The sequence below is a fragment of the Planktothrix mougeotii LEGE 06226 genome (assembly GCF_015207485.1).
GTDB lineage: Bacteria > Cyanobacteriota > Cyanobacteriia > Cyanobacteriales > Microcoleaceae > Planktothrix.
Window position 1 is genome coordinate 1 of record NZ_JADEWU010000049.1, and the last position, 43,830, is coordinate 43,830.

30 protein-coding genes, 1 tRNA gene and 2 pseudogenes are annotated in these 43,830 nt (G+C 39.7%); 21 read left to right on the forward strand and 12 right to left on the reverse strand.

What is annotated here, in order from left to right; all coding sequences use genetic code 11:
* The first annotated feature begins 224 nt into the window (after positions 1-224).
* From IQ236_RS18265 to IQ236_RS18295, 8 genes and pseudogenes are all read left to right on the forward strand, one after another.
* Entirely contained in the window at positions 225-1,535 is a 1,311-nt protein-coding gene (locus IQ236_RS18265) for an aminopeptidase P N-terminal domain-containing protein (RefSeq protein WP_193870622.1), read from the forward strand.
* A 175-nt stretch (positions 1,536-1,710) separates the two neighbouring features.
* Positions 1,711-2,841 (forward strand): MGDG synthase family glycosyltransferase, encoded by a 1,131-nt coding sequence (locus tag IQ236_RS18270; protein ID WP_193870623.1) that lies wholly within the window; start codon positions 1,711-1,713, stop codon positions 2,839-2,841.
* Positions 2,842-2,879: 38 nt separating this feature from the next.
* Positions 2,880-3,533: pseudogene (locus IQ236_RS28380) on the forward strand (family 1 glycosylhydrolase); the annotation flags it as partial.
* Positions 3,534-3,839: 306 nt separating this feature from the next.
* On the forward strand, positions 3,840-4,394 hold the full coding sequence (locus IQ236_RS28385) for a family 1 glycosylhydrolase (protein ID WP_407676161.1): 555 nt from the start codon (positions 3,840-3,842) through the stop codon (positions 4,392-4,394).
* A gap of 544 nt (positions 4,395-4,938) precedes the next feature.
* Positions 4,939-5,673, forward strand: a complete 735-nt coding sequence (locus IQ236_RS18280; RefSeq protein ID WP_193870625.1) for a hypothetical protein — start codon at positions 4,939-4,941, stop codon at positions 5,671-5,673.
* A gap of 27 nt (positions 5,674-5,700) precedes the next feature.
* The gene (locus IQ236_RS18285) at positions 5,701-6,108 is read left to right on the forward strand and encodes a hypothetical protein (protein ID WP_193870626.1); all 408 of its coding nucleotides are present in this window, start codon (positions 5,701-5,703) and stop codon (positions 6,106-6,108) included.
* Between the two features lie 705 nt (positions 6,109-6,813).
* On the forward strand, positions 6,814-8,142 hold the full coding sequence (locus tag IQ236_RS18290; RefSeq protein ID WP_193870627.1) for an AAA-like domain-containing protein: 1,329 nt from the start codon (positions 6,814-6,816) through the stop codon (positions 8,140-8,142).
* A 5-nt stretch (positions 8,143-8,147) separates the two neighbouring features.
* Positions 8,148-10,934: an AAA-like domain-containing protein gene (locus tag IQ236_RS18295; protein WP_193870628.1), complete on the forward strand. Its 2,787-nt coding sequence runs from the start codon at positions 8,148-8,150 to the stop codon at positions 10,932-10,934.
* Positions 10,935-11,293: 359 nt separating this feature from the next.
* Here IQ236_RS18295 and IQ236_RS18300 read toward each other — a convergent pair.
* A tRNA-Val gene (locus IQ236_RS18300) sits at positions 11,294-11,367 on the reverse strand.
* A gap of 218 nt (positions 11,368-11,585) precedes the next feature.
* On the opposite strand from IQ236_RS18300, the gene IQ236_RS18305 reads away from it, so the two are divergent.
* Entirely contained in the window at positions 11,586-11,726 is a 141-nt protein-coding gene (locus IQ236_RS18305) for a DUF6887 family protein (protein WP_193870629.1), read from the forward strand.
* 247 nt (positions 11,727-11,973) lie between these two features.
* On the opposite strand, the gene IQ236_RS18315 is transcribed toward IQ236_RS18305, so the two are convergent.
* The 3 genes from IQ236_RS18315 to IQ236_RS18325 form a co-directional block, all read right to left on the reverse strand.
* Positions 11,974-12,219: a hypothetical protein gene (locus tag IQ236_RS18315; protein ID WP_193870631.1), complete on the reverse strand. Its 246-nt coding sequence runs from the start codon at positions 12,217-12,219 to the stop codon at positions 11,974-11,976.
* Positions 12,220-12,386: 167 nt separating this feature from the next.
* Positions 12,387-15,905, reverse strand: coding sequence for a methionine synthase (gene metH / locus IQ236_RS18320; protein ID WP_193870632.1), 3,519 nt, complete (start codon positions 15,903-15,905; stop codon positions 12,387-12,389).
* Between the two features lie 532 nt (positions 15,906-16,437).
* Positions 16,438-17,238: a hypothetical protein gene (locus tag IQ236_RS18325; RefSeq protein ID WP_193870633.1), complete on the reverse strand. Its 801-nt coding sequence runs from the start codon at positions 17,236-17,238 to the stop codon at positions 16,438-16,440.
* 406 nt (positions 17,239-17,644) lie between these two features.
* On the opposite strand from IQ236_RS18325, the gene IQ236_RS18330 reads away from it, so the two are divergent.
* The 4 genes from IQ236_RS18330 to IQ236_RS18345 all read left to right on the forward strand — a co-directional run bounded on the left by IQ236_RS18330 (position 17,645) and on the right by IQ236_RS18345 (position 21,894).
* Complete coding sequence (locus IQ236_RS18330) at positions 17,645-19,939, forward strand: ribonuclease R family protein (RefSeq protein ID WP_193870634.1); 2,295 nt, start codon at positions 17,645-17,647, stop codon at positions 19,937-19,939.
* A gap of 83 nt (positions 19,940-20,022) precedes the next feature.
* On the forward strand, positions 20,023-20,784 hold the full coding sequence (locus IQ236_RS18335) for a LapA family protein (RefSeq protein WP_193870635.1): 762 nt from the start codon (positions 20,023-20,025) through the stop codon (positions 20,782-20,784).
* Between the two features lie 93 nt (positions 20,785-20,877).
* Complete coding sequence (locus IQ236_RS18340) at positions 20,878-21,429, forward strand: shikimate kinase (RefSeq protein ID WP_193870636.1); 552 nt, start codon at positions 20,878-20,880, stop codon at positions 21,427-21,429.
* A 30-nt stretch (positions 21,430-21,459) separates the two neighbouring features.
* On the forward strand, positions 21,460-21,894 hold the full coding sequence (locus IQ236_RS18345; RefSeq protein ID WP_193870637.1) for an NUDIX domain-containing protein: 435 nt from the start codon (positions 21,460-21,462) through the stop codon (positions 21,892-21,894).
* 123 nt (positions 21,895-22,017) lie between these two features.
* Here IQ236_RS18345 and IQ236_RS18350 read toward each other — a convergent pair whose 3' ends face one another.
* Entirely contained in the window at positions 22,018-22,557 is a 540-nt protein-coding gene (locus IQ236_RS18350) for a pentapeptide repeat-containing protein (RefSeq protein ID WP_407676160.1), read from the reverse strand.
* 384 nt (positions 22,558-22,941) lie between these two features.
* On the opposite strand from IQ236_RS18350, the gene IQ236_RS18355 reads away from it, so the two are divergent.
* The 6 genes from IQ236_RS18355 to IQ236_RS18380 all read left to right on the forward strand — a co-directional run bounded on the left by IQ236_RS18355 (position 22,942) and on the right by IQ236_RS18380 (position 28,404).
* The gene (locus tag IQ236_RS18355; protein ID WP_190517353.1) at positions 22,942-23,547 is read left to right on the forward strand and encodes a DUF3038 domain-containing protein; all 606 of its coding nucleotides are present in this window, start codon (positions 22,942-22,944) and stop codon (positions 23,545-23,547) included.
* Positions 23,544-24,599 carry a DUF4335 domain-containing protein gene (locus IQ236_RS18360; RefSeq protein ID WP_193870638.1) on the forward strand — a complete coding sequence of 352 codons (1,056 nt, stop codon included), beginning with the start codon at positions 23,544-23,546 and terminating at the stop codon, positions 24,597-24,599. The genes IQ236_RS18355 and IQ236_RS18360 overlap by 4 nt, the downstream gene beginning before the upstream one ends.
* A gap of 200 nt (positions 24,600-24,799) precedes the next feature.
* A complete protein-coding gene (locus IQ236_RS18365) occupies positions 24,800-25,708 on the forward strand; it encodes an OmpA family protein (RefSeq protein ID WP_193870639.1) in 909 nt (302 codons plus the stop codon).
* Positions 25,709-25,789: 81 nt separating this feature from the next.
* Positions 25,790-26,785, forward strand: coding sequence for a methionyl-tRNA formyltransferase (gene fmt, locus IQ236_RS18370; protein WP_193870640.1), 996 nt, complete (start codon positions 25,790-25,792; stop codon positions 26,783-26,785).
* Between the two features lie 175 nt (positions 26,786-26,960).
* Positions 26,961-27,959: a sugar transferase gene (locus IQ236_RS18375; protein ID WP_193870641.1), complete on the forward strand. Its 999-nt coding sequence runs from the start codon at positions 26,961-26,963 to the stop codon at positions 27,957-27,959.
* A gap of 7 nt (positions 27,960-27,966) precedes the next feature.
* A complete protein-coding gene (locus IQ236_RS18380; protein ID WP_193870642.1) occupies positions 27,967-28,404 on the forward strand; it encodes an ATP-binding protein in 438 nt (145 codons plus the stop codon).
* Between the two features lie 76 nt (positions 28,405-28,480).
* Here IQ236_RS18380 and IQ236_RS18385 read toward each other — a convergent pair whose 3' ends face one another.
* From IQ236_RS18385 to IQ236_RS18395, 3 genes are all read right to left on the reverse strand, one after another.
* Complete coding sequence (locus IQ236_RS18385) at positions 28,481-32,128, reverse strand: hydantoinase B/oxoprolinase family protein (RefSeq protein WP_193870643.1); 3,648 nt, start codon at positions 32,126-32,128, stop codon at positions 28,481-28,483.
* Between the two features lie 129 nt (positions 32,129-32,257).
* Positions 32,258-34,369: an AAA-like domain-containing protein gene (locus IQ236_RS18390; protein WP_193870648.1), complete on the reverse strand. Its 2,112-nt coding sequence runs from the start codon at positions 34,367-34,369 to the stop codon at positions 32,258-32,260.
* Between the two features lie 2 nt (positions 34,370-34,371).
* Positions 34,372-36,042 carry an AAA-like domain-containing protein gene (locus IQ236_RS18395; RefSeq protein WP_193870644.1) on the reverse strand — a complete coding sequence of 557 codons (1,671 nt, stop codon included), beginning with the start codon at positions 36,040-36,042 and terminating at the stop codon, positions 34,372-34,374.
* A gap of 969 nt (positions 36,043-37,011) precedes the next feature.
* On the opposite strand from IQ236_RS18395, the gene IQ236_RS18400 reads away from it, so the two are divergent.
* Complete coding sequence (locus IQ236_RS18400) at positions 37,012-39,282, forward strand: hypothetical protein (RefSeq protein WP_193870645.1); 2,271 nt, start codon at positions 37,012-37,014, stop codon at positions 39,280-39,282.
* Positions 39,283-39,307: 25 nt separating this feature from the next.
* Here the strand turns inward: IQ236_RS18400 and IQ236_RS18405 are convergent, their stop codons facing one another.
* The 3 genes from IQ236_RS18405 to IQ236_RS18415 form a co-directional block, all read right to left on the reverse strand.
* The gene (locus IQ236_RS18405) at positions 39,308-41,206 is read right to left on the reverse strand and encodes a cation:proton antiporter (protein WP_190517335.1); all 1,899 of its coding nucleotides are present in this window, start codon (positions 41,204-41,206) and stop codon (positions 39,308-39,310) included.
* A 178-nt stretch (positions 41,207-41,384) separates the two neighbouring features.
* Entirely contained in the window at positions 41,385-42,047 is a 663-nt protein-coding gene (nblB, locus tag IQ236_RS18410) for a phycobilisome degradation protein NblB (protein WP_193870646.1), read from the reverse strand.
* Positions 42,048-42,261: 214 nt separating this feature from the next.
* A complete protein-coding gene (locus tag IQ236_RS18415) occupies positions 42,262-42,741 on the reverse strand; it encodes a CBS domain-containing protein (RefSeq protein WP_190517331.1) in 480 nt (159 codons plus the stop codon).
* Between the two features lie 143 nt (positions 42,742-42,884).
* On the opposite strand from IQ236_RS18415, the gene IQ236_RS18420 reads away from it, so the two are divergent.
* Complete coding sequence (locus IQ236_RS18420) at positions 42,885-43,418, forward strand: DUF1499 domain-containing protein (protein ID WP_228041727.1); 534 nt, start codon at positions 42,885-42,887, stop codon at positions 43,416-43,418.
* Positions 43,419-43,669: 251 nt separating this feature from the next.
* On the opposite strand, the pseudogene IQ236_RS18425 reads toward IQ236_RS18420, so the two are convergent.
* Positions 43,670-43,830: pseudogene (locus tag IQ236_RS18425) on the reverse strand (photosystem II D2 protein (photosystem q(a) protein)); the annotation flags it as partial.

Sequence of the window (43,830 nt, forward strand, 5' to 3'; positions counted from 1 at the left end):
ATAAACAATCTAGTAGTAAGCCCTTCAGGGCTTAATTTCTGAGGCGTGAACGCCTCACTACGATTTTTGTATAAACAATCTAGTAGTAAGCCCTTCAGGGCTTTCTGCTTCTGAGGCGTGAACGCCTCACTACGATTTTTGTATAAACAATCTAGTAGTAAGCCCTTCAGGGCTTAATTTCTGAGGCGTGAACGCCTCACTACGAAGTTTAGGAGAGATTAAGGATGATTACTCAAGCAGAATATCGACAACGACGGGAACAATTAATGGCGAAGATGAACCAGGGAACCGCTATTTTTAGAAGTTCACCGATGGCGGTGATGCACAATGATGTTGAATATAATTTTCGCCAAGATAGTGATTTTTTCTATTTAACCGGGTTTAATGAACCGAATGCGGTTGCGGTTTTAGCTCCCCATCATGAAGAACATCGATTTGTTTTATTTGTGCAACCGAAAGACCCGGAAAAAGAAACCTGGTCAGGTTATATTACCGGAGTTGAAAAAGCCAAAGAACTTTATGGCGCGGATGAAGTTTATCCCATTAATGAATTAGATGAAAAATTACCCCAATATTTACAAAAAGCCGACCGGATTTATTATCGTTTAGGACGGGATGAAAAATTCAATGAAACCATTTTAAAACATTGGCAAAAATTATTAAGAGTTTATCCTAAACATGGCACGGGGCCGATTGCAATTGAGGATGTTTGTACAATTTTACATCCCATGCGCTTAATTAAAAGTGAAGCAGAATTAGCGTTAATGCGGAAAGCCACAGAAATATCGGTAAAAGCTCATAACCACGCCTTAGAATTTGCTCAACCCGGACGATATGAATATGAAATTCAAGCGGAAATTGAACATATTTTTGGCTTAAATGGGGGAACTATTGCCTATCCTTCTATTGTCGCATCGGGGAAAAATGCTTGTATTTTGCATTATGTGGAAAACAATTGTCAAATGCAAGACCATGATTTATTATTAATTGATGCGGGATGTTGTTATCAATATTATAATGGAGATATTACCCGAACTTTCCCAGTGGGGGGGAAATTTACACCAGAACAAAAGATTATTTATGAACTGGTTTTAAAGGCTCAATTAGCGGCTATTGAACAAGTTAAACCCGGAAATCCCTATAAAAATATTCATGATACAGCCGTGGGGGTTTTAGTGGCAGGGTTAATGGATTTAGGGTTATTAGTGGGGGATATTGAGGAAATTATTAAGGAAGAAAAATATAAACCGTTTTATATGCACCGCACCGGACATTGGTTAGGGTTAGATGTGCATGATGTGGGGGTGTATCAATGGGGTGAAAATCCACAACCTTTACAACCAGGACAGGTGTTAACGATTGAACCGGGGATTTATATTTCTCCTCATATTAAACCTGTTGAAGGACAACCGGAAGTTCCCGAATGTTGGCGAGGAATTGGGGTGAGAATTGAGGATGATGTATTAGTGACTTCTGAAGGGTATGACGTGTTAACCGCAGGGGTTCCTAAGTCTGTGGAAGCCATGGAAGGATAAGAGTGTAGAGACGTTCCATGGAACGTCTCTACACAACCTAAGCATTATTTTTTTGTCTGTTTATCCCCTTTACAGATAATTTTTTTACACCCTTTATACAAAATTATGATATAATATAAACGTCTATACCAAGTTAAATTAACATTGATTTATCCTTAACAATTCTTAATTCCTTATGACTCATATTTTGATATTATACTCGTCTTTAGGGGCTGGACATAATAGTGCTGCTAAAGCCTTAAATCAAGCGTTTTCCCATTTCACTGATGTTACGGTTACGGTAGAAGATGCTTTAGATTATGCCAGTTCTATTTATCGTAATACCGTTACCAGTATTTATAAACAATTAAGTGAAAAAGCTCCTCAAATTTATCGCGCTTATTATGAAGGAACGGATTTAGAAGATTTAGAACGCTCCCTAGAATTAAATAGTGTTACAGCTAAATTAGAACGAGTGTTTTTTAGAAAGCTGCGGCATTTTATTGAAAAAGTCAATCCTGATGCCATTGTTTGTGTCCAACAAATTCCCAGCCGTTTGTTACAATTATTAGAAGAGGAAGAACGGATTTCAAAACCCCATTATGTCGTTATTACTGATGTAATTGCTCACAGTAGTTGGATTAATAAAGAAGTGGATGGTTATTATTTACCCAACGATTTAACGGCTGATTTCATGATTAAACGGGGGGTAGACCCTGGAATTCTTCATGTTACTGGAATCCCGATTAAACTGGAGATATTAGAACCTAAATCTCAAGTGGAAATGCGGGAACGTCATGACCTACCAACTAACAAACCTGTTGTTACAATATTTGGCGGGGGGTTACATTATAAACGGGTGCGTTTGATGGTTTCTCAACTCATGGATAACCTGAAAACGGGTACATTAATTGTAGCAGCCGGACGCAATGAACAATTGTTAGATTCATTAGCAGAATTAGACTCTACCCCAGATATAGAATTCCGAAAATTAGGATTAATTGATTATGTTGATGATTTAGCGGTGGCGAGTGATTTAGTGATTACGAAAGCCGGGGGATTAATTGTGAGTGAAGTGTTAGCCAGAGGAACACCGATGATTATTGTCGATCCTTTTCCGGGTCAAGAAGAATGGAATGCAGATTTAATCGTTGCTGCGGGTGCAGGTGTTCAGTTAAGATTACCGGAAATGGTAGCGCCTTGTGTAAAGTTTTTGTTAAACCATTCTGAACGTTTATCCCAAATGCAAACGGCCGCGTTAGAATTAGGAGAACCCCGTGCGGCTCTCAATATTGCTGAACATATTTTATCACAAACTAAGCATTAATTAAGTTTATCTCAGTATTATCAAAAGGAGTATTTATTTTGACTGGTCAAAGTAACTTTTTATGGGGCGTTGCTACGTCTGGTTATCAAAGTGAAGGGGGATATAACGGTGTTGGACAACCCCAAAATAACTGGTCAGACAGTGAACAAAAAGGCAGAGTCATGAGAACTGGGAACGCTTCTGAGTTTTGGACGCGCTACCGGGAAGATTTTGATCAATGTCAAAAATTAGGCTTAAATTCTTTTCGCTTAGGATTAGAATGGAGTCGAATTCAACCCACAACAACCCCAGACGTTTCTCCCGCCCCCAATTATGATTTTCAGGTCTTAGATGACTATGCAGAACGCATCGCGACTTGTCGTCAATATGGCTTAGAACCTATTGTTACCTTACATCATTTTACCCATCCCGCTTGGTTAGGAATTGATGCTTGGTTATCCTCAGAAACGATAGATTGTTTTATCGATTATGTAACCGTTACTGTTACCTATATTAACCAACGTTTAACGGATTATCACCAACAACCTCCGATTCATTGGTATATTACGATTAATGAACCTAATATTTTAGTTTTAAACACCTATTTAAGTGGTCAATTTCCCTCTGGGAATTTTACGGGAATTCTAGCGGTTTGGAAAGCTTACAATCATTTATTAGCAGCCCATATTCGCGCCTATAATGCCGTTCATGATATTTATGAAAAACAGGGTTGGAACAAACCCCTTGTGACCTTAAACACCTATTGTAGTGATTTATATTGGTCAGAAAAAGTGATTTGGGATTTGTTAGATGCACAGACCCGCGAAGTCAAACCCAAGGAACTTAGAAATTATGTTTATGCTCAAGCTAAACATTTAGAAACCGCTTTGCGTCGAGCTTCTTTACCTTTTCGGAAAGATATTCCCTATCAATTGGGACGGTTAGCCCGTTGGATGGGAAATCGCATTGGTCATCGCACGTTTGATATTAAACATTTAGATTATTATTGGCAAGAATTAATGGCTTCTCCTCGCCAAAAAGTTTATGATTATCTCGCTATAGATTATTATGATCCTTTTATTGCTCATACCTTCCGTTTACCGTCTTTTTCTGATTTTGAATTTAAAACGAAAGGGATTAGAAATTGGTTAATGACGGGAATTACGAGTAAATGGTGGGACTGGCGAGCGCTCCCTGAAGGATTATCATTTTTCTGTAAATATTATGCTCAGGAATATAACCTCCCCATTTTAATTGCTGAAAATGGCATGGCGTTACGTCGAAAACCCGATAATAGTATAGCAACTCGACGTTCTGACCAACTGCGGCGCAGTCAATTTTTAGAAGCCCATCTGCGTCAAATTCAACAGTTATTAAAGGAAAATATTCCGATTTTGGGATATATGCACTGGTCATTAACGGATAATTATGAATGGGGGTCTTATACCCCTAGATTTGGGTTATTTAGTATTGATTTTCATCGGGGTACAGAACGGGAAATTGAAGACCATTTAGGCGATCGCCCTGCGGAAACCTATGCTAAATTAATAAAAGAAATTCAAAATAGTGTCTGATTGTATACTTAGTTTAGCAGAAGAGAAATTGATACTACAGATAATCCCCTAAATCTCCTGTAGAGACGTTGCATGCAACGTCTCTACAGGGGACAGATGCGTAGCAAACATTTAAGGATTTCATATAAAGATGAAATAGGCTTGACCCAAAGCCCGCCAACTTCAGCCGAAAACCTGTGATTAAAGCTGAGATCAGATCCCCCTAAATCCCCCTTAGAAAGGGGGACTTTGAAATCCTGTCCCCCCCTTTTTAAGGGGGGTTAGGGGGGATCATTGACTTGGGATCAGAGCAAGGGAATTCAGGTTTGATCGCCTACTTTTAGCATGATTGTTGACACTAATGGCCTTGACCCCAAGCCCCACCCTATCCTGAGTATCTTCTAGCTTTTGAGTCTGGTTAATGTTTCGTAACATAAATCTATTGACAATCTCACATTATTCGCTCTTTAATACAAAAACAAAGCTAAAATTCAAGACTTTATTTCTAATCCGATAATTTTTGTTGAGTTCTGAATATTTACAGAAATTAATTGAGGCGATAACTATGCCAGATGACCCATGTAAAGAAGATAAAGACGAAGCAAAAAGATTCAAGTCTTTGTTGCAGTGTTGGACAGTGGCTTATGAAAAGGCGATCGTTGCCAAAGAACGTCCGTATGCAAAAAGAGCGATCGACAAAGCTTGTCGGGAAGCAGTAGATCAATTGACTAAAAGCCTTAAAAAAGAAGTTGAACGCCTCAAAGAAGAGGGAAAAAACCCTGGTTATGATATACCAGATGAGGATCTACAAGAAGCTACCAGTAGAAGATTTGAGACAATGAAGGCTTCTATTGAGCATCATATTGAGAATTTGAAAAATGGTGGTATTTTCACTTCTGTACAAGAATTCAAAATTGAGCCACTCAATGATTACAGAGCAGAAGTATTAGAGATTACTGTTGAAAACTGTACCTACAGAAAAGGTTGTGAATGGGCTAAGGAGGAACCTGAATTTCAAAGAAATGGAGAATACCGATGCCCCAGATTAGCATCTTTTGTTGGGGCAGTTCACAAATATATGAAAGAGGATAAATTGCCACTTAAGAAAAGAGAAAAATTGGATTACCACATGGAATCAGTAATTGAGACAATCCCAGGAACAAAGGATGCCAATGAAACACCAACACAATGTCGCTGTAAAGGATTTATTTTTGTTGATGAGGCGATGAAAGATGGCTTTAAAAAGGAGCATCCTACAAATTTGTTTCTATCAACTCACAAACAAGAGTCCATAAATTAATTTTATACCAATTAGAAGGAGGTCAATATGCCAAACCATACTGATGATGAAATGAATGATATTTTAAAAGGTTTTACAGAACTAAGAGGAGTTGATGTAGTGTTCGTCTTGAATGATGCTACAATACAATGGTCTTATCCTCTTGACAGTAATTCCTTGGATTTTATCGCCACTGGAACTGCTGAAACAATAGGTAAATTTGATACGGAAGCTAAATATGCAGAACTGCAACTTGCAGTGCAAGAAATGGAATTAGTTACCCAAGAGAAGAGAGTTATTACTCTCAAAATATCAGATAATCCTGACTATGTTTTGTGTGTTGTTTGTGCCAAGTCAACAAGACCGGATTTGATAAAAACTCGTTTTAACAATACTAAAGAGAAGATTATCGATGCAATTAAAAAATCGACAGAGATAAAAAAGGACTCATTATGACACGAAAACCCGTTATGACACTTGCCGTTGCCAAGAAAATTGCCCAAGCAGCCGAAACGGAGGCGAAGAATAACCAATGGACTGTTGCTAATGAGCAACAATTAGGTTAAATTATAGCCATTACTGTGGGGATGAGGTTAAGAAAACTCCGATTTATTAAAAAACCGGAGATCTCTTTCTCGCTTTATGATCGTTTTTGCTCCTCTATTGTGGGTGATTGTTTAGTTCTAACCTGTTGGTTTTGGATGCGAGTTATACTCGTTTGGGAAGGAGGAACTTGGCGTTGTTCATAGTAGATGTGACCAAAGAGAAAAAGATAGCTTAGCAAGATACCTGCACCGGTATGAGCTAAACCGACTACAACTGTAAGAGTTGTTTCAAGAAACAACCATCGGTTTTTTTCCGTTAGCATAATAAATAGTAATCCTTTTTATGAACGGTGGCCTAGCCGTGCTCTTGCAAGGAAATAGGCTAGGACACCTTACTTTGAAGAACGATTAACCAAAAAAGGTTAATTTGTCTTCTAGTTAATAAGATAACTCTATTTTTGGTGAATGAAACTACTCTAAAAAAATCCCTGTAGGATACTGATAAAGCACAAAAATTAAGACAAAATCACCCTTAAAAACTGAAATAAACTGAAATGAAATTTACTGAAAGAAACTGAAAAGTTAGTCAATTTATCTGAAAATAACTGAAACTATTATGAATGAGACAATCTCTGTAGCTCAAGCATTAAATTTTGTTCAGTCTTTACTGGAACAAAAAGGATTATCAATGAATGAAAGTGATCGCCGATTATTTCCTTATATTTTCAATTGGAACCCTGACGTAAATGCAGGAGAGCAATTTCAAACAATTGCTAACGTGATTAACTATTCTGCTAACACTCTTCAGAACGATCATAGTTATAAATTAAGAAAGTTGCTTAAAGAGGTATTTGATGCACCAATTACTAATGAAAATCTTAAGGAGGTAGTTCAGAGAGAATGGAATAGGCGGTCACCAGGTGTGCAAGGGATATGTGTAGAACGTCAACGTCTTCAAAACAAATGTTATAACGCAATTGAACAAAGAGGAAATATACTCCGCATCAGAGCCCCTCGAAAGATGGGTAAAACTATGTTATTAAAAAAGATTTTGGATTATGTTCATAATAAACAATACTTGACTGTATTATTGAATTTTCGCTTATCTGAAGACATTGCAGATTTTAGTGAATTTTTACAATGGTTTTGTAACAGTGTTATTCAAAAATTACAAAGACAATTAGAAATAAACAATGTTGATGTTAGTGCATATTGGCAATCTGCTAAGGGTAACAACTACGCTAAAATTGATAGTTATTTTGACAAAAATATTTTCAGCAAAATTAACAATAAAGTTTTAGTATTAGTGTTGCTTAATGTCGATCTAGTTTTCCCCTGCGACTTTGCACCATCTTTTCTAACCTTGTTACGATCTTGGCATGAAACAGGACAACTTGATGATGATTGGGGAAAGCTTCGATTAGTCCTAGTTCATTCAACAGAATCTTATGTAAAATTGGATAAAGAAAAATCTCCTTTTAATGTAGGAGATATTCCTGAATTAATAGACTTTACTAAACTGGAAATAGATAATTTGGCTAGACAGCATGATATTCAGTTAAGTGATCAAAAAGTGGTTGAAATTATGTCACAAGTTGGAGGTCATCCTTACTTAATAGAGCAAATTATTACTGAGTTGGGATCGGAGATGAAAATTCAAAAAAAACAGTTTAACTTTGCTCAATTTATTTCATTAGAAAATTTAGTACAAATCTTCAAACAGCATCTTGAAAGAATTTGGGATGATCTTGAACAATCAAAAAGCTCAAACTTAATGATAACAACACTCAGAGGTTTAGTGGAAGGAAATGAACCTGTTAGCATTGAGGATAAAAAATTATTCTTTTTGCTGGATAGTCTTGGTCTGGTGACAAAACAAGATAATCGTGTCGATTTTCGGAACAATTTATATCGCTATTATTTCAATCAAAAATTCTCACAATAAACATTATGAACACAAAAATCATTTATAAAGTTGGCGGAAGTTTATCGGCGGGTCATCCTACTTATGTCCGTCGTGAAGCTGATCAAAAATTATTAGATTTTTTGAGTCGAGGAGAACTTTGCTATGTGCTAAACTCAAGACAAATGGGCAAATCAACTTTAGCAGCACAAATCATCGAGGAACTAAAGGCTAAGGATATTATTTGTGCTCACGTTGATTTGAGCAAACTTGAACAGAAATCTGAAACTGAACAGAAATCTGAAACTGAACAGAAATCTGAAACAAAAAAATCGTATGAATCTATTGCATCTCGTATAATGCAATTTATAACAATTCCTGGTTTTGATTGGGATAGTTATTGGGATAATTGCAAAGGTGATGATTTGAATAAATTAGAAAGTTTATTAACTAAATTATTAGATGATACTAGAAAAAATATAGTGATTTTTTTAGATGAAATAGATTCAATTCGGTTGCTCAAAGAACTTAATACAAATTCTTTTTTTTCGTGGATTCGTTCTTGGGATAATGATCGGTCTTTTCTTCCAAGATCCAATCATATTACTTTTTGTTTAATTGGAGTAGGAACGCCTTCTGATTTCATTCAAAATAAAAATATTACATCGTTTAATATAGGAAAGAGAATTGAGCTTAGAGGTTTTACATATTCTCAAGCTGAAAAATCTAAGTTAGTTAATGGTTTAGAAAACTGTACAGAACCTAAAGCTGTTTTAAGAGAAATAATAAAATGGACTAATGGACAGCCATTGTTAACCCAACATTTATGTGAAATAGTATCAGAAGACCCTGAAACGCGAAATCCTGTTATCTCAGATTTAGTTGAAAAAGAGTATATGATTAGTAAGACAGATCCACAGGAGCATTTCAAAACAATAAAAGGCCGTATTATAGACAACCCAAACACCGTAGCTCTTTTGGAAATGTATAAGAGAATATTGGAAGATAATAATAAAAAGATTGTAGCGAATGATCTTGATGCCATACAAATAGAACTAAGATTATCTGGTTTAGTTATTAGAACGCCAGATGGATATTTAGAACCATTTAATCTTATATACGAACGAATTTTTGATTTAACATGGGTTACGCAGAAAATTGAATGGGTTAATGAGCAATTAGCAAACATCAAACCTTATGCCGAAAAACTTGAGGCTTGGCAAACCGCTATTGAGGAACAAAAACAGCTTTATCTTTTGTTTGGAGATGAATTCGAAAATGCCCAAAAATGGAAAGAAGGTAAAACAGGGCTTACAGAACAAGACTTTACGTTTTTAAGAGATAGCCAAGATTTTTGGGGTAATGCTCAAAAGAAGATTCCAGAAAAATCTAACTATGAGTTAATAATTAAAGAAATGAATGATTGGACGGGAGGGCAAAAATTTTTCAATGATACTCTTTTTGAGATTTTTACAGGAGGAGGCAAAAAACCAAGGAAAGCTCCAACACCGGGAACAGAGAAAAAGTGGGTTGAGGATTTAGTAAAAGGGCTGAAAAAATCAATTGAAAATACTATAGATAAACCAGTTAAACGAGAGTATCTAGCGAAAGTAAAAGATCAGAAAACTAAAATTGAAAATAGCTTTTTTAATGACTCCAGTATTGATCCTTTTTGGCTTCTCTTTAGCTATCGGGAAATTTTGGAAAGTGGAGAAGTAAATTTTGATGAGAGTCCAGAACATACAAAATTAGCAACAATGGATTTAATTATCAAAGAAGGTAACAAACTAAAAATACTCAACAAAATTTATCGTTATCTCTTCGATCACACTTGGGTTTCTCAAAAACTATTAGGTATTCGTCCTTATGCCAAGTCTTTCATAGATTGGAAAGATTCTTTTGAGGATAAATCTCATTTGTTACAAAAAGATGATTTAGATATAGCCCTTACTTGGCTACAAAATAACGAAATATCAAAGGAATTAGAAATTAAATTTATCATTACCAGTTTAGTCGGTGAAAGATGGCAATCAGCTACAGAGGGAGAAAAAAGCCAAGCTGTAGAAATAGTCATCAAATTTAACCCACAACTAAAAGGAAAAACTAATCCTCTTTATGGTTTTATCCAAAAAGTTCTTGAACATACAGCAAGTGACCGTGATTTACTTGAAAAACTGCTAGAAAAAGCTTGCGAGCAAGAAAACAGACCCAGTGAAGAGCAAGACGAATGGATTAAACAACAACTAGACTTACTCAAGCCAAATGATAGTGATAAGGAAATATTAGCTTGGATTAAATCTTATGAAAAAGCAATTGTCGCCAGAAACCCTCATTATTCAAAAGCAAAAGAGATTATAGATGACACTTTCTGTGAATTAGTAAAACAGTTGGTTGAGTTTCCGAATCACACCAAACCTCAAAATAGCGATATTGATACTACTGTAATTAAATATTGTATTAACTATCTTGCTGATAATTTAATCCGCGTTGGCATTTGGAATGAAGATGATCGACCTAACATTGAAAAACAGGAAGGTGAAAACAGATGGAAAATAACTGTTTCTAACTGTTCCTATCAAGACGAGTGTAAATGGGCTTTAGATGAACGTGCTTTTATTGATAATGAACCAGAAAAATATAAAAAATATCGATGTCAAAGATTAGGCTGTTGTGTGGGTGCGGTGAAAAAATATATGACAGATGACAACCTTTCTGAAGATCAGAAAAATCAACTAGATTACTTCATGACAACTGTTATGGAGTCCACAGAGGAAGCAGAGAAAAAATGTTGGTGTGAAGGAGTTATCTCTGTTAAGAAGGATTTAAAGCGATAAGTAAGTCAATAAAATTAATTATACAAATAAACCATAATGATTTATAAGACCCCGATCATTATGTGTGTTTGAGATGCGATCGCCAAAAACGTCTTAATCAACCCGATTCTATTTGGACATTTATTATATTATTTGCGATCGCCTTTATTGTGGTGGTAGCGATCGCTTAAAATAACCAAAATCTCTAAGATCAAAAAAGGTGGGCATTGCCCACCCTTTAGATTATGATTGAGTTTTAAAGTTTAAACTGGGGGGGATGACAAACAGGCTTAAGCGATAGACCCAGGAATGACGACAAATAATATGATAATCAACAAAAATGTTGATATGGCGGTACTTATGGGTGAGAGTGGCATTGATGGACACAACTGGATTCGAACCAGTGACCCCCACGATGTCAACGTGGTGCTCTAACCAACTGAGCTATGCGTCCGACAATTTCTTAATGTAGCACAACGCTCTAGAAGATGCAAGCTTTTTGCTGAATTTTTTTTATGAAGTCACCAAAAGGCGAAAACCCTTAGCAAGCTTGTGGTGGAGGATGGATTCACGAAAGCAAATTCGAGCGTTTCGTTAAGAGGGTGTAAGCGGGTTTTGCATTGAGTCCGTTTCTTGGGAGAGTCACTGAGAGACTATAATTTGAGAGTTTTTATGACATCAGATTTTGAAAACATGACCCATGCTGAACTTAGAGCTTATGCTTTGAAACATCGGGGTAAAGAAGATATTGAAGCTTTGCGGGTGTTATTCCGTCGTCGGACACCCTATAGAAAAGAGCTTACCTTCTGGTAACAGTTGGATATTAGGCATTTGAATCAGTCGTTTTATTCTCCATATTGTTTCTACTGGTGTAATAGGTTTCTTGACTTGGTTACTACTGGTCATAACAGAATAAAATTCTGCAAGAATTTGATCGGAAACGCACAATATTTCCTGTTCACTGGGTCTTAAAATCTTTAATGATGCTCTGTGTTTATCCCCACTCTGGGTGTCTACAGAATAGACCCATATATTTGTATCTAGGAAGCTTTTTTGCATTTTATCCTGTGTCATATATTTTTGCTCTGCTGATGGGTTCCTTAACGCCAATATCGGCAATCAGCCAACTAAATTCTGCATGAATTTGCCCGAGTTCATCATCTTCTGAAGTTACGGTTACGCCATCATTACCCCCTTGATTAATTTGTTGATTGTCAGGAACAGACCGAAGTGCTGTTACAATTTCTTCGACCAGAGCAATTTGCTTGTCGCTAAGTCCAGTTACATCAATTACTGTAGTTTTCATAAGGAATCTTATTGATCTCCAAAAGAGATGAAAGATAATGTAAATTGATGGTGAAGTGAATACTCTGAAAAGGCAGAACTTAAAAATAAATCTACCTTCTCAGGAACACTCTTTGCTCATATTAACACATCTAACCCATGATGGGTTAGTAAAAATGAAACATGAGGTTAAAGATTGAAGTATTTAGAAACAGGATGGTAGGTAATAAACGCCGTTGTAGATTGTTCTGGATACAGTTGTTCACTTTCATCCATATACATCTTAATTCGGTCAGTTTGTAACAGTTCCACCTGTTTATATTGGTCTTGAATATTCGGACAAGCCGGATATCCAAAACTATAGCGGGAACCCCGATGACGTTGGGCTAAAACATCCCGAACATTATCGGGTTCTTCATTGCCAAACCCTAACTCGCGGCGAATTTTTGCGTGAGTCCATTCTGCTACCGCTTCTGCGGTTTGAACAGCCATTCCATGAAAATACAAATAATTCGTATAGTCATTTTCAGCAAATAGTTTTTGGGCGTATTCTGTAGCAATTTCTCCAACTGTTACCGCTTGCATCGGGAAGACGTCAATCTGTCCGCTTTCTTTCGGGGCAAAAAAGTCCGCAATACATAACCGTTTTCCTGCTTTTTGTCGAGGAAAGTCAAAACGAGCAACCTGTTTTTGATGATTTTCAGGATCAAAAATAAGTAACGAGTTATCCTCCGCTTGACAGGGAAAATACCCATAAATCACCGTAGGATGTAATAATTTCTCTGCTAAAATTTTGGCTTTCCATTCCGTTAAAATAGGATAGACTTTTTCCGCTAAGAAAGCATCGTATTCTTCCCGTGATTGTTCTCTGGGTTTGCGGAATTGCCATTGACCAGCAATTAAGGCTTGTAAGTCTAAATACCAGAAAACCTCCTCTAAGGAAATATCTTCCGGTTGTAAGATTTTCGTTCCCCAGAAGGGCGGGGTAGGTCGGTGAATATTAACCTCAACGGCTTCAGAACGTCGGGTATCGATGACAATTTCTTCAGGACTTTCTGAAACCTGTTTCACCGTTTCTAACTTGACTTTAATTTTCTTCGCTTCTGCATATTCTCCTAAAAATCCTTGAGCATCATCCCATTTTTCTGCTTTTTTTGCAGGCATCAATTTATCCATAAAGTTCAAGTCAGAAAAGGCATCTTTTCCATAAATCACTTGACCTTTATAGGCATTTTGGCAATCTTCATAAACAAATTTAGGGGTTAACGCAGCCCCTCCTAAAATCACGGGAACTGTGATTCCGGCTTCGTTAAATGCCTCTAAATTATCTTTCATAAAGGCGGTGGATTTCACTAATAATCCACTCATGGCAATACAGTCGGCTTTATGTTCTTGGTAAGCATTGATAATATTTTCAACGGGTTGTTTAATCCCTAAATTAATCACCCGATAGCCGTTATTTGATAAAATAATATCGACTAAATTTTTCCCAATATCATGCACATCCCCTTTAACAGTAGCAATGATAAAGGTTCCTTTGGAATTATCCCCCGTTTCCGATTTTTCCATGTAGGGTTCTAAATAGGCAACGGCGGCTTTCATGGTTTGGGCAGATTGTAACACAAAGGGTAACTGCATTTGCCCAGACCCAAACAATTCTCCCACCACTTTCATGCCATCTAACAGCAAATTATTGATAATATCTAAAGGGGGATATTGTTTCAAAGCTTCGGCTAAGGCATCATCTAATCCGATACGTTCTCCGTCAATAATATGACGTTTTAACCGTTCTTCTATGGGAAGATTAGCATCTCCTGAGCGATCTCGTTTTGTGGTTTTTCCTTGAAACAGATTGGTGAGTTCTCCTAATGGATCATAAACACAAACATCCCCATTAAATTCTCGTTGATCATAAATTAATTTGCGACAAACCTCTTGATGTTCAGGGTCTATTTTTGCTAGAGGTAAAATCTTATTCGCGCTCACAATAGCTGAATCTAACCCGACTTGCATTGCTTCATGGAGGAATACAGAATTTAACACTTGTCGCGCAGCCGGGTTTAAGCCAAAGGAAATATTAGAAACCCCTAAAACAACATGACATCCGGGTAATTCTTGACGAATTTGGCGAATTGAATCGATTGTTGCTTTTCCGTTATTTCGATCTTCTTCAATACCCGTAGAAATCGGTAATGCTAAAGGGTCAAAAAAGATTTCATGGGCTGGAATTCCATAATTAATGGCATCATTATAGGCACGTTTAGCAATTTCAAATTTCTTCTCTGCTGTCCTCGCCATTCCGTCTTCGTCAATGGTTCCTACCACAATAGCAGCCCCATATTTTTTAGCGATTTCTAAGACTTTATAAAAGCGTTCTTCGCCGTCTTCATAGTTGGTAGAATTGAGTAAACATTTACCCCCAGCAACTTTTAACCCCGCTTCCATTTTCTGCCATTCTGTGGAGTCTAACATCAAGGGTAAATTCACGTTAGTCACGACACGAGACACCAATTCACGCATATCTCGCACCCCATCACGTCCGACATAATCGACGTTTACATCTAAAATTTGTGCCCCTTCTTTTATCTGGGATTTTGCTAAAGAAACTAACCCATCCCAGTCTTCAGCATTGAGTAAATCTCGACATTTTTTCGACCCACTGGCGTTGAGACGTTCACCAATAATTAAAAAGGAGTTTTCCTGTTCATAACTTTGGGTACTATAAATAGAAGCCGCCGCCGGAATTAACTGGGGTTCTCGTTGTTTGGGTTTGAGAGTTTGGGAAATTTCAGCTAAAGCTTGAATATGCTCATAACGAGTTCCACAACAGCCGCCAATGACTTGAACGCCTAAATCTTCTACAAAGTGCATTAACGCCATTCTTAGTTCCATTGGCGTTAATTTATAATGGGCTTTTCCCCCAATATTTTCGGGTAAACCTGCGTTAGGAATACAAGACACAATAAAGGGAGAATGTTCACATAAATAACGAATATGTTCTTTCATTAAATCGGGGCCAGTGGCACAATTTAATCCTAAAATATCAATTTTATAGGGTGCTAAAATTGTTAACGCCGCGCTCATTTCTGACCCGACTAACATCGTTCCAAAGGATTCCATTGTGACAGAAACCATAATCGGACGACGTTCTCCTTTTTTAGCAAAAACATCTTCAATTCCGTTTAAGGCTGCTTTAATTTGCAGCACATCTTGGCAGGTTTCAACGATGAATAAATCTACACCTCCATCAAATAATCCTTCGGCTTGTTCTGCAAACGCATGATGTAAGGTATCAAAATCAATATGTCCGAGGGTGGGAAGTTTGGTTCCTGGGCCCATTGAACCTGCAACAAATCGGGGTTTTTCGGGTGTCGAATATTCTGCTGTTAAACCCTTGGCTAATTCGGCTGCGGTTTTGTTTAAATTGTATGCTTTATCGGCTAAATCATATTCTGCTAAAACAATAGAAGTCGCACCAAAAGTATCGGTTTCAATTACATCTGCACCTGCTTCTAAAAAGCCTCGATGAACATTCGCAACGGCTTCCGGTTTGGTATAAATTAAATATTCATTACAGCCTTCATAATCTTTTCCGCCAAAATCATCCGCCGTCAGGTTTTGGGTTTGTAGGTTGGTTCCCATTCCGCCATCAAATACGATAACGGGACGTTCAGGACTGTGGAGGCGGTCTAAAAATGCGCTTTTCATAGAGTGTTAATGATAGGAAGCAAGGGTAATTTTACAATTTTACACGAAGAAACCAAGTTCGGTGGTCAAAAATTTGGGTTAAACCCTGAGATATTTAAAGGGAATTACGAATTACGAATTACGAATTACGAATTACGAATTACGAACAGCTTAACTGGAAGGGTAAAAGGGAATAGGGGATAGTAAAAAGTAATTAGCAACCGGGTTAATTATTTTTACCCAATATTTAAAGATTTCATATAAGTCTTATATTCTAAACGTCGTAAAAACACTATTCACCGTCCTTTCTCATTCAATAATTGGTGATTGATCATCAAAAATCATGACCGTTTAAACGGTTTCAACTTTATCAATTCCGCCCCCATCTTTAACCGTTCAGTGTTTCCTTGTTCTGTATTTCCCTATTTCCGTAGTCAACTCCCAACCGAAATAAAACCGTTTTCTCGATTGGGATTTTATACTGATCAGAGTAGGTAAATTAGCCGGAATTAATCTGCTTTTCTGACTTTTAATTCTTCGGGTCAAAATCCCCTTATGGTTCTACCGTTGTGGGTGTAGAAAGAGACTCTAAATAATGCAGAAAATCCAATAATTCTGCATCCGTTAATAAACGGCGAGAACGCTTTCCATAGGCTTTTTGTAAATAGGCAGAACCCTGTTCAGGAGTCCAACCTAAACGTTTTAATTCAATATCCGTTTTGGCAATATCTGAGGAAAAATCCGTTGTTTCCAGGGGACGACTTGCAGGTGCTGGACTACTCAATTCCGGTTCATCATTATAAGTCGAAACTGCTTCTGTTGTTGAGCTAGGAATCGGGGGTAAAGACGCACTCCGTCCTTTAGACCCCTTAGCAGGAGATGATTGTGTTTCTTTCTCAGAATTGGAGGCTTGTTTTTCCGTTTTAGGCTGGATATAGGTTGCTGATAACCAGTCATCCGAAGTTAAGGAAGAAGACTCCGCCATCCTCACATTCAGGGTTTCTGAGGAAACAACCCCAGAGGACACCGGGGAAGGACTCTCAATTTTCACAGGTTCTGAGGGTAAAGGGGGAGGACTAACAACTTGATTCTTAACCTCCATCACCGCAGGTTTCAACGGTTCAGTTGAACTCGAAAGTTTAGGGAGGGTTGTGTCCAGTTCCAGCGCTTGAATAGCTCGTTTCTTGGCTTGATCTTCTGCCAATTCAACAGTATCCGCCGCCGCTAATCCCGTTGTCAAGATTACACCCTCCACTTGGACAACGGCGCGAACCACATATTTTCCTTGATAAATCGTCAGTAACTCAGAAATTAAACTTCCTGTAGGATAACGAGTTCTTAATTGAGACAGCATGATTAAAATTTCCTAAACAAACTACGATATACTTAAAAGTTAGTCATTTACGCAGCCATACGTCACAAATTCTGTACCCTATCCCGACAGCACCAAGGGAATCAACATTGGGTGCTATGACCTACGCTCAGAGTTAGTTGGCTTGAAGGCAATAGATGTTACGGTCTAATCCAAAGCCTTTCTCATCTATCATCCGACAGACCGCTTTCCGCATTCCTCATTGTAACACTGTCCTTGATGGGGTTCTGCGATGAGCCACTGAGGAATTCCTACACCTCCTCAATGGGTAGAATAGTTCCCTGGGTTTCATCTGCTAAACGATGAGGTGATCTGACTCGCGCAAGGATGATTACGGTTGCGACACTGACCACTGGCCTAAATTCAGACAACGAGGATTAATCGCTACATGGAATTTTCAATCGCTACACTGTTAGCTTATTTTTCCGATGATAAATTAGTCGCCCCCAAAGCGCTAGAAAAAAAACTCGCTCCCGACGAGGAAAGTCTCCGTAGATTTCAGATTGCTTTGGATGCGTTAGAACGGATTGGCGTTTTAGAAAAAGATAAGGGTCGTTATCGACGAATTCCCGAAGAAGGAATTGTGGAAGCGAAACTCAGATGTTCGAGTAAAGGCTTCTGTTTTGCCATTCAAGATGCCGAAGGAGCAGAAGATGTTTATATTCGAGAAAGTCATCTGAGTACCGCTTGGAATGGCGATCGCGTTCTCGTTAGGATTATAAAAGAAGGCAGCCGTCGTCGTTCACCGGAAGGGGAAGTTTATCTCATTTTAGAACGCGCTAATCCTTCGGTTTTAGCCCGAATTAAACAAACCAAAACAGGCTATCGCGCCGTTCCCTTAGACGACCGTTTGTTATTTGAATTAGATTTAATTAATGATGCTGAAGAATTAAGTGGAGCGGTCGATCATTTAGTTCATGTTGAGGTTTTACGCTATCCCATTGGTGTTCATCGTCCCATGGGTCATGTGGTTCAAATTCTGGGTTCTGATGCGGAAGATGCGGATGATTTAGATATTGTTTGTTGTAAACATGATTTACCGCGAAAATGGCCCGCCGGAGCCTTACGAGAAGCCGAGGGTATTTCTAGCACCTTGAAAAAAACCGATCTCAAAAATCGGGCTGATATTCGCAATGTCTTAACCATTAGTTTTCAACCAGATTTAGGAAATCCTGAATTTTCGGTTTTCAAAGATTCCGAACCTCCCCACCGTCTCCCCTGCATTGATCATGCCTTTAGCATCGAACAAACAAAATCCGATCAGTGGCAATTAGGGATACATTTAGCGGATGCTGCCCATTATATTCTCCCCGATAGCGATCTGGATCGAGAAGCGCGTAAACGGGGAACGGCGATTTATTTAGCCGATAAACTGATTCCGATTTATCCTGAAACCCTGTGTTGCGAACGTTTGGCCTTAGTTCCCAATGAGGAACGATTAACCCTATCCATTATGATTACATTGGATATGGCTGGACGAGTTGTTGAATACGACATCCAACCCAGTGTGGTACGGGTCGATCATCAACTCACCTTTGACCAAGCTCAGGCTATTCTCGATGGTGAACCCTCTCCCTTCGCCAACGTTTTAGAAAATTTGTTAGAACTAAGTCGGGCTGTGCGCCAAATTCGCCTAGAACGGGGCAGTTTTGAACTTAATTTACCCGATACCCATTGCCATTTTAATGATGAAGGGGAATTAGGGCCAATTGTTCTGTCTTCATTGTCTCCCGCCCGGGCGATGATTTCCGAATTAACGGTATTAGCAAATCAAATTGTCGCTAGTCATTTACACACCTTGGGAGTTCCGGCGATTTATCGGGTTCAACCGCCACCAGAATCATCCGATGTGTCAGAGTTAGCAAAATTATCGACCCATTTGGGGACGGAATTGTTTTTGGAAGAAGACGAAGAAGTTCAACCGAGTACCTTCCAAGAATTTACTGAAGAATTAGCCAATAGTCGAGCCGAACGGGTTTTAAGTTATTTATTAGAAGAAACCCTCAAACCTGCGGTTTACAGTACCACCGCTAAACTGCATTTTGGGTTAGCCCTTCCCTGTTATACCCATTGCACTTCCCCTTTGTCTCGCTATTGCGATTTACAGATTTTGCGGGTACTCAAAACGGTATTTGACGAAGGACGAGATCGTCGTTCAACTCGTGCGAAAGATCGGGTTGAGTTGGGACATTCTTCCTGTCATGGCAAAATTAGCTGGAATGTGCTTCCCCCGGAAATTCAGCATGAGTTAGAAAGTCAGTTTACCCAGTTAGTGGTGCATCTGAGTGAACGGGAAAGCGTCGCAGTTGACGCGGAGGAAGACTTAGAAGGACTCAAGAAAACCGGGTTCATGAAGGAACGCACGGGTCAAAACTTCATCGGGTTAATTACTGGGGTTCAGTCCTATGGATTCTTTGTGGAAATTGAGGTACAGTCCCCAGGTGGTACAACATTACGGGTGGAAGGACTGGTTCATGTTTCCTCTCTCAAAGATGACTGGTATGAATACCGTTCTCGTCAACAAACCTTAGTCGGTCGCAAAAATCGCAATCAATACCGTCTAGGGGATAATGTCGAAGTTCAGGTGAAAAGTGTAGACTACTATCGTCAACAAATTGATTTAGTTGCTGTTGGTGGAGGCAGTGAAGCGTCAGATGACAACGATGAACCTTATTTTCCTTAAAGCTTAATTTGGTCGATACAATTCCCTGTAGAGACGTGCCATGGCACGTCTCTACAACCGTCCTTCTTTTCACTTTTAAAAAAATGTCTATTACACAACTGATTACTTTACTAATTCTTGTGGGAGGCTTGGCGATCTTTACGATTCAAAATCTAACGCCATCCTTACCTTTAATTTTTTTAGGAAATCAATTACCTGCCTTACCGCTTTCTTTGTGGATTTTAATTGCAATTACCGCCGGAATATTAACTTATTGGATGATTGCCCAATTATTCCAATTCTCTAATACTAATATTAAGGCTGCAACTACCTTTCAAGAATCTTCTAAACCGCCTGTAGAACCTGACCGTAATGCTTCTTGGGGTTATACTTCTCCCCCTCCTGAACCGCCTCAAGCGTCAGTTTATACCCGCTATGATCCCGTTAGCAATTCGGAACCAGAAACATCTGATGGCGAGGGTTCCAATGATGATTGGGAGACAAAAGTAAAACCCTTTAATCCCTCCTGGGACGCAGAAGAAAAACCATCAGTTTCTCAACCCGCTTCAAACTCATCCTCTAGTAACAATTCCCCTGATTCTGAATCTAAAGTTTATGAAACCGAACAACAACCTAAATCAGAATCTTGGTCAGGTTCGGTTTATTCCTATGGTTATCGAGGAGATGCAAGTAGTACCGGAGTTGGGAAAGTAGAAACGATTTATGATGCTGATTATCGGATTATTACCCCTCCTCCTCAAACTAAAATCCAAAATGATATTGAACCGCCTAATTATCCGACTCAGGATGATGATGAAGATTGGGGATTAGATGAAGACGAGAGTGATGAACCTTATCGAAAATAAAGTTTAAATGACAGGGATTTTAAGCTGGTTTTTATTAATAAAATCTCGTTTAATGATAGAATTAGATATTGAGTTGAAAGGGAGCTATAAATTTTGCAAGAACGGTTACAAAGCATTAATCTGTATTTAATTGGAATGATGGGGTCGGGTAAAACTACCATTGGACAAATTCTAGCCAAACAATTAGATTATCGATTTATCGATACCGATGAGTTGATTAGTAAAGTAGCCAATCAATCTATTGCTGAGATTTTTGCCACCGAAGGTGAAGAAGCTTTTAGAGATATAGAATCTCAGGTTTTATCCCAACTTTGTGCTTATCAAAAATTTGTGATTTCTACAGGGGGAGGAATTATTCTGAAAAAGATGAATTGGAGTTATCTTCGACATGGAATTATTATTTGGCTTAATGTTCCTGTTGAAGAACTCTATAATCGTTTAAAAGAAGATACAACCCGGCCTTTATTACAACATCCCGATCCTTTACAACAATTACAAACCCTATTAGAAAAACGCAAATCCCTGTATGCTCAAGCCGATCTCGAAATTATGATTAATTCCGGTGATACCCCGGAAGAAATTAGTAACCAAATTTTACAAAAAATTCCCTCAATTTTAAAAAAACAATCTGATTCTTTAAATTAAAAAATAACGATATTTTTCAACCATCAATTTATGACTTATCGAAATCCGACTCCAACCGTTGATATAATTATTGAATTAATAGATCGTCCGGCTCGACCGATAGTATTAATTGAACGAAAAAATCCGCCCTTTGGATGGGCAATTCCGGGAGGATTTGTAGATTATGGAGAATCTGTAGAAACGGCGGCTATTCGAGAAGCCAAAGAAGAAACAAGATTAGAAATAGAATTAATTGAACAATTTTATGTTTATTCTAATCCGAATCGAGATCCCCGTCAACATACCTTAAGTGTTGTCTTTTTAGCGACGGCTATGGGAGAACCCCAAGCAGCAGATGATGCCAAAAACTTAGAACTCTTTGAACCTTGGCAAATACCCCAAAACCTATGTTTTGATCATGATCGCATTCTCAAAGATTATTGTCGTTATCGACATTATAAAATTAGACCCAAAATTGATAACTGACAACTGGTAGAGACGCGCCATGGCCCGTCTCTACACTGATAACTGATAACTGATAACTGATAACTGATAACTGATAACTGATAACTGATAACTGATAACTGATAACTGATAACTGATAACTGATTAATATCCATCGGGCCCAATGGTGGTATGATCACATTGAGCATCGGATAAATTAGCCATTTTAGAGCGAAATAAATTGCAGCCTGCTAATTGAGCATTGGTTAACTTAGCATTTTCCAAATTAGCATTACTTAAATTAGAAAATCTTAAGTCAGCTTCTGTCAAATTGGCATTATATAAATCGGCTCCTTGTAAATTACAATGTTGCAAATTAGCGCCCCTTAAATCTGCATGGCGGAGGTTACATCGAGATAAACTGCTACCTTGAAGGTTGGCTTCGGATAAATCCACTTGGTAAAGTTGGGTATCTCCGAGTTGGGCATCTTGAAGTTGAGTTTGGTGTAAGTTAGCGTAACTCAGATTAGAATAGGGCATATAAATCCCGTTTAAGTTGCTGCCTGCCAAGTCAATCTCTTCTAAGTTGGCTTCAAATAAATCTGACCCACTTAAATCTAGGGCACCAAAGTCCCGTTTCCCATCGCTATATAAATCCAGTAATTCTTTTGAACTAATTTTCTGCATTTTGTATCTATGAGCCACGACACTAAAACAACCTCCAAGGCTGAGGCAGTTGGAAAAAGCAGGAAGAGTATTTTTGCTTAACCTGTGTTTACTTTAAAACGCTGTTACAAATAGCAATGTTGTGTTAATAATTTTTTTGGATTCTGTTGGAATTATCCGTTAAACAGACTCATGCTGTGATGATTGCCCCCCAGTTCACTAGGACAATCTAAGTCGAGGTCAAGCTATCCCAGGCAAGAGGAGTAAAATTGAAGGAGAAAAACAGATGCTTTAAAAATCGTACACTAGAAGCTTGTGATCTGAAATAATGGGTGCGACTTGTTCCAGCCCAAATGGAACCTGTGACGCCCTCTTGTATTTTGGAATTAATGTTGTGCTGCTATGGCAGCAACAGTGAGTGTAATGCAGTTAGAACAGTCCCAAAGTCAGTCAATCCCAATTATATTGGACAGTTTACCGGATTTAGCGATTTCTGAGAACGGATGTCCACGTCGTGCCCGGTTAGAAATTGATTTGATGTTACTGGCAATTGAAGCCTTGTATCTGGGGGGTGCAGAACATATGCTAGTGATCATCTCAGAACTCGATTTACAAACGGTGATTCAAAATCGGGTGAAATTATGGCGACTTCGTAGTACCAACCCGTTACGCAGGTTTAGTCAGCGTCGAACCCTAAGTCTGCTAGAGGCGAAAGCGTTAGTCGTGATTATCTGTAACCTCGGAAGACGCTTAACCGCCAAAATTCGGCAGTTACTTATGGATTATGAAGCCCTAAAACAAAAACAAATTCCGATTGAACGACATTTACAGTTGTCCAACTACTTAACCCAATTTCGGGTACATTTCCGCAGTCGCATGAATCCCCGACGGGCTTTGGTAATGGCTTATAGTTCTGATGAGAAGTTAAACGATTTAGCCATCCGTTTATTAGAGAAACTTCTGTTTTGCACAGGTACGGCTGGAATGCAGCGATTTTGGATTAGTTTGTTTGATGGAGAAGTCGAATGACGATTGAACGTCAATATAGTTTACCGAACTGCAAATTGATTTTGCAGGGCTTACCCCAAGGAACCGATGGGAAATCCGACGGAAGAGCCAGTTTAAATAAGCTCATGAATGCAGAATGTCATTTTGTGGGCTACCCCCAACCGATTACCGGGGGACGGGAGTTTTTTGAGAGTTTGGTGCGACAGGTCAGTCGCTACGCTCAAGGGTTCCTGAGTGGACTCATTCCCCCTGAACGACCTCACGCCAAGCCGGAGTTGGTGGAATTGCGCCCCATCCCAGGAGAGTTACATCAGTTAAGGGTTTATGAGTCTTCGGAGGAAAATTCCTCTGAGGAGTCTTCTTTACCTCATTCTCCAACCGTTACGGTGGATTTAACAACGGTACAATTATTTGACCTGGTTGAAGCAATCGATCAGTTTTTAGCCGATAGCCAGACCTTACCTGAATTATCTCTCCAGTTAAAACCCCTTTCTAAACGTTATCTGAAACCGGAACAACCTGTTGCTCAACGGGTGAAGCCCGCAGCTATTGGGGTATCGAGTCTGGTATTAACGGCTTTAGCTGTGTTTGCTTTGCCCATTCCCGATGTCAAACGACCTCAAGACCCGAAACCACAACCCCAAGCACAGACGGAAACCATTCCCACACCCAGCGCGTCCCCCCCAACGGGATCACCGAGTTCAGGGACACCGGAAGCGCCTTTAGCGTCTAATTTGTCTAGTCCACAGCCCATTACTGATGTTCAAGAACTTAACGATTTAAAAGCTCAACTCGATGAAAAATTGGTTAAAGCTTGGATACCTGCGGCGGATGTGAAAGTCCCCTTAGTTTATCGGGTGAGTGTGGCAAAAGATGGGGCAATTGTGGGTTATAAATCTTTAAATCCAGCAACAGAAACGGAAACGGCAACGGAACAAACCCCGTTACCAGACTTATTATATAAACCTGTCGGGAACCGTCCCATCAATGAACCCTTAGCAGATTTTCAAGTCACCTTTAATCCTGATGGCACTTTGGAGGTTCAGACTTTATCAGGTATTAATAATCAGTAGTCAGTTATCAGTCAGAAGTCATGAGTTAATAGTTAATAATTATTAATTAATCCTTAATAGTTATTAATTGATCATGTCATTGAGATTTAACAGCTTGTTAGTTACCAATTGATAACTGATAGCTGATAGCTGATAGCTGATAACTGATAACTGATAACTGATAACTGATAACTGATAACTGATAACTGATAACTGATAAGATGACAAAATCTGCAAAGCCACGAATTCAACCGCCGACCCCTCCTCCCCCTCGCCGATTTAACGGCCTATTGTTTGTGGGAACAATGGTGTTTAACCTCCTGCTGTTGACGGTGGGTTCGGTGCTGGCTTGGTTTGTGGGGATGGCAATTGCTCAAGTCTATCCGAATTCTCGGTCTGAAGTTCCCTTAACAGAACAGTTGCTTGAGAAAACCCAAAATTGGGGTACCCAGGGAATGATCCCGACTCCGGTGGTGAGTCCCACTTCTGCTTCCCCTCAACCGATCCCCACACCCAGTCAAACTTTAACTGACCCCCAACGTCAACAACTGCGGGTGCAGTTGCAACAACTCCAGGGCCAGTTAAATACGCTCATGGGAAAAACGGCGGCTTTAGAAACCCAATTGGGATCGAGTCGTCCGACGGAACCTTTGGAGGAGCGTTTACAAATTCTCGAACAGCAATTAGGGGCTGCAACTTCAACTTCTGGGTCAGGAAATAAAAAACCGACTCAACCTTCCCCCCCTGGGATTTCCGCAAAGCCGGAACGTCGTCAAAACTCCAATACCTTAATTGTTACGTTTCCCAGTGATGTGTTGTTTGATGTGGGGAGTACGATTTTGCGTCCAGGGGCTAACGTGATTTTAGATACGATTATTGCGGATATTAAAACTTATAAAGGGGCTGCGGTGAGGGTGATTGGTCATACGGATAATCAAGGAAATCCTCAACAAAATTTAGATGTATCTTTTAGTCGTGCAGAAGCGGTGATGAAATATTTATCCGAAGCTGCTGGAACAGACTATCACTGGTCAGCTATTGGATATGGGGGTAATCGTCCTACCGTTAATAATAATTCTGAAAATAATCGCCAACTCAATCGACGTATTGAAGTCGCTATTACACCCTAAAAACAATGAAAGATTCACTCTTAAACTGATAACTGATAACTGATAACTGATAACTGATAACTGATAACTGATTACAACATAATGAAAATCGTTTTTTTTGGTACGCCTCAATTTGCCGTTCCGACTTTAGAACGGTTGTTAGACCATCCTGAATTTGACATTTTAGCCGTTGTGACTCAACCGGATAAACGCCGAGGTCGGGGGAGTCAATTGACCCCTTCTCCGGTCAAAATATTAGCAGAAACCCATCAATTATCGATTTGGCAGCCCAAACGGGTGAAAAAAGATCAAAACACCTTAAATCTATTGCGAGAAGCTCAGGCGGATGTTTTTGTGGTGGTGGCTTATGGACAAATTTTATCCCCAGAAATTCTGGATATGCCTCGGTTGGGATGTGTGAATGGTCATGGCTCAATTTTACCGAAATATCGCGGAGCCGCCCCGATTCAATGGTGTTTATATCATGGGGAAGAGGAAACGGGAATGACTTCTATGTTAATGGATGCTGGGATGGACACTGGGCCGATGTTATTAAAAGCGGTGACACCCATTGGACTGTTAGAAAATGCAACGGATTTAGGACAACGTTTAGCGCAATTGGGGGCTGATTTATTAGTAGAAACGTTAGTAAAATTAGACAGAGGAGAAATTCAACCGATTCCTCAAGATCAAGCCTTGGCAACTTATGCCCCTTTAATTAAAGATCAAGATTATCATTTAGATTGGCATCGATCTGCGATCGCATTACATCATCAAATTCGAGGTTTTTACCCCAACTGTATCACATCATTTCGGGATAAACCCATGAAAGTTTGTGCTACTGTACCTTTAATCCCAGAATATCAGTCCCAATTTCCCCTGCAATACCAAAATTTGCAACAACAATGGCCCTATTTATCCCAACTTTCAGGACAACCGGGAGAAGTAGTCGCTTTAGTTAAACGTTTTGGGCCAGTGGTGCAAACGGGTGCAGGATTACTACTATTGACAGAAGTACAATTAGCTGGGAAACGAGTACAATCGGGTTTGGATTTTGCAAACGGAACCCGTCTGGCGGTTGGAGAAATTTTAGGATAGAATCATTCTGGATCTTAAAATAATAGAGATTTTTACCAGGGGTGCGATTTTCACAGTAGAAAGAGGTAAATCTACCACAATTTTCAACTATAATTCAGCCTCTTTCTCAATTCTTTGTCAGTATCGTCAAAATACAGCAGTCAAATTAACAACAACTACCCAGCAAATCATGGAGATGGTTGGTCAAATTCCAGAGGAAAAATTTCACATTACCCTAGCAGGAGAGAGCGTCTCTGTTCGCTTACCAGAACGTTTAAGTGTGTTAGAGGCGGTTTCCTTTAAAACGACCTGTCAGGATGTTATTTCTCTCAATCCTCCGCCGAAAAAAATTATTTTGGATTTTAGCCAGACTATATTTATTGATAGTAGTGGAATTGGTGCACTGATTAGCAATCTAAAAACAACAAAAGCCAAAGGGATTGACTTGGTTTTAAAATCCGTTGGCTCTCAAGTGATGGCTGTTTTTTCCCTCACTTCCCTCGACCAAGTGTTAACCATAGAACCTCCGAGTGCGGATGACTTACTCAAGGAGAAAGTTCGCGGGGAAAATCGCCTTCCTGTGACTCATCCGTCTATTAGGTCTTGGTTGAAGCGATTCATTGATGTTGTGGGTGCCCTTGTGGGTTTAGGAATTACATCAATCTTAGCAGTTCCGATTATTCTGGCGATTCGTTTAGATAGTCCGGGGCCGATTTTCTTTGGTCAAGTGCGTTGTGGGTGGATGGGAAAACGGTTTCGCATTTGGAAGTTTCGTTCCATGTGTAGCAATGCAGAAGCACTAAAAGATAAAATTCCCAATCAAGCACAAGGGGCTATTTTCAAGAATGATAATGACCCTCGAATTACCAAAGTGGGTCAGTTTTTACGGCGAACCAGTTTAGATGAATTACCGCAATTTTGGAATGTTTTAAAGGGTGAAATGAGTTTAGTGGGGACTCGTCCGCCTACACCGGATGAGGTGGAACGTTATGAAGTTCCTCAATGGCAAAGATTAGATGTTAAGCCGGGAATGACGGGAGAATGGCAAGTAAATGGTCGCTCTCAAGTTAAAAATTTTGAGGATATTATTCGTTTAGATTTGAAGTATCAAGAAAATTGGAGTTTAATTTACGACATGAAGTTAATTGCCAAAACTATAATGGTTGTATTCAAGAAAAATAGCGGTGCTATGTAGAGAATTGATGAGTAATGAAGCGCTACTAGCACAATCTAATCTTCAGGTGAAAACCTCCTTAACCGCCTTAGAAGATGTGTTAAAGTGGTTTGACAGAATCACCTCTACTTTTCTGCCTTCAGATATTTTTCATAAGTGTCAAATTGCTTTAACGGAAGGTTTTACAAACGCTGTGCGCCATGCTCATCGTACCTTACCTGAAACGACACCGATTGAGTTAGAAGTTAAGGTTTTTTCCCCCTGGATTGAAATGCGAATTTGGGACTGGGGAGAACCTTTTAACTTAGAAAAAGCCCTAGAGATGATGAGTGAAATGCACGCTGACCCGTTAGAACATGAAGGCGGACGAGGACTGATTTTTATGTCTAAATTAACGGATGAATTGTATTATACACGGTTAGATGATCAACGCAATTGTTTGGTGATGAGAAAACAAATTTATTAGAGGGAACAGGGAATTACGAATTACGAATTACGAATTACGAATTACGAATAGGGAATCATTTAATATCTGGTCAAAGTTAATGATTTTTCCCATATCCTCCACCCCCTGGGGTTTCTATAACAAAACTATCATTAATATTCATTTCAACGGTGGCGGTACTATCTAATTCTTCTACAGTTTTATCGTTGCGAATTACATAATTTTTACCGACTAAACCGGGTTGTCCGCCGTTTAACCCAAAGGGGGGAATAATGCGATGTTCTGATAATATTGCTGCGGTCATGGGTTCTAAGAATTGAACTTTTCTAATAATCCCATTCCCGCCTTTAAATTGTCCTAAACCGCCGCTATTTTCCCGAATCCTAAATTCTTGTAATAACACCGGATAACGCCATTCTAACACTTCAGGATCAGTTAAACGGGAGTTGGTCATGTGGGTATGAACGGCATCAGTTCCATTATAATTGATTCCTGCACCAGAACCGCCACAAATCGTTTCATAATATTGATAATTTTGATTCCCGAAAGTAAAGTTATTCATGGTTCCTTGAGAGGCTGCCATCACGTTTAACGCGCCATATAAGGTATCAACAATGGCTTGGGAGGTTTCTACGTTTCCAGCAACAACAGCCGCCGGATAACGAGGGTTTAAAAAGCATCCTTCAGGAATAATAATATTTAACGGTTTTAAACATCCCGCATTCAGAGGAATACTATCATTAACTAAGGTTCTAAAAACATATAAAACGGCTGCTTTACAAACCGCTTTTGGCGCGTTAAAATTAGTCGTTAATTGTTCAGATGTTCCGGTAAAATCGATTGTAGCGTTACGGTTATTTTTATCAATTTGAATACTAACTTTAATCACGCCTCCATTATCCATTTGATAAGTAAATTCACCATCTTTTAACACATCAATTGCCTGACGCACGGATTCTTCGGCATTATCCTGAACATACTGCATATAAGTTTTAACCGTATTTAAGCCATATTGAGTAACCATTTTTTGCAATTCTTGAACGCCTTTTTCATTCGCAGCAATTTGCGCTTGTAAATCAGCAATATTTGTGGCGGGATTTCGGGCTGGGTATTTTCCTGATGTTAATAAATTTAAGAGTTCTGTTTCTAAAAATATCCCTTGTTTAACCAATTGAATATTATCAATTAAAATCCCTTCTTCCTCAATATGGGTACTATTTGGAGGCATTGAACCCGGTGTTATTCCCCCAATATCCGCTTGATGTCCCCGTGAAGCAACATAAAATAAAATTTGTTCGCCGGAATCATTAAAAACAGGGGTAATTACAGTAACATCGGGTAAATGAGTGCCTCCATTATAGGGATTATTTAATAAATAAACATCCCCTGGTTTTAGGGTTTCTCCTTTGGCGGCAATTAAACTTTCAACACTTTCACCCATTGACCCCAAATGCACAGGAATATGGGGTGCATTAGCAACTAATTGACCGTTTTGATCAAAAATTGCACAGGAGAAATCAAGACGTTCTTTAATATTAACAGAACTGGCGGTATTTTGCAAGCTGATTCCCATTTGTTCTGCAATAAATTGAAATAGATTTTTAAAGATTTCTAATTTTACAGGGTCAGCTTTTATTTCTCCATTTTCTCTGACTAATGGGGGTTTAATAGAATTAGTTTGTTTTAAAACTAAATAATTTTTTTCTGTTAATTCCGCTTGCCAACCCGGTTCAATAATATTCGTACCAATAGATTCTATAATCATAGCAGGGCCGTTAATAATATCTCCAGGTTGTAAATCATCTCTTTCAAAAATAGGGGTATTTTGCCATTGATTATTGGTATATATAAGAACTGTTGCGATCGCTGTAGGAGGTTCAGTGCGAGTGCGAGTTAATATGGGTTCTTCGGGGGTATCCATTTGTTGAATAATTTCAACGGTGATGGATTCAACAATTAACGCTTTTTCAGGTTTAATAAAGCCATAGCGGGTTTGATGTTCTTGTTCAAATTGTTGGATTAAAGCGGATAGATTAGAAACAAAATTAACGGATAATGTAGAATCTGTTCCCTCATATTTAAGATAAAACTTAAAAATAACCTCGGTTTTTAGTTCAGGATGTTCTAATTCGGCTTTGGCTTCTGTTTCTAAAGAGGAAAAAATCTGTTCTAACTCGGAAACTAATTCAACGGTTAATCGATTTTCAATAGCTTTTTCTCGTAAGATTCGCACATCGGCTAAACCCATTCCATAAGCAGATAAAACTCCGGCGTAGGGATGAATAAAAATCTGTTTAATCCCTAATGTATCGGCAATTAAACAAGCGTGTTGACCCCCTGCACCGCCAAAACAACACAGGGTATAGTTAGAAACATCATAACCCCGTTGTAGGGATATTTTTTTAATCGCATTCGCCATATTTTCAACAGCAATAATAATAAATCCGGTGGCGACTTCTTCCGGTGTTCTGTTATCTCCGGTTTGGGTTTGAATTTCTGTTGCTAACTCTCTAAATTTTTGTTGAACAATTTCAGCATCTAAGGGCAAATCACCGTTTTTTCCAAATACTTTGGGAAAGAATTGAGGTTGAATTTTCCCTAACATGACGTTAGCATCGGTAACGGTTAACGGCCCTCCTAAACGATAACAAGCTGGCCCAGGATTTGCCCCGGCGGACTCTGGCCCAACGCGATATCTTGACCCATCAAATTGTAAAATTGAACCGCCTCCCGCCGCAACGGTATGAATAGCCATCATTGGAGTTCGCATTCTAACTCCGGCTATTTCAGTTTCAAATTGGCGTTCATATTCGCCGTTAAAATGGGCAACGTCGGTTGATGTTCCGCCCATATCAAAAGTAATAATATTCTGAAATCCAGCTTTTAAACTGGTTTGAACTGCGCCTACAATTCCTCCGGCTGGCCCTGATAATATACTATCTTTTCCTTGGAATTTTTGGGCATTGGTTAAGCCACCATTGGATTGCATGAACATTAATTTAATCGCATCTTTTAATAAATTGGGGTTAGAATTGAGTTGAGAGGCAACTTGATTAATATAACGTTTTAAAATAGGCGATAAATAAGCATCAACAACGGTGGTATCCCCTCGGCTGACTAATTTCATTAACGGGCTAATTTGATGGGAAACGGAAATTTGAGTAAAGCCGATTTCTTGGGCTAAGGTGGCGATTTGTTGTTCGTGGTGAGGATAGCGATAACCGTGCATTAAGACAATGGCACAGCTTCTAATTCCGGTTTGATACGCTTGTTTTAATTGGGGTTTTAATGGTTCTAAGTTAAGGGGGATTAATTCTTTGCCTTGGGCGGTATATCGTTCTTCGACTTCGATCACTTGTTCATAGAGCATTTCGGGTAAAATAATCTGACGGGCGAAGATATTGGGGCGATTTTGATAGCCGATTCTTAACGCATCTTTGAAGCCTTGGGTTATTATTAAAAGAGTGCGATCGCCTTTTCGTTCTAATAAGGCATTGGTGGCAACGGTGGTTCCCATTTTCACTTCAGAAATTAATTCACTGGGAATGGGTTGTTCTGGGGATAATTCTAATATTTCTCGGATGCCTTGAATAACAGCATCGGAATAGCGTTGGGGATTTTCTGATAATAATTTATGGGTGGTTAAACTTCCATCAGGTTTGCGGGCAACAATATCGGTAAAGGTGCCGCCTCGGTCAATCCAAAATTGATAGGTTGTAGCGTTGGGTTGGGGTGTGGAAGTCATGAGCTAATTTTAATCATTAATGCCCTGAACTAAAGTTCGGGCTGAAAGCTAACGTTATCTAAAGATAACTCAAGATTTGATTTTCTTAACCCGTTTTAACGGGTTTTTGCTTTTAGCCTGAAATTTATTTCAAGGCTTAGAATTCGGCTTCACCGTCACCCCATCACACAAACGTCTATCCTCCTCACTCACACTCGAACTATTCTCCAGATAATCCTTCATCCACTCACAAGCCGATATCATTAATTGGTCTAAATCCAAATGCCACAGCTTGATAGTCGTGTCTAAACTCCCAGAAGCCAGGGTTTGGCCGTCAGGACTCCAACTCACACTCAAGACCGAACCCTCGTGACCCTTGAGAGTGTGCAACAGTTGACCTTCTCGACTCCACAGCTTAATGGTGTTGTCATAACTGCCAGAAGCCAGGGTTTGGCCGTCGGGACTCCAACTCACACTCCAGACCGGACTCTGATGACCGTTGAGGGTGTTTAACAGCTTACCCTCTTTGTTCCACAGCTTGATGGTGTTGTCATAACTGCCAGAAGCCAGGGTTTGGCCGTCGGGACTCCAACTCACACTCCTGACCGGACTCTGAGCTTCCAAACTATTCCGCTCTCTGATGTTATACAACATCTTCTCAAGGGTGGTAGCGGTTTGCAAACGGGTATTATTTTTATTCCAAACCGAGGGATCTAATTTTTTGAGTTGTTTGGCGGCGGTTAAGGCTTCTTTCAGGGCTAATAATCCTTGACCTAAACTTAGTAATTCCCGTGCAGAAGATGCTTTTAACCTGATATCTGTGGCGGCTAAATTCAACTCGGCTTCTTTGACTGCGGTTTCAGCTTGTTTCTGTTTGGCTTGAGCTTCTTCGATAATAATATTAGCTTCCTTTTGCGCCTGAATTAAAATTTCATTAGCCTGTTTTTGGGCTTCTAATTCATTCTGGATAACTCGTTTATCTAACTCTTCACTGGCGGCTAAATATTGATAATCTTCACTACTCAGGCTTTTTCCCTCAGCCCATTTTTTCGCTTCTTGTAACGCTTCCCCCTGCAACAACCGGGACTCATCCTGACGTCCTGACTTTTCCCAAGCACTAAACCCTTCCGAGTAGGGTCGTAAATCTGCTAAAGCGGTTTCTACCCAAATTAAATTAAAAACCGTTGCATAAATTTGATTATAAACCTTCAGTTTTCCCTGATTTTTTACCACTAATCCCGATAGCCGCAACATCACTTGATCGGGGTTATCTTCCGCCAGAATTCTTTGCTGTTGTAAAATTTGTTGATAGAGTCCCAGAAGCCGTCCCGTGCGTTGATGTCCAGCATAGAAAATTCGATCTCGAATCGTTCTCAAATGTTCAGGGGTGTCCTGTCCTTCCCAATTACTAATAATGCGGTCTTGCACTAAGTTTTCTACCCATTCTGCTTCTTGAGTCGGGGGAATAATTTGATGAGTTTCTCGAATTAATAGACAGAGTTTTTGCGTTAAAAACGGTTGTCCTCCTGTCCAAGTTAACACCGCTTCTAATACCTTTTCAGGGTAATCTGTTTGCGTCCTCAACCCATCCGCGAGGGGATAGGATTCTGTTAACTGAAATCCCGTTAATTCAATCGCCCGACCAATATTAAAGGGGGTGCGTCGTTTATCTTGTATTAAATCCGGTGGTGTTGTCACCCCTAATAACGCAAAAGTTAACCGTTGATAACTGGGTTGATCTACCCGATGATTATAACACTCTCGAATTAAAGCAAAAAAGTCATCACTTTTAAACGGTAAACTTAAAATACTATCAATTTCATCAATAAAAATCACAATCGGTTTTGTAATTAATTTTAGGAGAATGTCTTCTAAAAACCTACCAAACCGTTGTGTATAGGATAAATGGTGATGATTTTCCCACCATTCCTCCGAGCCAAATTCCTCATACAATTCTAAACTATTACTAATTTCTTCTATTATCCCTCGATACCACTGTTCGGGGGTAATTTCTAAAGTTCCAATGGCAGTAATATCAATGGCAACACAAGCATATCCCTCCTGTTCTAACCGTCGCATGGTTTGAACCCTTAAACTGGATTTTCCCATTTGCCGACAGTTGAGAACATAACAAAAATCTCCCTGTTTTAAAGCTTCATAAAATTCCTGATCAGCCACTCTTTTAATATAGGTAGGAGCATCAACGGGAAGACTACCCCCCACTTGATAATTATAGGAAGATAAAGGAGGATTATTATTCATCATTATACCTCCAAGCGATCGCTAAAATAAAGCCGATAAAGATTACACAACGGAATCACATCATTACCCCGAAATTTAACTAACCCCATACTTCTTAGCTTAAACCCTAAAGTGCTTTCCAGTCGTACAGGATTGTCAGAAGCTACAACTTTTTTCATCGCCGTTGCTAATTCCCCATTATTTTGATTTAAGTTAAATAAAAGACGACGTAAATGATCACTATATAACCCTTGTTCCGTTGGGGAAATCTTGATAAATTCTTCTAAGGTTAAATAATTTCTTGCCATTTCATACAACGCTTTCCTGACTAAATAAGGGTGTCCATCCACCATTTCCATTAACGTTTCTATTTCTGCATTTGACCAGTTTAAACCCTGTCGTTTAACTAAATCTGTAACTTGTTCTACCGTGAATTCAGGTAATTCAATCGGTAAACCCACATTAAAGGGAGATTGATTAATATTTAAGGGGATATAAACTTCTTTAGAATGAGCAATCACCAACCGTAACTTTTGCCATGAGGGCTCATTTTTGCCCTTTTCGTGCCAAGTTCGCAACATTCCAAAAAATTCTTGAGCAATTTCAAGATGTTGAAACACCTGATCCACTTCATCTAATCCCAAGGTTAAGGGTTGAGAAATAGTTTTGAGTAAATAGCGTTGAAAATAATTACTACAATTGGTTTTACTGCCTAAACTCCCTTGCCACCGATCTGTTAATTGATCATCCACTTCTAACGCATTAGCAACATTAGCACAAAATCCTTTTAAAAATGGATCAAGACTATTCAAAGAATCGAGATCAAATTCTTGAAAATTGAGATAGGCGGTTTGATGTTGCTTTTGTCTAGCGTGATTCAGAATCCGTTGAATTAAAGAAGTTTTTCCCATTTGTCGAGGAGCTTTAATTCTAATTAATGCCCCTGTTTTTAATATCGCTTCATAACAATTTAATTCAATGGGAGGACGTTCAATATAAAGGGGAGAATCTAAACTTACTGATCCTTCAGGATTCTCTAAAATATCAGAGGAATTCGTTATTGATGGGGAGGATATTTTGGATAAACCAGATTTTTTAATTTGCGGAGAGTCTAAATCACCTTGTCGTTTAATAATCGGGGTTAATTCCTCATTAATTCCTGCCATACTAATACTCGTACAGCCTGATCTATAAGCAAATTCAAAGTCTTTTCCCGCCCCCAAAGCATCATAAAATCCCATTGCAAATGCAATAGCAGCTTGATCACTCACTGCCTGTTTCATCCCAATTACATGAGGAATATACTTAACAATAGCTTGGGCTTGAACTTCCGAATAACAAGCATTTAAAACCACACATTCTATCTGTTCTTTAAACAGTTCAAATAAACGCCCTAACGCCTCAGCACTCACCCGTTTGACTTGTCCCTGTTCATCTTCTAACTCTAACCCACCCTTTCCGACTCCATGACCGGAAAAGTGAATAATTTGAGGGTTTAAGTCTAAGATAGCACGCTGCATATCTTTCGGTGTGACTGCGGATCTTTTCTCTAACTTAAATCCTGCTCTTTTTTCAGCCCTTTTTAATCCTTCTTCGATTGCTTTAACTTCTTTATCTAAACGTAACTGGCAAGAAAATTCAGGATTTGCGGCTAAAAATAAAATTGTTTTTTTCCTGCGATTTGTATTGCTCATTAAAATAACTCCTACTATACACACTGTACGAGGTAAAAAATTCTCAATTTCCTGCGATTGAGTTTGATTTTAAACCCTATTGCCCCAACCGAGGAAAGTCTGTCATTTTTACTAGACAAAAAAGCCGTCCTAGAAGAGCTTGCCCTGAGTCCTGTTCTCAGCTTTGTCGAAGGGACAGGGCTTTAAACCCAATTTTTTCGGTAAATTGAAGAGGGGGTAGGGTTTAGCCTGTGGGGTTTAGGGGAACAAGAGGGGGGTAGACTTTGTAAATTTCTTCTTGCTTTAGTTGGAGGATTGGCTTAAGATCTGCCATGATTTTATCAGGTTTTCTGTTTTCAACAGACCTGCTCGTTTACAATGGCTTAATCTCCTCTGACCAAAAAACGAGACGCAAGCCCCTGGCTTCAGACATGGGGATAAGTCGGTAGGGATTTTTAAATCCCGTGAAACGATTGTGTGGCTTTAGCCACAGTGGTATAATGAAGACAAAGCAAGTAAGAATAACCATCTACGTGTTGATTCATCCTAGTACGGAGAAATCCCGGCAACGGACATACCCAACTTGATTTGGAATAGTTAAAGGGCAAATAATGGCAGGATGTTGAGCGTACCTAACTGGCATTGTGATGGACTCGGAAAGCGAAAACAATTTAAAAGTAAGCGCAATTGCAATACCTGTCGTAGTTGTAGTTGTTTTGAGCGTCTAGGGTGTTTTTGCCAGCACCATTGAAACTTCGTTTGTGGAGTCTTCAAGAATCCCCCGGCTTTAGCCGTGGGGAGTGTCAAAGCAGGACAAACCTTAAAAATTACTCCCTTTGAGTCAGGGAATTGTCAATGTAAACTCGACTTCGGTTTGTTCAGTACGGTCACAGGTTCTCAGACTAGCTTGGGAAGTGAGCCTGATATTCAGCAACTGACTTCCAAGTCCGAGCTAGGCTGAAGTCGCGATTATGAGGAAACGGTGAAGGAATGACGACACCCCAATTTGATCAAACCCGCTTATCTCCATCGGAATTCTCTGAGGAGGTTTCGAGTTCTTCACCCTCGGAGAACATCTCAGAAACTACCGTAGAGGAAAAGCAAACTGTCCAGAAACGAATTCCATTGAAACTTCCGCCTTGGTTTTGGGGCTGGCCGTTTCTGTGGTTGATTATTTTCTTGGGGTTTGGAACACTGGGGACGGGGGCTCTGCTGTGGTTATTAACGATGCCTCCAGCGCCGAACTGTGAAGAAATCTCGCCCTTATCTCCCGATAGTGAACGGTTATATTGTGCTGATCTCGCTACAAAATCGGGCAAAATAGAACCGTTACGTCAAGCCTTTACCTTAATTGCCACTTGGCCCGCAGATCACCCGCTTCAGGGACTCGCGCAACAAAAAATGGAACAGTGGTCACAGGCATTAATTGAAATTGCCAAGCAAAAAATTGATAGCAATGGGGATTTAAACGCAGCTTTAGCCATTGTTAATATTGTTCCGAAAAATACCCCGGCTTATGAACGGGTGGAAATTGCCATAGAGGGCTGGAAAAATAATTGGGATCAAGGGCAAAAAATTTATGATAAAGCCCTGAAAGCTATGCAAGATTTAGATTGGACGCAAGCTTTTGGATATGCCCAAGCGTTATCAAAATTAAATAATACCCATTGGAGTGAAAAGCGGTTTAATGAAATCATGGATCGCTTAAGTTTGGAACGCCAAGGCAATCAACGCTTGAATGAAGCCCGTGAGTTAGCCAAGGAAAATACTCCTGAAAAATTAGCCGAAGCGATCGCTTTAGCTAACAAAATTGACAAAAAACTTTATATTCAAGCTGGGGCGGTCAAAGAAATTAAAAATTGGAGTCGCTCTTTACTGGATTTAGCCGTTAAAGAATTAAAAGAAAAAAAGATAGAGGGTTTCACAGATATTGCCAGTTTGGTTCCCCACTATTCGCCTTTGTATGCAGAATCCCAAAATTTGATTTTAATGGGTCAAATTAAAGCCCTCAGTTGGAATCAAACCAATAGTCAACCCATTTGGCAACAAATGGCGGTTCTTTGGGAAGGACAATCGGCTTTAGATAAAATGGGGAATAATCGTCCTCCCTATCCAGAAGCGCAAGTTAAACCGGAAGAGGTTTCACAACAGATTCAAAATCTGCTTAATTTACAGTTGGCGACGGTTGTGGCGAATATTGATCATCCTTTGACGTTACAACTGGCTATTGATCAAGCCCAGATGATTACGCCTCAACAACCTCGGCGAGTTCACGCTCAAACCTTAGTCGCCCATTGGCGTAAGGAAATTCAACGATTAGAAGATCAGCCCTATCTGGCTTTAGCTCGACGGTTAGCCCAAACAGAAACTATAGACGGGTTTCAAACGGCTGTGCAGCAAGCTCGTCAAGTCGCTTTGGGACGCCCGTTACGGGTTGAAGCTCAAACATTAATTGCTGAATGGACAAAACGGATTGAAATTATTGAGGATCAACCGCTTCTGAATGAAGCCTTAGCCTTAGCAAAACAGGGAAATCTGAGTGCTGCGATTGATAAAGCCTCTAAAATTAACTCAGGTCGAGCGTTGTATCAGCCAGCACGGGATAAAATTTCCGCTTGGGTGGCGCAAGTACAAACGACAGAAGATCGACCGATTTTGAATCGAGCTTATGATTTGGCTGGAAAGGGAAATCTCAGTGGCGCCATTGCTGAAGCTTCGCAAATTCGATACGGTCGGGCGTTATATTCTGAAGCTCAAGGGGCGATTGCTGGCTGGGCTTCGGAACGGGATGCAGCCATTTCCGCACAACAACAACCTGTAGAAGAAGCTCGTCCTGTCTCTCAAACAGATTCCTACTATAATGATTCCGGTTATGCCAGCGATAGTGGTAATTCTAATTATTCAGAACCTTCCTATTCTAGCGATAGCGGGAATTCTAATTATTCAGAACCTTCCTATTCTGGCGATAGCGGGAATTACAACTATTCAGAACCTTCCTATTCTGGCGATAGCGGAGGTTATGACTATTCAGAACCTTCCTATTCCAACGATAGCGGAGGTTATGACTCAACAGTAGCCCCAGATTACGGTTATTCAGATTATCCTCCCGCACCAGCAGAACCTCCCCCTGCACCGGAACCTGCGCCCGAACCTGCTGCTGCTGCACCGGAACCTGCACCGGAACCTGCACCGGAACCTGCACTAGAACCCAGCCCCAGTGATGGAAATAATGCACCTAATCCTAATTTATTTTTAGAATAGGTAGGCTAGAGGCTGTCTTTAGAATTTAACGGGTTAAAGACGCTTCTAGGGGAACTTCTTCAACAACGGGATGTTTTTCCAAGGTTAAATTAGACTGTTGAGAACCCGATAAACGCTTGAGTAACTTGGGTTTTGGGTCATGAAGCAGATAAATAATTTGATCTCCGACTTGCCAAGATTCCGAGGCGGGTAATACTTGCAGATTGCCATCTCGTTCGATTAATAAAGGGATTAATTCTCCAGAGCGAATTAATGCTTGCAGGTGCGCTCGTTGAAACTCTAAACCGGGTTGGCGTAAGACCGTTTCTCCTAATTTCACTTCTCGGTCTTCGAGATAGGTATTCCATTGTTTTAAGGGTAAATCGGGGATAAAAGCTTGTTGAACTTTCTCTCGATTTACTGTTGTTTTTGTTTGCGGTTCACGGGGAAATAATGCCAACACACGGGGAGGGTTAAATTCCGTATCAGCCCGTTCTGCTAAAACAACATTCACTTCTCCATTACTCGTCATTGCTAAGAAGGTTCCGATTGATTCTAATCCCGCTTCTTCTAATACATTGGGATCTAAAGCACTACTTTGATAAACGGTTAATCCTTGCTGTCTTGCTTGTTCACAGGCTTCAGGATCAGTATCAATCATCACAACTAATTCATCCCGTTCTTGGAATAATTTGCCGATTAATCGACTCAAAGGATTTGAACCCACAATTACCGCCCCCGTTACTGAACTCGACGTAATCCCTAGGGTTTTCGCCATCCATCGAGCCGTTAATCCTTGAATCACCACCGTCATAATAATCGTTAAAAACACTAACGCTTTAATCGAATCTCCCCCGTTAATGCCACGTTGGGTTAGTAGAATTGCAAATAAAGAGGCAACGGAAGCAGAAACAATTCCTCTGGGTGAAACCCAAGACGCAAATAATTTTTGTCGCCAATTCAGATTACTATTTAAAGTACAAAGCCAAATATTAATCGGACGCACCACCCACATTAAGGCTAAAACTGTAAAAACACTTCCCCATCCCAACGCCACAATACTATCTAAAGATAAATCCGCCGCTAATAAAATAAATAAAACCGACACCGCTAACATTGTTAATTGACCTTTAAATCGGAGTAACTGACGCATATCGGGAATCCCCACATAACGCACCATCATTCCTGTCACAACCGTTGTCATTAACCCCGATTCACTCATCAGCAATTCTGCAATATCAAATAATCCCCAAAGGGCAGCTAATACGACTAAATTTTTTAATTCTTCTGACATAAATTGGGCTGTTTTTAACAACCATCCCAAGATTCCGCCCCCAATTACCCCAATTCCTGCCCCAATACTCAAACGTAATAGCAATTGTCCCATAATTTCTAAAGGGTCAGTATTGCCATTTAACACAACGTTCAGCACTAAAACCGCTAAAATTGCCCCAACAGGGTCAATCAGAACCCCTTCCCCTTCTAATAAAGCGGACACCTGACGGTCTACAGAAACCTGTTTTAACAATGGCCCGATCACCGTTGGGCCTGTAACAACGACTAAGGAAGCGTAGAGAAAGGCAATGGGCCAGGGAAACTCCCCTAACCAATGGGCAGCCATCCCAGCCCCCATTAGGGTGATTAAGGTTCCAAACGTGACTAAATTGCGAATACTGCCCGAAACTTGACCTAACGCCCGCAGGTCTAAACTTAATCCCCCTTCAAATAATATTAAAGCGACGGAGAGGGAGACAATCACTTCTAACCCACTTCCCAAAAGGTTCGGCTGCACTAAACTCAAGCCATCATTGCCGACGAGAATCCCAAAGAATAACAGAAAAACGATGGCAGGAACTTTCAGGTAGTCTGCCAAGACTTGAGCCGTAATCCCTGCAATGACGGTAATCACCATGAGCAGGGTAATGTGAAAAGATGATGTTTCCATAGGCGCTATTGTCGCAGGCTACCCACTGAAATGGGAAGGGGGTCAATGCAGTTACTAAAAATCTAACTAATTCTCCTCAATCTTAGTCATTTTGATAGCTAAATGCTAATCATAACCCATGTTTCAGGGGAAGAGAGTAGCGAGAGGATTGTATAGAGTCGGAGTAGTTCACAGTGATTTAACCACCGACTGGGGATTTCGCTTCTTGAGCCACAATTTCCACTTCATCCTCTGCTAATTGTCTTAACAAAGTTTCAGCTTCACTACCTCCTAAACGAACTAAAGCTTGAACAACTCGATAACGAACTTGCCAGTCGGAATTGGTTACAAAAGGAACTAATAAAGGAATTGCTCTGTGATCTCCTAATTCTCCTAATGCGCTAATGGCAACGGTTTGAATCAGAGTATTTTCATCTTGAAGGGCTTGTTCTAATAGTTCAAAAGCACGAGGTTCTTCTATTCCTCCCACTGCCGCAACAATACTCAGTTTCAGTAACCATTCAGAGGTTGTATTGTAAACAGTTTGCAGATCATCAAACGCATTTTGAAATTTTAAAGCCCCTAATCCATCGGCGGCAGCAGCTTGTACATCGACTTCAGGATCATTTAATAAGTGATGGCGCAATATTTCATAAGCCATTTCTAAATTCTGTTCCCCCAAAGTTGCCATTTGACTAACGGCAGCATATCGAACTCGACTATTACTATCTTTAATCGGGATTTGAATTAACTCAAATGCAATTGCAGGTTCTAATTCTCGGAGTTGATTTACACCGCGTAAGCGATCGCCTAAATCACTAGAACTTAACAAATTTTGAACAGATTCAGGGGTAATTGTCATAAAAATTAAAGTTGTGAAATGAAGGATCTAAACCGTTTTGAAATGATTGGATAATATCACGTTCTTCGACATCAATACATCAGTATTTTCTAATTCTTAAAAATTTTTCATCATAATTGAACGGCTGGAGTAAAAACGAAATACCCCAACCTGATCTCCTGTTGTATTCAATTCACCCGACATTTGCAGCCGAATCAATTAAGTTTCCGATTGCCTAATCTGCCTTTGAACTCTGCGTTGTTGCCATCACCCGCAAAATATCCCCACAGGTCAGAATCCCAATCACTTTACCCGATTGCTCTACCACAGGTAAACGGTGAACCCGTTTTTCATTAAATAACCGAGCCGCATCGGATAACGATTTATTCGGCGTAATAGTCACCAGGGGTGCAGGAGTCATGACTTCACCCACCGTTTGGCCTAAAGCTTTATGGAGTTCCTGTTCATACCGGGAAAAGTTTTCCAAGTAAATCACACTATCGAGAAACGTAATATAGGCGGGTGGAGTCACACCGCTTTCCTGCCACATCAAGTCTGTTCCAGAGATAATCCCCACTAAATGACCCGATGAATTGACCACAGGTAAACAACCGATATGTCTGTCCACCATAAGTTGAAGTGCCTCTCTGAGTGGCATCTCTGGTTGAGCCAGAATCGGATTGGGGGTCATCACCTCAGCAACAGTCTTGGGCATGATTTCCAGTCTTTGATTGATAAACTTCTCTACTGTTGATCATATCAGTTCTAAGATTCCTTGCTCATACTCCCCAGAAAGATTTCAGGGTCTTCAGGGACTTTTCTTGTAGAATCAGGGGAGAGATCAAATCTTAATTTCCTATGGAAAAATCAATCAGGTCTGTTTGGAAAGTTAAATATTTCTCTGTCTTGGTGACAGTAATGGTCGTCATTATCACTCAGTTGACGTTAGTTTATCCGGCTTCAGCCTTAAGAGTTTCTGCTTCTCCAGTGATAGCCAGTTTATTTTCTTTTTCAGGAACTCGACCCTCAAATCTCGGTATTAAAGACGGTAAATTTTCGCCTTGTCCTAATACTCCGAATTGTGTTTCTAGCCAAAGTATAGATGCTCTTCATCAAATTGAACCTTTCAGCTACTCAGATGATCCTGAAACAGCATTTAAACAGATTCAAACGATTCTGGAAAATACAGAAAATGCTGCTATTATTACGGCTGAACCTAATTATATTTACGCCGAATTTACCTCACCCTTGATGGGATTTGTCGATGATGTAGAATTTTATTTAGATGAACAAGAAACTTTAATTCAAGTTCGTTCAGCCTCCCGTTTAGGGGAATCGGATTTAGGGGTAAATCGGAAACGCATTGAAACGATTCGAGAACAATTTCAATAAATTGTAGTAAGCCCTTCAGGGCTTCAATCAACTGTAGTAAGCCCTTCAGGGCTTCAATCAACTGTAGTAAGCCCTTCAAGGCTTCAATCAACTGTAGTAAGCCCTTCAGGGCTTCAATCAACTGTAGTAAGCCCTTCAGGGCTTCAATCAACTGTAGTAAGCCCTATCAATAAAACCTCCTACAAAATTTGTAGGAGGTTTTAAAATAAATCCGATGTTTTTAAACAGTCCCTAGTAATTAGAGATTCTAATTACAGAGCGTTACCGCGAGGTAGAACTTCTTCAGGGAAAATAAAGTTTTCGTGGGGTTGATCCGCAGGAGCCATCCAAGCCCGCAGACCTTCATTTAACAGAATGTTCTTGGTATAGAACGTTTCAAACTCAGGATCTTCAGCCGCCCGTAATTCTTGGG

What these genes read in the sequence shown, in the direction of transcription:
- IQ236_RS18325 (WP_193870633.1), bottom strand. Translation starts at nt 17,238, where the DNA reads ATGCTGTCTCAATTAAGAACTCGTTATCCTACAGGAAGTTTAATTTCT.
- IQ236_RS18395 (WP_193870644.1), bottom strand. Translation starts at nt 36,042, where the DNA reads ATGAGCAATACAAATCGCAGGAAAAAAACAATTTTATTTTTAGCCGCA.
- IQ236_RS18285 (WP_193870626.1), top strand. Translation starts at nt 5,701, where the DNA reads ATGCCAAACCATACTGATGATGAAATGAATGATATTTTAAAAGGTTTT.
- IQ236_RS18330 (WP_193870634.1), top strand. Translation starts at nt 17,645, where the DNA reads ATGGAATTTTCAATCGCTACACTGTTAGCTTATTTTTCCGATGATAAA.
- IQ236_RS18270 (WP_193870623.1), top strand. Translation starts at nt 1,711, where the DNA reads ATGACTCATATTTTGATATTATACTCGTCTTTAGGGGCTGGACATAAT.
- IQ236_RS18295 (WP_193870628.1), top strand. Translation starts at nt 8,148, where the DNA reads ATGAACACAAAAATCATTTATAAAGTTGGCGGAAGTTTATCGGCGGGT.
- IQ236_RS18415 (WP_190517331.1), bottom strand. Translation starts at nt 42,741, where the DNA reads ATGCCCAAGACTGTTGCTGAGGTGATGACCCCCAATCCGATTCTGGCT.
- IQ236_RS18405 (WP_190517335.1), bottom strand. Translation starts at nt 41,206, where the DNA reads ATGGAAACATCATCTTTTCACATTACCCTGCTCATGGTGATTACCGTC.
- metH (WP_193870632.1), bottom strand. Translation starts at nt 15,905, where the DNA reads ATGAAAAGCGCATTTTTAGACCGCCTCCACAGTCCTGAACGTCCCGTT.
- IQ236_RS18265 (WP_193870622.1), top strand. Translation starts at nt 225, where the DNA reads ATGATTACTCAAGCAGAATATCGACAACGACGGGAACAATTAATGGCG.
- IQ236_RS18335 (WP_193870635.1), top strand. Translation starts at nt 20,023, where the DNA reads ATGTCTATTACACAACTGATTACTTTACTAATTCTTGTGGGAGGCTTG.
- IQ236_RS18365 (WP_193870639.1), top strand. Translation starts at nt 24,800, where the DNA reads ATGACAAAATCTGCAAAGCCACGAATTCAACCGCCGACCCCTCCTCCC.
- IQ236_RS18280 (WP_193870625.1), top strand. Translation starts at nt 4,939, where the DNA reads ATGCCAGATGACCCATGTAAAGAAGATAAAGACGAAGCAAAAAGATTC.
- IQ236_RS18390 (WP_193870648.1), bottom strand. Translation starts at nt 34,369, where the DNA reads ATGAATAATAATCCTCCTTTATCTTCCTATAATTATCAAGTGGGGGGT.
- IQ236_RS28385 (WP_407676161.1), top strand. Translation starts at nt 3,840, where the DNA reads ATGGCTTCTCCTCGCCAAAAAGTTTATGATTATCTCGCTATAGATTAT.
- IQ236_RS18380 (WP_193870642.1), top strand. Translation starts at nt 27,967, where the DNA reads ATGAGTAATGAAGCGCTACTAGCACAATCTAATCTTCAGGTGAAAACC.
- fmt (WP_193870640.1), top strand. Translation starts at nt 25,790, where the DNA reads ATGAAAATCGTTTTTTTTGGTACGCCTCAATTTGCCGTTCCGACTTTA.
- IQ236_RS18290 (WP_193870627.1), top strand. Translation starts at nt 6,814, where the DNA reads ATGAATGAGACAATCTCTGTAGCTCAAGCATTAAATTTTGTTCAGTCT.
- IQ236_RS18420 (WP_228041727.1), top strand. Translation starts at nt 42,885, where the DNA reads ATGGAAAAATCAATCAGGTCTGTTTGGAAAGTTAAATATTTCTCTGTC.
- IQ236_RS18355 (WP_190517353.1), top strand. Translation starts at nt 22,942, where the DNA reads ATGCAGTTAGAACAGTCCCAAAGTCAGTCAATCCCAATTATATTGGAC.
- IQ236_RS18400 (WP_193870645.1), top strand. Translation starts at nt 37,012, where the DNA reads ATGACGACACCCCAATTTGATCAAACCCGCTTATCTCCATCGGAATTC.
- IQ236_RS18345 (WP_193870637.1), top strand. Translation starts at nt 21,460, where the DNA reads ATGACTTATCGAAATCCGACTCCAACCGTTGATATAATTATTGAATTA.
- nblB (WP_193870646.1), bottom strand. Translation starts at nt 42,047, where the DNA reads ATGACAATTACCCCTGAATCTGTTCAAAATTTGTTAAGTTCTAGTGAT.
- IQ236_RS18360 (WP_193870638.1), top strand. Translation starts at nt 23,544, where the DNA reads ATGACGATTGAACGTCAATATAGTTTACCGAACTGCAAATTGATTTTG.
- IQ236_RS18375 (WP_193870641.1), top strand. Translation starts at nt 26,961, where the DNA reads ATGGTTGGTCAAATTCCAGAGGAAAAATTTCACATTACCCTAGCAGGA.
- IQ236_RS18385 (WP_193870643.1), bottom strand. Translation starts at nt 32,128, where the DNA reads ATGACTTCCACACCCCAACCCAACGCTACAACCTATCAATTTTGGATT.
- IQ236_RS18315 (WP_193870631.1), bottom strand. Translation starts at nt 12,219, where the DNA reads ATGAAAACTACAGTAATTGATGTAACTGGACTTAGCGACAAGCAAATT.
- IQ236_RS18305 (WP_193870629.1), top strand. Translation starts at nt 11,586, where the DNA reads ATGACATCAGATTTTGAAAACATGACCCATGCTGAACTTAGAGCTTAT.